General features: G+C 67.4%; 54 protein-coding genes and 1 tRNA gene (1 of these 55 running past the window's edge). 39 read left to right on the forward strand and 16 right to left on the reverse strand.

The genetic code is table 11. The features are described 5' to 3' along the window. Both NJ1_RS25390 and NJ1_RS25395 read right to left on the reverse strand, forming a co-directional pair. A protein-coding gene (locus NJ1_RS25390; RefSeq protein WP_067698704.1) for a CoA transferase subunit A crosses the window boundary here: on the reverse strand, positions 1 to 534 show its 5' portion. It extends 345 nt beyond the left edge of the window; 534 of the gene's 879 nt are visible here — the first part of the coding sequence; it begins with the start codon at positions 532 to 534; its stop codon lies beyond the left edge, outside the window. 6 nt (positions 535 to 540) lie between these two features. Continuing rightward, positions 541 to 1,320, reverse strand: a complete 780-nt coding sequence (locus NJ1_RS25395) for an enoyl-CoA hydratase family protein (RefSeq protein ID WP_067698706.1) — start codon at positions 1,318 to 1,320, stop codon at positions 541 to 543. Between the two features lie 75 nt (positions 1,321 to 1,395). On the opposite strand from NJ1_RS25395, the gene NJ1_RS25400 reads away from it, so the two are divergent. From NJ1_RS25400 to NJ1_RS25420, 5 genes are all read left to right on the forward strand, one after another. After that, on the forward strand, positions 1,396 to 2,187 hold the full coding sequence (locus NJ1_RS25400) for an SDR family oxidoreductase (RefSeq protein ID WP_067698838.1): 792 nt from the start codon (positions 1,396 to 1,398) through the stop codon (positions 2,185 to 2,187). A 72-nt stretch (positions 2,188 to 2,259) separates the two neighbouring features. After that, complete coding sequence (locus tag NJ1_RS25405; RefSeq protein WP_067698708.1) at positions 2,260 to 3,171, forward strand: SDR family oxidoreductase; 912 nt, start codon at positions 2,260 to 2,262, stop codon at positions 3,169 to 3,171. A gap of 619 nt (positions 3,172 to 3,790) precedes the next feature. Further along, positions 3,791 to 5,107, forward strand: coding sequence for a TrbL/VirB6 family protein (locus NJ1_RS25410; protein WP_067698710.1), 1,317 nt, complete (start codon positions 3,791 to 3,793; stop codon positions 5,105 to 5,107). 10 nt (positions 5,108 to 5,117) lie between these two features. Continuing rightward, positions 5,118 to 5,630 carry an ImmA/IrrE family metallo-endopeptidase gene (locus NJ1_RS25415; RefSeq protein WP_245717578.1) on the forward strand — a complete coding sequence of 171 codons (513 nt, stop codon included), beginning with the start codon at positions 5,118 to 5,120 and terminating at the stop codon, positions 5,628 to 5,630. Between the two features lie 91 nt (positions 5,631 to 5,721). Beyond that, complete coding sequence (locus NJ1_RS25420; RefSeq protein ID WP_067698712.1) at positions 5,722 to 6,777, forward strand: hypothetical protein; 1,056 nt, start codon at positions 5,722 to 5,724, stop codon at positions 6,775 to 6,777. Between the two features lie 606 nt (positions 6,778 to 7,383). On the opposite strand, the gene NJ1_RS25425 is transcribed toward NJ1_RS25420, so the two are convergent. Together NJ1_RS25425 and NJ1_RS25430 are read right to left on the reverse strand one after the other, a co-directional pair. Next, positions 7,384 to 7,800, reverse strand: coding sequence for a helix-turn-helix domain-containing protein (locus NJ1_RS25425; RefSeq protein WP_011207048.1), 417 nt, complete (start codon positions 7,798 to 7,800; stop codon positions 7,384 to 7,386). Between the two features lie 360 nt (positions 7,801 to 8,160). Then, positions 8,161 to 9,327: a steroid 3-ketoacyl-CoA thiolase gene (locus NJ1_RS25430; protein ID WP_067698714.1), complete on the reverse strand. Its 1,167-nt coding sequence runs from the start codon at positions 9,325 to 9,327 to the stop codon at positions 8,161 to 8,163. A 195-nt stretch (positions 9,328 to 9,522) separates the two neighbouring features. Here NJ1_RS25430 and NJ1_RS25435 point away from each other — a divergent pair, with 195 nt between their 5' ends. Continuing rightward, on the forward strand, positions 9,523 to 10,719 hold the full coding sequence (locus NJ1_RS25435; RefSeq protein ID WP_067698716.1) for a cytochrome P450: 1,197 nt from the start codon (positions 9,523 to 9,525) through the stop codon (positions 10,717 to 10,719). 238 nt (positions 10,720 to 10,957) lie between these two features. Here NJ1_RS25435 and NJ1_RS25440 read toward each other — a convergent pair whose 3' ends face one another. From NJ1_RS25440 to NJ1_RS25455, 4 genes are read right to left on the reverse strand one after another with little or no spacing between them, the layout of a single operon-like run. Next, positions 10,958 to 11,374, reverse strand: coding sequence for a nuclear transport factor 2 family protein (locus tag NJ1_RS25440; RefSeq protein ID WP_067698718.1), 417 nt, complete (start codon positions 11,372 to 11,374; stop codon positions 10,958 to 10,960). Beyond that, positions 11,371 to 12,537, reverse strand: coding sequence for a thiolase family protein (locus NJ1_RS25445; RefSeq protein WP_067698720.1), 1,167 nt, complete (start codon positions 12,535 to 12,537; stop codon positions 11,371 to 11,373). Before NJ1_RS25445 ends, NJ1_RS25440 begins: the two co-directional genes overlap by 4 nt. Next, positions 12,534 to 13,613, reverse strand: coding sequence for a thiolase family protein (locus tag NJ1_RS25450; RefSeq protein WP_169813202.1), 1,080 nt, complete (start codon positions 13,611 to 13,613; stop codon positions 12,534 to 12,536). The genes NJ1_RS25445 and NJ1_RS25450 overlap by 4 nt, the downstream gene beginning before the upstream one ends. A gap of 12 nt (positions 13,614 to 13,625) precedes the next feature. Beyond that, positions 13,626 to 14,549 (reverse strand): Zn-ribbon domain-containing OB-fold protein, encoded by a 924-nt coding sequence (locus NJ1_RS25455; protein WP_174557117.1) that lies wholly within the window; start codon positions 14,547 to 14,549, stop codon positions 13,626 to 13,628. A gap of 104 nt (positions 14,550 to 14,653) precedes the next feature. Here NJ1_RS25455 and NJ1_RS25460 point away from each other — a divergent pair, with 104 nt between their 5' ends. The 3 genes from NJ1_RS25460 (at position 14,654) to NJ1_RS25470 (ending at position 18,623) form a co-directional block, all read left to right on the forward strand. Next, entirely contained in the window at positions 14,654 to 15,691 is a 1,038-nt protein-coding gene (locus NJ1_RS25460) for an LLM class F420-dependent oxidoreductase (RefSeq protein WP_067698727.1), read from the forward strand. A gap of 174 nt (positions 15,692 to 15,865) precedes the next feature. Next, positions 15,866 to 17,512: an acyl-CoA synthetase gene (locus NJ1_RS25465; protein ID WP_067698729.1), complete on the forward strand. Its 1,647-nt coding sequence runs from the start codon at positions 15,866 to 15,868 to the stop codon at positions 17,510 to 17,512. 106 nt (positions 17,513 to 17,618) lie between these two features. Continuing rightward, entirely contained in the window at positions 17,619 to 18,623 is a 1,005-nt protein-coding gene (locus NJ1_RS25470) for a sigma-70 family RNA polymerase sigma factor (RefSeq protein WP_067698842.1), read from the forward strand. Positions 18,624 to 18,938: 315 nt separating this feature from the next. On the opposite strand, the gene NJ1_RS25475 is transcribed toward NJ1_RS25470, so the two are convergent. Further along, positions 18,939 to 19,358: a VOC family protein gene (locus tag NJ1_RS25475; RefSeq protein ID WP_067698731.1), complete on the reverse strand. Its 420-nt coding sequence runs from the start codon at positions 19,356 to 19,358 to the stop codon at positions 18,939 to 18,941. Positions 19,359 to 19,533: 175 nt separating this feature from the next. On the opposite strand from NJ1_RS25475, the gene NJ1_RS25480 reads away from it, so the two are divergent. Both NJ1_RS25480 and NJ1_RS25485 read left to right on the forward strand, forming a co-directional pair. Next, positions 19,534 to 20,730: a glycosyltransferase gene (locus NJ1_RS25480; protein ID WP_067698733.1), complete on the forward strand. Its 1,197-nt coding sequence runs from the start codon at positions 19,534 to 19,536 to the stop codon at positions 20,728 to 20,730. A gap of 238 nt (positions 20,731 to 20,968) precedes the next feature. Beyond that, positions 20,969 to 21,664: a maleylpyruvate isomerase family mycothiol-dependent enzyme gene (locus NJ1_RS25485; protein WP_067698735.1), complete on the forward strand. Its 696-nt coding sequence runs from the start codon at positions 20,969 to 20,971 to the stop codon at positions 21,662 to 21,664. Positions 21,665 to 21,878: 214 nt separating this feature from the next. Here the strand turns inward: NJ1_RS25485 and NJ1_RS25490 are convergent, their stop codons facing one another. Both NJ1_RS25490 and NJ1_RS25495 read right to left on the reverse strand, forming a co-directional pair. Further along, complete coding sequence (locus NJ1_RS25490; protein ID WP_067698737.1) at positions 21,879 to 23,006, reverse strand: acyl-CoA dehydrogenase family protein; 1,128 nt, start codon at positions 23,004 to 23,006, stop codon at positions 21,879 to 21,881. A gap of 21 nt (positions 23,007 to 23,027) precedes the next feature. Further along, positions 23,028 to 24,242: an acyl-CoA dehydrogenase family protein gene (locus tag NJ1_RS25495; protein ID WP_067698739.1), complete on the reverse strand. Its 1,215-nt coding sequence runs from the start codon at positions 24,240 to 24,242 to the stop codon at positions 23,028 to 23,030. A 154-nt stretch (positions 24,243 to 24,396) separates the two neighbouring features. Between NJ1_RS25495 and NJ1_RS25500 the strand changes: the two genes are divergently transcribed. From NJ1_RS25500 to NJ1_RS25570, 15 genes are all read left to right on the forward strand, one after another. Further along, entirely contained in the window at positions 24,397 to 24,585 is a 189-nt protein-coding gene (locus tag NJ1_RS25500; RefSeq protein WP_067698741.1) for a ferredoxin, read from the forward strand. Positions 24,586 to 24,630: 45 nt separating this feature from the next. Beyond that, entirely contained in the window at positions 24,631 to 25,533 is a 903-nt protein-coding gene (locus tag NJ1_RS25505) for a 3-oxoacyl-ACP reductase (RefSeq protein WP_067698743.1), read from the forward strand. Positions 25,534 to 25,833: 300 nt separating this feature from the next. After that, a complete protein-coding gene (locus NJ1_RS25510) occupies positions 25,834 to 26,598 on the forward strand; it encodes an MlaE family ABC transporter permease (protein WP_067698745.1) in 765 nt (254 codons plus the stop codon). Between the two features lie 4 nt (positions 26,599 to 26,602). Further along, entirely contained in the window at positions 26,603 to 27,454 is an 852-nt protein-coding gene (locus NJ1_RS25515; protein ID WP_067698747.1) for an MlaE family ABC transporter permease, read from the forward strand. A gap of 32 nt (positions 27,455 to 27,486) precedes the next feature. After that, a complete protein-coding gene (locus NJ1_RS25520; RefSeq protein ID WP_157574194.1) occupies positions 27,487 to 28,713 on the forward strand; it encodes an MCE family protein in 1,227 nt (408 codons plus the stop codon). Then, positions 28,710 to 29,741, forward strand: coding sequence for an MCE family protein (locus NJ1_RS25525; RefSeq protein ID WP_067698749.1), 1,032 nt, complete (start codon positions 28,710 to 28,712; stop codon positions 29,739 to 29,741). Before NJ1_RS25520 ends, NJ1_RS25525 begins: the two co-directional genes overlap by 4 nt. After that, complete coding sequence (locus tag NJ1_RS25530; protein ID WP_067698751.1) at positions 29,738 to 30,802, forward strand: MCE family protein; 1,065 nt, start codon at positions 29,738 to 29,740, stop codon at positions 30,800 to 30,802. Before NJ1_RS25525 ends, NJ1_RS25530 begins: the two co-directional genes overlap by 4 nt. Beyond that, the gene (locus NJ1_RS25535) at positions 30,799 to 32,064 is read left to right on the forward strand and encodes an MCE family protein (RefSeq protein WP_067698753.1); all 1,266 of its coding nucleotides are present in this window, start codon (positions 30,799 to 30,801) and stop codon (positions 32,062 to 32,064) included. Before NJ1_RS25530 ends, NJ1_RS25535 begins: the two co-directional genes overlap by 4 nt. After that, entirely contained in the window at positions 32,061 to 33,299 is a 1,239-nt protein-coding gene (locus NJ1_RS25540) for an MCE family protein (RefSeq protein ID WP_067698755.1), read from the forward strand. The genes NJ1_RS25535 and NJ1_RS25540 overlap by 4 nt, the downstream gene beginning before the upstream one ends. Further along, positions 33,296 to 34,708, forward strand: coding sequence for an MCE family protein (locus NJ1_RS25545; RefSeq protein WP_067698757.1), 1,413 nt, complete (start codon positions 33,296 to 33,298; stop codon positions 34,706 to 34,708). The genes NJ1_RS25540 and NJ1_RS25545 overlap by 4 nt, the downstream gene beginning before the upstream one ends. Beyond that, positions 34,705 to 35,655, forward strand: coding sequence for an Rv1363c family protein (locus NJ1_RS25550; protein ID WP_067698759.1), 951 nt, complete (start codon positions 34,705 to 34,707; stop codon positions 35,653 to 35,655). Before NJ1_RS25545 ends, NJ1_RS25550 begins: the two co-directional genes overlap by 4 nt. Then, positions 35,652 to 36,143 carry an Rv1363c family protein gene (locus NJ1_RS25555; protein WP_067698761.1) on the forward strand — a complete coding sequence of 164 codons (492 nt, stop codon included), beginning with the start codon at positions 35,652 to 35,654 and terminating at the stop codon, positions 36,141 to 36,143. Before NJ1_RS25550 ends, NJ1_RS25555 begins: the two co-directional genes overlap by 4 nt. A gap of 136 nt (positions 36,144 to 36,279) precedes the next feature. Beyond that, complete coding sequence (locus tag NJ1_RS25560) at positions 36,280 to 36,855, forward strand: Rv1363c family protein (protein ID WP_157574195.1); 576 nt, start codon at positions 36,280 to 36,282, stop codon at positions 36,853 to 36,855. Next, the gene (locus tag NJ1_RS25565; RefSeq protein WP_157574196.1) at positions 36,852 to 37,343 is read left to right on the forward strand and encodes a hypothetical protein; all 492 of its coding nucleotides are present in this window, start codon (positions 36,852 to 36,854) and stop codon (positions 37,341 to 37,343) included. The genes NJ1_RS25560 and NJ1_RS25565 overlap by 4 nt, the downstream gene beginning before the upstream one ends. Before the next feature lie 95 nt (positions 37,344 to 37,438). Further along, the gene (locus NJ1_RS25570) at positions 37,439 to 38,389 is read left to right on the forward strand and encodes an oxidoreductase (protein WP_067698767.1); all 951 of its coding nucleotides are present in this window, start codon (positions 37,439 to 37,441) and stop codon (positions 38,387 to 38,389) included. A 139-nt stretch (positions 38,390 to 38,528) separates the two neighbouring features. On the opposite strand, the gene NJ1_RS25575 is transcribed toward NJ1_RS25570, so the two are convergent. Together NJ1_RS25575 and NJ1_RS39795 are read right to left on the reverse strand one after the other, a co-directional pair. Beyond that, positions 38,529 to 40,013, reverse strand: coding sequence for an alpha,alpha-trehalose-phosphate synthase (UDP-forming) (locus NJ1_RS25575; RefSeq protein WP_067698769.1), 1,485 nt, complete (start codon positions 40,011 to 40,013; stop codon positions 38,529 to 38,531). Positions 40,014 to 40,016: 3 nt separating this feature from the next. Continuing rightward, the gene (locus NJ1_RS39795) at positions 40,017 to 40,187 is read right to left on the reverse strand and encodes a hypothetical protein (RefSeq protein ID WP_169813203.1); all 171 of its coding nucleotides are present in this window, start codon (positions 40,185 to 40,187) and stop codon (positions 40,017 to 40,019) included. Positions 40,188 to 40,354: 167 nt separating this feature from the next. Here NJ1_RS39795 and NJ1_RS25580 point away from each other — a divergent pair, with 167 nt between their 5' ends. The 9 genes from NJ1_RS25580 (at position 40,355) to NJ1_RS25620 (ending at position 47,749) form a co-directional block, all read left to right on the forward strand. Beyond that, positions 40,355 to 41,188, forward strand: a complete 834-nt coding sequence (locus NJ1_RS25580; RefSeq protein ID WP_067698771.1) for an alpha/beta fold hydrolase — start codon at positions 40,355 to 40,357, stop codon at positions 41,186 to 41,188. Between the two features lie 135 nt (positions 41,189 to 41,323). Continuing rightward, positions 41,324 to 41,566, forward strand: coding sequence for an MbtH family protein (locus NJ1_RS25585; protein WP_019931522.1), 243 nt, complete (start codon positions 41,324 to 41,326; stop codon positions 41,564 to 41,566). Between the two features lie 167 nt (positions 41,567 to 41,733). Continuing rightward, a tRNA-Thr gene (locus tag NJ1_RS25590) sits at positions 41,734 to 41,805 on the forward strand. 118 nt (positions 41,806 to 41,923) lie between these two features. Next, positions 41,924 to 42,496, forward strand: coding sequence for a TetR/AcrR family transcriptional regulator (locus tag NJ1_RS40260; protein WP_067698773.1), 573 nt, complete (start codon positions 41,924 to 41,926; stop codon positions 42,494 to 42,496). Next, on the forward strand, positions 42,493 to 43,668 hold the full coding sequence (locus tag NJ1_RS25600; protein ID WP_067698774.1) for an NADH:flavin oxidoreductase: 1,176 nt from the start codon (positions 42,493 to 42,495) through the stop codon (positions 43,666 to 43,668). The genes NJ1_RS40260 and NJ1_RS25600 overlap by 4 nt, the downstream gene beginning before the upstream one ends. Before the next feature lie 104 nt (positions 43,669 to 43,772). Further along, positions 43,773 to 44,405 (forward strand): TetR/AcrR family transcriptional regulator, encoded by a 633-nt coding sequence (locus tag NJ1_RS25605; protein ID WP_067698775.1) that lies wholly within the window; start codon positions 43,773 to 43,775, stop codon positions 44,403 to 44,405. Between the two features lie 191 nt (positions 44,406 to 44,596). Further along, entirely contained in the window at positions 44,597 to 45,382 is a 786-nt protein-coding gene (locus NJ1_RS25610; protein WP_084478799.1) for an IclR family transcriptional regulator, read from the forward strand. 109 nt (positions 45,383 to 45,491) lie between these two features. After that, positions 45,492 to 46,229, forward strand: a complete 738-nt coding sequence (locus NJ1_RS25615; RefSeq protein ID WP_067698780.1) for a response regulator transcription factor — start codon at positions 45,492 to 45,494, stop codon at positions 46,227 to 46,229. After that, positions 46,226 to 47,749, forward strand: coding sequence for a sensor histidine kinase (locus NJ1_RS25620; RefSeq protein WP_067698782.1), 1,524 nt, complete (start codon positions 46,226 to 46,228; stop codon positions 47,747 to 47,749). The genes NJ1_RS25615 and NJ1_RS25620 overlap by 4 nt, the downstream gene beginning before the upstream one ends. Positions 47,750 to 47,778: 29 nt before the next feature. On the opposite strand, the gene NJ1_RS25625 is transcribed toward NJ1_RS25620, so the two are convergent. Next, positions 47,779 to 48,204 (reverse strand): HIT family protein, encoded by a 426-nt coding sequence (locus NJ1_RS25625; RefSeq protein ID WP_067698784.1) that lies wholly within the window; start codon positions 48,202 to 48,204, stop codon positions 47,779 to 47,781. A gap of 88 nt (positions 48,205 to 48,292) precedes the next feature. Continuing rightward, complete coding sequence (locus NJ1_RS25630; protein ID WP_067698786.1) at positions 48,293 to 48,670, reverse strand: PH domain-containing protein; 378 nt, start codon at positions 48,668 to 48,670, stop codon at positions 48,293 to 48,295. Between the two features lie 96 nt (positions 48,671 to 48,766). Between NJ1_RS25630 and purD the strand changes: the two genes are divergently transcribed. Next, on the forward strand, positions 48,767 to 50,050 hold the full coding sequence (gene purD, locus NJ1_RS25635; RefSeq protein WP_067698788.1) for a phosphoribosylamine--glycine ligase: 1,284 nt from the start codon (positions 48,767 to 48,769) through the stop codon (positions 50,048 to 50,050). 390 nt (positions 50,051 to 50,440) lie between these two features. On the opposite strand, the gene NJ1_RS38375 is transcribed toward purD, so the two are convergent. After that, positions 50,441 to 51,337 (reverse strand): M23 family metallopeptidase, encoded by an 897-nt coding sequence (locus NJ1_RS38375; protein WP_084478813.1) that lies wholly within the window; start codon positions 51,335 to 51,337, stop codon positions 50,441 to 50,443. A 328-nt stretch (positions 51,338 to 51,665) separates the two neighbouring features. On the opposite strand from NJ1_RS38375, the gene NJ1_RS39370 reads away from it, so the two are divergent. The 3 genes from NJ1_RS39370 to NJ1_RS25650 all read left to right on the forward strand — a co-directional run bounded on the left by NJ1_RS39370 (position 51,666) and on the right by NJ1_RS25650 (position 53,964). After that, entirely contained in the window at positions 51,666 to 52,172 is a 507-nt protein-coding gene (locus tag NJ1_RS39370) for a hypothetical protein (RefSeq protein WP_157574197.1), read from the forward strand. Further along, positions 52,102 to 53,274, forward strand: a complete 1,173-nt coding sequence (locus NJ1_RS25645; protein WP_218025260.1) for a pyridoxal phosphate-dependent aminotransferase — start codon at positions 52,102 to 52,104, stop codon at positions 53,272 to 53,274. Before NJ1_RS39370 ends, NJ1_RS25645 begins: the two co-directional genes overlap by 71 nt. 75 nt (positions 53,275 to 53,349) lie before the next feature. Then, complete coding sequence (locus NJ1_RS25650; RefSeq protein WP_067698792.1) at positions 53,350 to 53,964, forward strand: TetR/AcrR family transcriptional regulator; 615 nt, start codon at positions 53,350 to 53,352, stop codon at positions 53,962 to 53,964. The last annotated feature ends 126 nt before the right edge of the window (positions 53,965 to 54,090 follow it).

The raw sequence follows: 54,090 nt of genomic DNA on the forward strand, positions 1-54,090 counted from the left end.
GGCATTGCCGTGCTTGTCGCCCAGATCCAGGTGCACGAAGGAGGCGTCCAGGTTCAGCGCGGGCATGGCGATCAGGGTTTCGGTGCGACCATCGGCGTCCGGGTACGGGGACGGCACGGTCTTCAGCTCGCCCTCCCAGAAATCGACCACGGCCGAACCCAATCCGGCCCGGATCGGCAGGAACGGCAGGCGGGCGGCGGCGGCCTGCAGGCCGCACTTCACCATGCCCTCGTCCATCTCGCGCACGGTGATCTCACCGTTGGTGCGGGCCTTGGAGAACCACGGGTCGTAGAACGGCGCGGAATCCAGGGATACGAAGCCGTAGTACGCCTTTCGCACCTTGCCGGCCGAGCAGAGCAGCCCGAGGTCCGGTCCGCCGTAGGAGACGACCGTCAGATCCTCGAGGTCGGAACGGAGAATGGCGCGCACGAAGGCGAGCGGCTTGCGCCGCGAACCCCAGCCGCCGATGCCGATGGTCATACCGCTGCGGAGCTCACCGACGACCTCGTCGAGGCTCATTCGCTTGTCGCGCATGAGTTCTTACGCCCCCTTCTGCTGTGCTGATTTTTTCTGCGCGGCCAGGTCGTCATCGAACCGGGCGCGAATCTCGTCGGCCACACCGGCGAGGTTGAGCTCCATGGTGAAGCCCTGCTCGAACCGGTAGGACTTGTGCACGTCCTGCACGTCGATGCCGTTGAGCGCCTTCTTGGCGGCGCGGATGACGCGGCCGTCCTTGTTGGCGATGTTCTTGGCGACTTCCATTGCGGCGGCGTCGAGTTCGGCCCGCGGCACCACCTTGAACACCGACCCGTAGTGGTGCAGCTGCTGCGCGGTGAGCGTGCCCGCGGTGTAGAACATGGTCCGCATCAGGTGCTGGGGGACCAGGCGTGAGAGATGGGTGGCCGCACCGAGCGCGCCGCGGTCGACCTCGGGGAGGCCGAAGGTCGCGTCGTCGGAGGCGATGATGACGTCGGAATTGCCGACCAGGCCGATGCCGCCGCCGAGGCAGAAGCCGTTCACGGCGGTCACCACGGGGACCTCGCAGTCGTAGACCGCGGCGAACGCGGCGAAGCAGCCGTGGTTCGCGCGGATCAGCGCCGTGTGCCCGACGTCCGCGTTCATCTCCTTGATGTCCACGCCCGCGTTGAAGCCGCGGCCCTCCGCGCGCAGCACGACCACGCGGGTGCCGGGATCGCGACCGGCTTCGCGTACCGCGTCGGCGAGGGCGAACCAGCCGTCGGACGGCAGCGCGTTGACCGGTGGGTAGTCGACAGTGACGACTTCGACGCCGTCGGTTTCGGTGTGACGGATGATCCCCATCGCGCCTCCTTCGAGTGGTAGAGCTGCCCATCGTTGGCAAAACAAGCAAGTGCTTGGTAGGTTAGCACGGTGTCAATCGAAGTGAACCTCGCCGGCTCGGTCGTCTTGGTCACCGGCGGCGTACGCGGAGTCGGAGCCGGCATCAGCCGTGTCTTCCTCGACGCCGGCGCGACCGTCGTGGCCTGTGCCCGCCGTCCCGCGGATGTGCCCGTCCAGAGCGGTGGACGCGGCATCGACTTCCTGCCGTGCGACGTGCGCGACCCGGATTCGGTGCGTGAGCTCGTCGAGGGGATCGTGGCCCGGTACGGGCGGCTCGACACCGTGGTCAACAATGCGGGCGGTGCGCCGTTCGCCCTGGCCGCGGACGCCAGCCCGAACTTCCACTCGAAGATCATCCAGCTGAATCTGCTTGCTCCGCTGCTTGTCTCACAGGTCGCCAACGACGTCATGCAGAAGCAGGACGGCGGCGGCTCCATCGTGATGATCTCCAGCGTGAGCGGGCACCGCCCCTCGCCCGGCACCGCCGCCTACGGCGCCGCGAAAGCCGGTGTGGACAGTCTGGTGTCATCGCTCGCGGTCGAGTGGGCGCCCAAGGTCCGGATGAACTCGGTCATCTGCGGCCTGGTCAATACCGAGTCCTCGCACCTGCACTACGGCGACGAGGACGGCATCGCCGCGGTGAGCGGCACGGTCCCTATGCAGCGCATGGCAAGTCCGGAGGACATCGGCCGCACCGCCGCCTTCCTGGCGTCCCCGCTGGCCGAATACATCACCGGCAGCGCCCTGCTCGTGCACGGCGGCGGCGAGAAGCCCGCCTTCCTGACCGCCTCCACGGCCGATGTCCCCGCGGTCTCCGGTCACCAGTAATCGCTCCCTTCTCACTCCTGTTCCTTTCGTTCTCCCTTCATCAGCGCTCCCTTCATCAGCGAGGTATCCGATATGACCGAGAAAATCTGCGACGGCCGCGTCGTCATCGTCACCGGTGCGGGCCAGGGCATCGGCCGTGCGCACGCGCTGGCGTTCGCCGCCGCCGGGGCGAAGGTCGTGGTGAACGACCTGGGCGCCGAGCTCGACGGGACCCCCAAGCCCGATTCCGGCGCCGCGAAGGTGGTCGAGGAGATCCGCGCCGCGGGCGGTGAGGCCGTGGTGAACGGCGACGACGTCTCCGATTGGGAGGGCGCCGGCCGCCTGGTCGCCACCGCCATCGAGACCTTCGGCGGTCTCGACGTGCTGGTCAACAATGCCGGTATCGTGCGCGACCGGATGCTGGTCAACCTCGGCGAGGACGAGTGGGACGCGGTGATCAAGGTCCACCTCAAGGGCCACTTCGCCCCGATGCGCCATGCCGCGCAGTACTGGCGCAACGAGTCCAAGGCGGGGCGTCGGCCCGACGCCCGCGTCATCAACACCAGCTCCGGCGCGGGCCTGCTCGGCAGCGTCGGCCAGGGCAACTATGCCGCGGCCAAGGCGGGCATCGCGGGTCTGACCATCACGGCCGCAGCCGAATTCGCGCGCTACGGCATCACCGTGAACGCGATCGCCCCGGCGGCGCGCACTCGGATGACCGAGACTGTCTTCGCCGAGACCATGGCCGCGCCGGAGGACGGCGGGTTCGATGCGATGGCCCCGGAGAACGTCTCTCCGCTGGTGGTCTGGCTCGGCAGCGCCGAATCCGCCGCGGTCACCGGCCGCATGTTCGAGGTCGAGGCGGGCAAGGTGACCATCGTGGACGGCCATCGCCACGGCGTCTCGGTCGATCGCGGCGCCCGCTGGAACCCTGCAGAGCTCGGCCCGGCCGTGCGCGATCTGCTGTCGAAGGCCACCGCCCCGGAGCCCGTCTACGGAGCCTGAGGCCCCGGGAGCATCCCGGCGTCACGAAAACGCCTGTCGCGTAGCCGCATACCGGACTCGGTATGCGGCTTTCGTCGTCTCGGGGCGAATTGTGCTGGTGCACAACGATCGAGCGGCGATGCCGTTCATATGCATGAGCGGGCAGGTTGCGGGAGGGAATAGAAAACTGGTCGGTCGTGTGAGGTATCCCACTCGGCCGGATTTCGAGTGCCTCGACGGCGATGGCCTGGGATGTTGCTGCCTGGTTGGTGCGGAATGCCGTTTTCGTCGGTGAACACTGGGATGCGACGGGGTTACGGATCAGGTCGGCGCGGGTGCGCGCGATGTGTGAGGCAGGTCAATTGCGCTGGGCCGCTGCCTGATTTCGGGTGCGAGGGGGATGGTGCAGGCGTACGGTTTGCGGATGCCCCCAGGGGGATCCGGAGTTGCGCGGGTGGACGTGGTGACCGGTACGATGACCGCGTTCCGCAACGGCTCGGCAATCGGGGTTGCCCGAGTCGCTTGATACCGCTCCCGCCTGACCGGCGTGCGCGGGGTCCCGCACACAGGGGTGCGGGAAGGAAGCCGAACGGCGCGGTACTGATGAGGGGATGGCTGTCGCATGATCTTCGGTCGTGCAATGCGCTTGGTGGCAGTGATCGCCGCTGTCACCGGGTCGGCGCTGCTCGGGCCCGTTCCGGCCGGAGCGCAGCCGGGCATCGACCTCGATCCGGTCCCTTCGGGCCAGGATCCGGTCCCGCCCGCGACGCCACACGCGGTTACCGCGCCCGTGAATCCGGTCGCCGGTCCGGCCGGTCTGCTCGCCGCCATCCTCGGCGTCGGAACCGGCTCCGCCGCAGTGGGTTCGGCGGGAGTGGGCTCCGCGGGAGTGGGTTCGGCAGGCGTGGGTTCGGCAGGGGTCGGCTCGGCGGGACTCGGCACGATCCTGGGCGGCACCGGTTCCACCGCACTGGGTGTGGGCTCCGCCGCGACCGGATCCGCCGGCGCGGGCGTCGGCTCGGCTGCCGTGGGTACCGGCTCGGCCGGTGCGGCGGCGCTCGGAACGGGCTCTGCGGCAGTGGGTTCCGCCGCCCTGGGGACGGGCTCCGCGCTCGGCCTCGGCTCGGCGGCCGTCGGCTCCGCGGGAATCGGCACCGGCGCGACGCTGCTCGGCATCATTCTCGGCACCGGCTCGGCGGGAATCGGCTCGGCCGCGGTGGGTTCGGCGGCGCTCGGCTCCGCCGGACTCGGCGCGCTGTGCACAGGTTCGGCGGCCGTGGGTTCGGCCGGAATCGGTTCCGCCGCATTGGGTTCCGGGGTGGGCGGCTCGGCCGGAGTGGGTTCCGCCGCTTCGGGTTCGGGCGTCGGTTCGGCGGGTACCGGGTCGGGAGTCGGCTCCGCCGCCACCGGATCCGGCGTCGGTTCGGCCGGAGTCGGTTCCGCGGGCGTGGGTTCCGCGGCGGCGGGTTCGGCCGGAGTGGGTTCCGCCGCAGCCGGTTCCGCGGCCGCCGGTTCGGCCGCGGTGGGTTCGGCGGGTGTCGGCTCCGCGGCGATCTGCGCCTCACCACTACTGCTGCTGCTCATTCCGCCGCCGGTGCCGGAGGCGCCCGCTACACCGCTGGAAATCCCGCAGTCCCCGGCGATTCCGCCGATCCCCGCGGTGATCGCCCCGGTCGTTGTGCCCGCACCGCCCGCGCCGGAACCTGAGCCCGCCGACGCACCGCCGCCGCCGCCCGCTCCGGCTCCGGCTCCGGTTCTCGCGCAACCGGATCCGGATGTCAGGCCGACCTCGAACAACACCCCGCTCCCGCCGGTACAGCTGCTGTCGGTGATCGGCGGCCTGATCGCGCTCACGCTGGCGGGCGCGGGCTCGGGCGCGGTGAGCATGCAGAGCGCGTCGGCGGCACAGGCGCGGGTCGATGCCGCGCGGGCGGCGTTCTTCGGACCGAGGGTGTGAGGGGACCACTGTGACCGAGAGCAAGGCTCATAGCATCGGGTCCTACCGCCGCGTGGCCGCGGCCGTGGACGCGGTCTGCGCGGTGGCCGCCGATTTCGATGCCACCACCCTGGACGAGGTGGTGCTGGCGATTTCGGCCGAGCGGCGCAGGCCGATCGAGATCGCGGCCGCGAGACTGGGGCCGGGCGTCTGCGGCCAGCGTCGCAGTTATCCGGACAAGGACGTGATCGTGCTCGCCGAGGCGCTACCCAGCCGCGAGCACACGCTCGCACACGAGTTGGGGCACATCGTGTTCGATCATCCGGGGGAGGCGGCGGCCGAGGTCGTGCTGGAGGCCAGCGACGATCTCATCGCCTACATGCTGAGCCAGCGCGCGCACCAGAATATCGTCGATCTGGGCGAGGACGAGCAGGCCGAGTGGGAGGCGGAGACCTTCGCCAGCATGCTCATGACCCGACTGCGCGTGTTCAACAGCCGGGGCGCAGGCGTCTCGGTCCTGCGATTCGATGAGGCACTCGGATGAGCGGCTTGCGTCACCACGGAGGGTTCCCCGGTCATCCGCCGACGGGTGCGGCAGCCGGGACAGGGTTCGGGCATTCGCGAGAGGACACCGCATGACCTTCTGGTTGACGGCCATGCTGGTCTGGATGGCGGCGGGCGCCCGAGTGGGCCGGGTGCTGGTGAAACCGGCGACCACCGCGCGCGTGGCGATCGTGGTCGCGGTCGCGGCGGTGGCGCTGTCCGCGACCGTCGCGATTCCGGAAGTCGGTGTGGCAGTGGATCATCTGCTGCCCAACGGGGTGCGCGGCTTCTGGCTCTCGGACCGCCTGACCACCGCCTCCTGGATTCTCTTCGCGACGGCCACCTCGGTGGTGGCGGCCGCCGCGTGGCCGGTGGTCTCGCGCCGGAACCTGCGCCAGATCGCCTGGATGATCTACGCGGGCGGCGCGGTCGCCATGCTGCTGACCCTGCTCTGGTCGCTCACCTTCGGCTGGACGATCGTGCTGCTGGAGTGCCTGTTCGTCGCGATCACCGGTCTGCGCACCCTGGACTGGACCACGCTGGGGCGCGGCATCACCCTGTACACCTCGGGCACGCTGATCGTCGGAGTGCTTGCCGCGCTGGCGGTCCGGCGCGAGGTGACCCACGTCCCGATGGCCGCGCCGGATGCGGGGGACTGGTTCTGGCCGGTCTGGCAGGTGGCGAGTCTGCTCATCGCGATCGGCGCGATCTGGATCGTCATCGAGCTGTGGGGACGGGCGCGCCTGCTGCTCAAGCAGATTCGCCCGCTGCACCGGGTGCTGATCGGACGTTTCCCCGAGGTGGTGGCGAAGGAGCAGACCGGTTCCGGCACTCAGCTCAAGGCGTCGGACCAGGTCGCGCAGATCATGGACGCGCTGTACCTGCAGTCGGGTGGCGGTGCGGACCTGTCCGCCTTCGGCATCGAGCTGACCGATGCCACCAAGCCGCCGGATTCGGTGGGCGAGCGGGCCGGGCGGGTGGCCGAGTGGGCTCGAAACCCCTTCGGAGACGTGGTGATCGACCCGCGCTGGATCGCTCCGCCGCCCAACGTCGGCCCACGACGCTGGGTGCAGGCGATCGCTCGCGCCTACGATGCGAGCGCCACGGCGGGCACGCCGGCCACGGTCCCGGGCTCGGCATCGCGCTAGTCCCGGGCTCGGCGGCGCAGCGGGCGGCTCGTTCCCCGGATCGGTCGGCGAGTTACCGGTAAGCACCGACCGGTCCGTACCAATCGATCGCTCACGATTCGCAGATCACGGTTCGGCCCAACTTCGTAGCCCGCGGCCGAAGTCAGTCGGTGCCCTCGATGCCCGCTCGAGTGGCGCCGGAATGCTCTTGTTCGACCGCCCTTATCGAAATTGATCTTCAATTGGCGCATTTGTGATCTTGTCGCAAATGCGCAAAGTCCCGTGCTTACACAGCACGGGACTTTGATCGTCGCACCTAGTGCATTGGGGGCGAAACACTCACAGCGCACAAAACGACATAGTGCACAAAACAGTCGATTCCACGGCCCGGGCAGACCCGGACAGTGTTATGCCAGCATTGTGCATAACGCACCAGCGCAGGGATCTACGCCACATGACCCCAGTGCCCTGAGGTCGGTGCAACACTCTTCACTCGAGCAGCATGGTCGCCGGCGGCCTGCAACCGCCGTCGACCGCTGCCCCTGTTCAGGCCTGGATCGGTCCCTGTCGCAAACCAACACCGTGCCGCCTCCGAGACAGCCGCACCGTGTTGCTCTGTGGCAGGAGCTATTCCGTGCCGTCCGGAGGAATTTCGGGCAGCCCTTCGCTGGCCCGCAACTTCTCCGCCATGGACGTGAGGAGGTTCTGTGATTCTTCGGAGAGGTCGAATGCCCTACTCGACAAGCGACGGAGTCCATAGCCCTGCAGCTGGGACAACAGCTCGAGATCATGATCGATCTTCGCTGCGTAGATGTCGTTGAAGAAGTAGTCCGGTTTGACCTTGAAGAACTTCGCCAGTGCGGCCACCGTCTCGTCGGACGGGTTGGTGCGCTGTCCCGACCGCAACTGCGAGAGATACGGTTTCGAGATCGGATGTCCGGATGCCGTCAAGGCAGCCGCCACCTCTGCATTCGTGTGCGGCTTACGCCCCGGGGGATGCACGGTTTCGAACAGCTTGTTCAGCCGCGCCGCGAAATCAGCCATTGTGAGCCGCCCAATTCCCTTCGCTGTACTAACAGTCGTTATCTCGGATACGTATCATTGATATTAGCGGCTCAGTAACTGAAAACCTACGCCTGATTCGTGATTTCCTTGAAGCTTCTAGGCGGGCATCCGAGGAACCGTCCGTGGCTTGGGCGTTTGCGGGCTCACCCCACCGTTCTTGCGGAGGCCTTAAGAGCACCGGTTCTGGCCCGTCGCAAGGGTCTTCGTGGACGAGCCCCCAGTTGCCCTAAGATAGCTGACGTCTCATCTTCTTGTCTGTACCGCAGATTGTGTGGCGTACGCCACGTTTCGTGACAAGTCGGATGAACGTTCAACCTTGGCCGAAATTGATTGGTACGACTAGATCCTCTCGATGATGGTGCCCGTCGCGAGCGCTCCACCGCAGCACATGAGGATCATCGCGGTGCTCTTGCCGGAGCGCTCCAGCTCGTGCAAAGCCGTTGTGATGAGCCGAGATCCGGTGCTGCCGACCGGATGGCCGAGCGCGATCGCACCGCCGTTCACGTTCACGCGATCGAAGTCCGGCTTGTGGACCGAGGCCCACGAGAGCACGACCGACGCGAAGGCCTCGTTGATTTCGAACAGGTCGATATCGCCGATGCTCATGCCGGTGCGCTCGAGCAGTCGTTCGCACGCCTGCACCGGTCCGTCGAGATGGAATTCCGGCTCGCTGCCGACCAGGCACTGCGCGATGATGCGGGCGCGCGGACGCAAACCCTCACGCTGCGCGGCCTTTTCGTCCATGAGCAGCACCGCGGCCGCGCCGTCGGAGATCTGCGAGGAGGTGCCCGCGGTGTGAATTCCGCCCTCCAGCACCGGCTTCAGCTTCGCGAGGCCCTCGCGGGTGGTCGCGCGCAGACCCTGATCGCGGCTCACGTCCAGGAACTCTCCGGTGAGGTTGCCCTCCTTGTCGACCTGCGGCGCGTTCGCGATGGTCAGGACCTCGCGGTCGAAGCGGCCCTCGGACCACGCCTGTGCGGCCAGTCGCTGCGAGCGCTCGCCGAGTTCCTCCACGTCGTCGCGAGTGATGCCGCGCCGCTTGGCAATTCGCTCGGCGGCCTCGAACTGGTTCGGCATATCGATGTTCCACGACGCGGGGCGACGCGGGCCGGCGTGCGTTCCGACGTTGGCGCCCAACGGAACATGGCTCATCGACTCGATGCCGCACGCCAGGCCGACCTCGATCGCGCCGGTGGAGATCAGGCCCGCGACCAGGCCCGCGGCCTGCTGCGCGGAACCGCACTGGTTGTCGATGGTGACCGCGCCGGTCTGCCACGGAAGTCCGGCGTGCAGCCAGGCGGTGCGCGTGACATTGTTGCTCTGTTCGCCGACCTGCATCACACAGCCGCCGACGACCTGCTCGACCAGAGCCGGGTCCAGGTTCGCCCGATCGAGAATGCCCTTCTGTGCCGCGCCGAGGATCTCGGCCGCATGCAGGCCGCCGAGCCAACCATTGCGCTTGCCGTTGGGCGTGCGTGCGGCCTCGACGATGACGGGTGTACCCATGGTGGTCCTTTCATGATCAGAACTGCAACAAGTTCTCTACTAGCAAGTTAAGCCAAAATCGGTTCCTTCCCTAGTCTTACCCCCTGTGATTGAATACATCTAGAACGTGTTTCAGTTGGTCAAAGGAGACTGCTGGTGGTTGACCCCCAAGCCCGGCCCGATGTATCCGACGGATTCGATGTCACCGACCCCGACATGTGGGCGCACCGGGTGCCGGTCGAAGAGCTCGCAGAGCTGCGTCGTACGGCGCCGATCTGGTGGAATCCGAAATCTCCCGAGGTCGGCGGATTCGCGGACGACGGATTCTGGGTTCTGAGCAAGCATGCCGACGTCAAGACCGTGTCCCGGCGTGACGACGTGTTCTCGACCTTCGAGAACACGGCGATCCCGCGCTTCCAGGACAGCATCACGCGCGAGCAGATCGAACTGCAGCGTTTCGTCCTGCTGAACAAGGACGCCCCCGAGCACACCAAGCTCCGCAAGATCATCGCCAAGGGCTTCACCCCGCGCGTGATCAACGGCCTGCGTGCCGAGCTGACCGCCCGCGCCGAGTCCATCGTGCAGGCCGCCGCGGCGACCGGCACCGGCGATTTCGTCGAGCAGGTCGCGTCCGAACTGCCGCTGCAGGCCATCGCCGAACTGATCGGCGTGCCGCAGGAAGACCGCATGAAGCTCTTCAAGTGGTCCAACGAGATGACCAGCTACGACGATCCGGACAGCGATGCCGATCCGGTGGTGGCCTCCACCGAGATCCTCGGGTACGCGTACCAGATGGCCGAGGCCCGGCGGGCCTGCCCGGCCGACGACATCGTCACCGAGCTCATCAATGCCGATGTGGACGGCGAGGGCCTGCTGCCCGAGGAGTTCGGCTTCTTCGTCATGGTGCTGGCTGTCGCGGGTAACGAGACCACTCGCAATGCCACCACGCACGGCATGATCGCGTTCCTCGAGAACCCGGACCAGTGGGAGCTGTACAAGGCGCAGCGGCCCAAGACCGCCGCGGACGAGATCATCCGCTGGGCCACCCCGGTCAGCAGCTTCCAGCGCACCGCGCTCGAGGATGTCGAGGTCAACGGCGTGCAGATCAAGAAGGGACAGCGAGTGCTGCTGTCCTACCGCTCGGCCAACTTCGACGAGGAGGTGTTCGAGGATCCGTACACCTTCGACATCCTTCGCGATCCGAACCCGCACCTGTCCTTCGGCGGCACCGGCGCGCACTACTGCATCGGCGCGAACCTGGCCCGGCTCGAGATCGACATCATCTTCAACGCGATCGCCGACTACATGCCCGACATCACCAAGCTCGGCGATCCCAAGCGCCTGCGCTCGGGATGGCTCAACGGCGTCAAGGAGTTCCAGGTCGACTACAAGACCTGCCCGGTCAAGCACTGAGCCGAATTCCGCCGCGCGACAGGTGAATCGCGCGGCACCCCGACTGCCCTGTCTCTCACACTGCCGGGGCATGAAAGCGGGCGACCGGATCTCCGGTCGCCCGCTTTGCTCTGTGCCACGGTTTGCTCTGTGCCACGGCACAGTAGCCCGGCATTTCACAGCTCGGCATTTCACAGCCCGCCATGTCACGTGGAAGTGCCCCGCCTGCGTCGGCAGGCGGGGCACTTCCACGTTTTCGCTACTGTGGCTTGATCGTCGCCATCGCGCGTTCCTGTTCCCAGAAAGCGCGCAGGGCGAGGATTTTGCCGTCATCGTCGACCTTGTAGGTGAACACACCCTCGGCGTCGATGATCTGACCGCCCATGCGGGTGCGGATACGACCGGTGTACGCCACCTCGTGTCCGCAGGCGAACGAGTCGTCGAAGAGGAACTCGATGGACTCCGTCGGCGCGATCGCCTTGTCCCAGAAGGCCGCAATGGCTTCCGCGCCGCGATGACCCTTGCCCTCGGGATCGAAGAACGACGGGCCGATCGGGTCCTCGACGATGCCGTCGGCCGCGAACAACGCGATCCAGGCATCCTTGTCGCGGGCGCGCACCGCACCTTGGGATGCCGTGCCCGCGACGCGGGCAGGATGCTCGGTGGTCGTCGTCACGGCTTCTCGCTCCCCACAACCCACATCGAAAAGTACTGCGAGCCACCACCATACGCATGACCGAACGCTTTGCGTGCGTTTTCGACCTGGTAGTCCCCGGCGCGGCCCATGACCTGCTTGGCGGCTTCGGCGAAACGGATCATGCCCGAGGCGCCGATCGGGTTGGAGGACAGCACGCCACCCGAGGGATTCACCGGAAGCTTTCCGCCGATGGCGGTTTCGCCCGCGTCGGTGAGTTTCCAGCCCTCGCCCTCGGGCACGAAGCCCAGGTTCTCCAGCCACATGGGCTCGAACCAGGAGAAGGGGACGTAGATCTCGGCCGCGTCGATCTCCTCGAGCGGATTGGTGATCCCGGCCTGCTTCCACAGCGCGGCGGCCGCGGCCTGCCCGGCCTTGGGGTTCACCTGATCGCGGCCGGTGTAGGCGAGCGGTTCGGTGCGCATGGCGGTGCCGTGGATCCACGCCACCTTCTTGCCGGTGGCCTCCACGGCCCTGGCCGAGGCCTCGTCGCCGATGACGATGGCGCACGCGCCGTCCGAGGACGGGCAGGTCTCGTCGAAACGGATGGGGTCCCAGAGCATTTGGGACGCCGTCACCGATTCCATGGTGATGTCGGGCTGCTGCAGATGCGCGAGCGGGTTGCGCGCGCCGTTGCGGCGATCCTTGACCGCCACCATGGCGCCGACGTGCAGCGGGGCGCCGGAGCGGTGAATGTAGGCGCGCACGTGCGGCGCGAAGTAGCCGCCCGCGCCCGCGCCGACCGGCTTGGTGAAGGGCACCGGATTCGACAGCGCCCACATGGCATTGGACTCGGACTGTTTCTCCCAGCAGATGGCCAGCACCTTGCCGTAGACGCCCGCCTGCACATGGCTGGCGGCCACCACGCCGGTGGAGCCGCCGACCGAACCGGCGGTGTGCACGCGCAGCAGCGGCTTGCCGGTCGCGCCGAGGGCGTCGGCCATGAAGAGCTCCGGCATCATCGAGCCCTCGAAGAAGTCGGGGGCCTTGCCGATGACAACGGCGTCGATATCGGCCATGGTCAGGCCGGAGTCCTCGAGTGCGCGGTCGATGGCCTCACGGCACATGCCGGTGATGGACACATCAGTGCGCTTGGCGACGTGATGGGTCTGGCCGGTACCGAGTACGGCAGCGGGATTGCTCATGAGCGCGCCTCCAGGGTGGCAACCAGGTTCTGCTGCAGCGCGGGACCGCTACTGGCATGGGCCAGTGCGCGATTCGCGGTGCCGTTGAAAATCTCGGTGGCGGCGAAGCCGATGCGCTCCAGGCCGGCCGAGAACATGGGGTTGCCGGACAGCGGGCCGCCCGACACGTTGATCTTGGTCGAACCGTTCAGGCCCAGTGCCCGGGCGAGGATCAGTTCCTCGTGGCTGTACTGGGTGTGCAGCTCGGCGATATCGAAATCGGTTGCGCCGGAGCCGATCGCGGCCTTGGCCGCGCGCGATGCGGACTGCGAGACGGTCAGGTCGCGCGCACCCAGGATCGGGGTGTCGATGTAGTGCGCGATGCCGGAGATCCAGGCCGGACGCTCGGTGAGCTCGCGGGCCTTGTCTCCCACGGCCAGCACGATGGCGGCCGCGCCGTCGGTGATGGGCGCGATGTCATGGGCGCGGAAGGGATTCGCCACGTAGTCCGCGGCCAGCAGCTTCTCGACGTCGGACTCGGTGCGCGCGGTCGCGCTGCCACCCTTGGCGGCGGCATGCGCGGCGGCGCGGGCGGCGACCTCGGCCATTTCGCGTTCGGTCCAGCTGCCGGCGTCGATACCGGCGCGGGCCTGCAGACCCGCCATGGACACCGCGTCCGGGCCAAGCGGCGCGACCAGGTACGGGTCGGTCTGCAGGGTCAGGATCTGGCGCAGGGTGCCGGCGGAGGCCTTGCCGAAGCCGTAGACCAGCGCCGTCTCGGCCTGTCCGGTGCGCAGCTTGACCCACGCCTCGTACAGCGCCCAGGCCGCGTCCATCTCCACGTGCGACTCGTTGATCGGGGGAACCGCGCCGATGGCGTCGATCGCCGAGATGAACGAGAAGGCGCGCCCGGCAAGGTAATCCGAGGAACCCGAGCACCAGAAGTCGATATCGGTCTGCTTGATGCCGAGCTTGTCGTACAGCTCGTGGAAGCAGGGCGCGAGCATCTCGACGCCATTGGTGGTGCCGAAGGTCTCCGGCACGTGCGGTGCGTGGGCGAACCCGACCACCGCGATGTCAGTTGCGTTGTTACTCAACGTATTCAACCTTTACAGGTGGTGCGAGAAGGAGTCGTACTCGGCATCGGGCTCGCCGGTCGGCTCGAAGTGGTCGACATTGCCCAGGCTCAGCCCCCACTCCTCGCGCGGCTTCCACACGGCCTTGACCCGCATGCCCATGCGGACCTCGCTGGCCTCGCAGCCCAGCACCAGGTGCAGGAACGGGATATCGGTGCCGTCCAGCAGGATGTAGGCCGCCACGTACGGCGGCTTGATGCTCTGCCCCATGAACGGCACGTTCACGATGCAGAAGGTGGTGACGATGCCGGTGTCGGCGACCTCGACGTAATCCTCGGTGGGGGAGCCGTCGCGCGGGTCGGCGCCGCGCGGCGGGAAGTACACCTTGCCGTCGCTCTGGGCCTTGGCGCCAAGCAGCCTGCCCTCCAGGATCGCCTTGAGGAACTCGGTCTCCTGCGGCGAGGCGGTGTGCTTGAAGGACAGGTCGATCGGGGTGATGATGCCGGTCACCGGCTCGGCGTCATCGGTGGAATCGGCTGGTGCGTCGGATGTTTCGCCCGGCTCGAACCAGGCCAGGTCGTGGATGTCGCCGCGGCGCTCGTCGGCCCAGCGCGCCCGCACCCGCAGGCCGGTGGCGATGTCGGCCGGCGAGGCCACATCCACCGCGTGCAGGAGCGCGGTGTCCGCGCCGTCCAGCTTGATGAGCGCGTAGGCGAAGGGCCGGTCGAAGGGCTGCCCGGGCAGCGGTTCGGCCACCCAGCTCCACGACTGGACGGTGCCCACATCGGCTACGTCGACGAATTCGGTCAGCGGTTCCGCGGTGATCGGATCGAATTCCGCGGGCGGCACGATGACGCGCCCATCGGAACCACGCACTCCGATGACCCGGCCCGAACGCAATCCGGTGAGGAAGCGTCCGATGGTCGGTCCGGTGGAGCGGGTGTAATCGAACTGCATCCGCAGCGGCGCGGCGAGTACTTCGGTGTTCCCCAGAGTCACGGAATCGAGTAGAACAGGTTCTAATGCTGGTGACAAGAGCCCACTTCGGAAGGGAGTCGAACATGCGCTTTGGGTTGCAACTCGGATATTGGGGGCAACAGCCGCCCGCCCAGGCTCAGGAATTGGTGATCGCCGCCGAGGCGGCCGGATTCGAGGCGGTGTTCACCGCCGAATCCTGGGGATCGGACGCCTTCACGCCGCTGGCGTGGTGGGGTTCGAGCACGAGCCGGGTGCAGCTGGGCACGTCCGTGGTGCAGCTGTCCGCGCGCACGCCCACCGCGACCGCGATGGCCGCGCTGTCCCTGGACCACCTCAGTGGCGGACGGGCCATTCTCGGCCTCGGCGTCTCCGGGCCGCAGGTGGTCGAGGGCTGGTACGGGCAGCCGTTCGCCAAGCCGTTGCAGCGCACCCGGGAGTACGTGTCGATCATCCGGCAGGTGCTCGAGCGCGAGGGCAAGGTGACCAATGACGGGCCGCACTACCCGCTGCCCTACAACCGGGCCGACGCGAGCGGGCTCGGTAAGCCGCTCAAGTCGATCACCCATCCGCTGCGTGCGGATCTGCCGATCTGGCTGGGCGCGGAAGGTCCGAAGAACGTCGCGCTGACGGCCGAGATCGCCGACGGCTGGCTGGCGATCTACTACACCCCGCGCCTGGCGGACATGTACAACGCCTGGCTCGACGAGGGCTTCGCCCGCGCGGGTGCCCGGCGTTCGCGGGAGACCTTCGACATCGCGGCCACCGCGCAGGTGATCATCACCGACGATCCGAAGGCGGAGCTGGATCGGTTGCGGCCGTTCATGGCGCTGTACATCGGCGGCATGGGTGCGGAGGAGTTGAATTTCCACGCTCAGGTGTACCGGCGGATGGGGTACGGCGACGCGGTGGACGAGATCACCCAGCTGTTCCGCACCGGGCGCAAGGACGAAGCCGCGGCGGCGGTGCCGGACGAGCTGATCCTGGACACCACGATCATCGGCGACGAGGCGCATGTGCGCGAGCAGCTGCTGGTGTGGGAGAAGGCCGGGGTCACCATGATGCTGGTCGGCATTCGCGACGCCGAGCAGTTCGAGCGGCTCAAGCCCATTCTGGCGTCGTAGAACGCGTTCCAGTCCGGCCCCGGGAAAGCTCGGGGTCGGACCGGGTTGGCTTACACGGCGGGTATTTCTTTTGGGCATTTCGGACCGTAAAGTGTGTCAGGGGCCACATCGATTCGGCCCACTGAGCGGAAATCGTGGCTTGCCCCACACGAGAACACGTTCTATTTTGATCCTGTGAGCTACAACATAGCGGACCTCGTCGAACACTCCATCGACCTCATGCCGGAACGTGTCGCGCTGGCCGATGACACCCGTTCGGTGACCTACGCCCAGTTGGAGGACCGAGCCAACCGGCTCGCCCATCACCTGCAGGAACAGGGCGTGAAACCGGGCGACAAGGTCGGTGTGTACTCGCGCAACACCATCGAGGCCGTCGAGGCGCTGGTGGCGATCTTCAAGGCGCGCGCCGTGATGATCAACGTGAACTACCGATACGTCGAGAACGAGTTGCAATACATCTTCGACAACTCGGACATGGTGGCGCTGATCCACGAGCGTCGCTACAGCGACAAGGTGGCCAATGTGCTGCCGAACGTCCCGAAGATCAAGTCGGTCATCACCGTCGAGGACGGCACCGATCTGCCGCTGCCCCCCGCCGCGGTCGAATACGAAGCGGCACTGGCCGGTTCGCACGGTGAGCGGGACTTCGAGGCGCGCTCCTCCGACGACATCATGATGATCTACACCGGCGGCACCACCGGTCTGCCCAAGGGCGTCATGTGGCGGCAGGAGGACTGGTGGCGAGTCCTCGGCGGCGGCATCAACTTCTACACCGGTGAGTTCATCCAGGACGAGTGGGAGCAGTCCAAGGGCGGCGCGAGCGGCAACTCGCAGATGGTGCGCTACCCGATCCCGCCGCTGATCCACGGCGGCTCGTTCACCGCGACCCTGCACAGCCTGTTCGACGGCGGCAAGGCGATCATGCTGCCGGAGTTCAGCGGGCACGGCGTGTGGCAGGCCATCGAGCGGCACGGCATCAACATGATCTTCATTACCGGCGACGCCATGGCGCAGCCGATGCTCGGCGCACTGCGCGAGGGCAACCCGGAAACCAATGCGCCGTACCAGCATTCGAGCATGTGGGTACTGGCCAGCAGCGCGGCTCTGTTCTCGCCGACGCTGAAGGACGAGTTCATCGACCGCTTCCCCAACGCGCTCATCACCGACTCCATCGGCTCCTCGGAGACCGGTTTCGGTGGTCTCGCGGTGGCGACCAAGGGCGCGACCCACACCGGTGGCCCGCGGGTGAAGATCGACCTGTCCACCGAGGTGCTGGACGAAGAGGGCAACCCGGTCGTCCCCGGCTCCGGTCAGGTCGGCGTGCTGGCGCGCAAGGGCAACATCCCAGTCGGTTACTACAACGACCCGGTGAAGACCGCCGCGACGTTCAAGGAGTTCAACGGAATTCGCTACTCCATCCCGGGCGACTTCGCCCGCGTGGAGGAGGACGGCACCGTGACCATGCTGGGTCGCGGCTCGGTCAGCATCAACTCCGGCGGCGAGAAGATCTACCCCGAAGAGGTCGAGGGCGCGCTCAAGGCGCACCCCGAGGTCTTCGACGCCCTCGTGGTCGGCGTGCCCGACGAGCGCTGGGGTCAGCGCGTGGTGGCCGTGGTGCAGTGCCGCGGCGAATCCCGCCCGACCCTGGAGGACCTGCGGCCGACCCTGGTCCAGGAGATCTCCTCGTACAAGCTGCCCCGCAGCCTCTGGTACGTGGACGAGATCAAGCGCTCGCCCGCGGGCAAGCCCGACTACAAGTGGGCGGTTGCCCAGACGCAGGAGCGCGAGGCCGACAACCACGTCCAGTCGACCGCCAAGTAGACGCACGGGGCTCGTGTGAAAGTTGTGCCCGCCTGTTTCAAAACAGGCGGGCACAGCCTTTTCGGTGGCCTGATTCTTGTCGGTGCATTGTGCGAGAGTGTTCCTCATGAGCGAGAAGGCCGCCGGATCCGCGACGATCACGGACGAGGTTTTGCAGTCCTTCGAAGGACATCGGCGCGAACTGTGCGCGTACGCGTATCGCATGCTCGGTTCCTCGTTCGAGGCCGAGGACGCGGTGCAGGAGACCTTCACCCGCGCGTGGAAGTCCTACGACTCCTTCGAGGGGCGCTCGAGCGTCCGCTCGTGGCTGTACAAGATCACCACCAATGTCTGCCTGGACATGCTCGACGGGCCGCAGCGCCGGGCCCGGCCGATGGACCTCAACGGACCCTCCACGCCCGACTCCACGCTGCCGCCCCCGGAGCCGGATTACGTCTGGGTGGAACCGATTCCGAACGCGCTGGCCTTCGGCGCGGACCCGGCCGAGGCCGCCAGCACCAAGGACACGCTGCGCCTGGCGTTCGTCGCGGCCGTGCAGCATCTGCCCGCCAGCCAGCGCGCCATTCTGATCATGCGGGAGGTGTTGCGCTTCTCGGCCAGTGAGACCGCGGACATGCTCAATGTCTCCCCGGCCTCGGTGAACAGCGCGCTGCAGCGGGCCCGCGCCACCATGTCGAAGGTGCAGGAGGCCGCCACCGTCTCGGACCTGTTCGACGAGGCCGACGAGAAGCAGCGCAAACTCGTCGACGACTTCGTGACGGCCTTCGAGTCCTACGACATGGGCGCGCTCACCGAGCTGCTCAAAGCCGATGTGGCGCTGTCCATGCCGCCCTTCTCGCTGTGGATCTCCGGTCCCGAGAACGTGGCCGCCTTCATGCTCGGCACCGGCTCGGCCTGCTTCAACTCGCGGCTGGTGCGGCTCGAGGGCGCGAACGGCATGCCCGCCTTCGGCCACTACAAGCCGAGTGCGGATCAGCCGGGCGTCTGGGTGCCGTGGTCGATCACCACCCTGGAGTTGAACGGCGACCGGATCTCCGGGCTCACCTTCTTCCTCGACACCGACAAGCTGTTCCCGCTCTTCGGCCTGGCGCCGGAGTACCGCGAGAACTGAGTCCACGTCGCCGCGCACGCGGTGCGCCGGGGTGGTCCGGCACAGTGTGGCGACATGCGTGACGGCCCGCCGGGAGAGATCCCGGCGGGCCGTTCGCATGTCCGGGGTCCGCTCGCCCGGATCGAAGTGGGGTTCTCGAACGCCGCGGAAGTCGCCGTCGTGGTGTGAGAGCCGTGGCATGAGAGTCGAGGTGTGAGAGCCGTGGTGTGAGAGTCGAACGCGCTGTCGTGCAGCGAGTTACGAGGTGTGCCGGAAAAGCAGCGCGGCCCGCCGTCTGGATCGGCGGGCCGCGCAGTGCGGTGTCGTTCGCGAATGTCAGTTCGCGCCGGGGTAGTTCATGTAGAACGGCTCCCACTGGTGGCCGTCGGGGTCGATGAAGGTGCGGCCGTGCATACCGACCTCGGCCTCCTGGGCGCGCTTGTCGGCATTGACCTCTTCGGTGCCGCCGGCCGCGATGGCGGCGTCGGTGAGGGCGTCGACCTCCTGGGCGCTGCCCAGGGACAGGGCGTAGAGGCCGTTGACGGTGCCGACGCTGTCACCGATCGGGCGGGTGGTGAAGGTGGTGAAGAAATCCTTGGTCAGGAGCATCAGGCAGATGTTGTCGTCGACCACGATGCAGGCGGCATTGCCGTCGGTGAAGTCCTGATTGACCTTCCAGCCCAGCGTCTCGTAGAAGGTCTTCGAGCGTTCCAGGTCCGCGACGGGGAGATTGATGAAGATCATCTTGCTGGCCATGGTGGTCCGTCCTTTCGTCCGCAATCCCTATTGCGTGTCATCGCTGTCAGAGATAGGGACGTAGTGGGCGAGAAAAACTCATCGCTCCCGCGCGGTGTGGTCTGTGGCACATCATTTGGTCATCGCGTCGTCGCCGGTCCATCCGCCGTGCAAGAGTGGCCAGGGGAGGTTCCTGATGAAGTACAGCTACCTGGTAGCCGTCACAGGGAGTGGCGGAACGGTGCCGCCGGAACTCGGAGTGGTCCGCCGCCTGGTGCGGCGCGGTCACCGCGTCACCGTGCTCGCCGAGGAATCGATGGCGGCGCAGGTCACCGCCGCTGGAGCCCGGCTGCGTTCGCGCGCGGGCCACGGATTCGCCCGCGACACCGCCGCCGAAATCGATTCGGAACGACCGGATCTGGTGCTGGCCTCGTATTTCGCCTTCGGCGCGATGGTCGCGGCGCAGGCGCGCGAGGTGCCGTTCTCGGTGCTGATTCCCGGTATCTATCCACTACCGGTGGACGGCGGGCCGCCGCCGGGCACGGGTTTCGCCCGCGCCGCCGGTCCGATCGGGCGTCTGCGCGACCGGGCGGTGGGCTCCATGGTGCAGCGACGCTGGGACGCGGAGCTGTTGCCGCAGCTCAATGCGCTGCGCGCGGATTTCGATCTGGAGCGGCTCGCGCACTATCAGGATCAGGTGCAGCTGGCGCATCGACGGCTCGTATTGTCCAGCGAGAGTTTCGAATTCGCGGGGCCGCGCCCGGACGGGGTGCGCTGGGTGGGGCCGATCCTGGACGATCCGGACTGGGCCGTCGACTCCGACTGGACCATTCCCGACGGCGGTGACCCGCTGGTGCTGGTCGCCATGTCCACGACTTTTCAACGGCAAACCGACTGTCTGCAGCGCATCGCGGACGCCCTCGGCCCGCTGCCGGTGCGCGGTCTGATCACCACCGGCCCGGCCGTGGATCCCGCCGAGATCACCGCACCGCCCAATGTCACGGTGCTGCGCGCGGCTCCGCATCGGCAGGTCGCCCGGCACGCCAGCCTGGTCATCACCCACGGCGGCCACGGCACCCTGATGAAATCCCTGGCCGCGGACCTACCCGCGCTGATCCTCCCGCACGGCCGCGACCATGCCGACAACGCCGCCCGCCTGCGCGCGCACGGCGCCGGAATCACCCTGCCCCGCACCGCGTCTGCGCAGCGCATCACCCGCGCCGTCCGCCGCGTGCTGAACTCTCCCGCCTCCTACCGCGCCGCCGCCGTCCTGGGCCGCGTCGTCCGCAAGGACGCGCTCGGCGACCAACTCCTGCGCGAACTGGAACCCACCGCCGACGCCTCCGGCCTGGTCTCCGACCGCGAACTCTCGCTACGCGAACTCGACTCCTGAACCGGGGGTGCGCACGGTGACCGCGCGAACCGCCTGCGGGGTGGGTCGCCGCCGCACGAACGGGGGCTGCTGTCCAGCCGCCCACGAGGTACGACGTCCAGCTTGATCAGACCCGCGAGCGTCGCGGGCAGCACACCCGCAGCCGGGGGTGAGCGGGTCGCAGCACGCGTCAGCCGGAAGGCACGAGTCCGCCTTTTCCTCCACGACGTCGCGCCACGGCCCGGGTTACGTTGTGCGTATGGATTTTCTGGCCGTTCTCCGCGAGAAGCTGACCGCCTTCGGCGCCTTGATCGAACCGGAAGTGGATCTCGCCGCACCGGTGCCGTCCTGCGGCGACTGGACCTTTCACGATCTGGTCGAGCATGTCGGGCAGGGCAATATGTGGGTGGTGACGGCGGTCGCGGAGCTGCGGGGCGACAATGCGGGGGAGCCCGCGCCGCGCGATGCGGTCGAACTGCGGGCCTGGTACGACGCGACCGCGGCGGCGATCGCCGAATCCCTTGCGGCCGATCCGGAGACCGAGGCGTGGACCTTCACCCGGTCCCAGCCCCGGACCGTCGGATTCTGGCGGCGGCGCCGCGCGCACGAGACCCTGATGCACCTGTGGGACGGCCGGAACGCGCTGGGCAAGGCCGATCCCTTCGACCCCGAGCTGGCGGACGACGGCATCGCCGAGGTGTTCGAGCTTTTCGCGCCGCGCATGATCGACCGCGGCCTGGCCACCGCGCCGGAGGTCGCGCTGCGCGTGCGGGCCACCGATACCGGCCGGGACCGGATCTACGGCCCGGGTGCACCGGTCGCCGAAATCTCCGGTACCGCATCGGATCTGCTGCTCACCCTGTGGCAGCGCGTGCCCGCCTCGGATCCGGTGTTGACCTGGAGCGGAGATCGGGCGGCCGGTGAACGCGTGCTGGCGGGTCCGCTCGTGCCCTAGCCTCGTCCGGCACGCGGATACCTGTTCGCCGCACCGCCGGGCGGGGTGCCGGAACCGATGGGGGAGTGGTCTTTCCGGGATCGGCGATGCCGTTCGCCGGTGAACGCATTGGGAGATGCCACAGTGCGCGGTGCATAGGGGCAGGTCAGAGAAATATCGAGGCGGTAGCGCGGGATCGCGCTACCGCCTCGACGGTGTTCGGTTGTGCCGGAACCTAGTTGGCGGGTTCCGCCAGCAGCGCGCCGAGGGCGCGCAGGTGATCGGTCGCCCCGCCGAGCGCGAATTCGTTGTGCTTGGCGGCGGTGAAGTACTGGTTGACGATGTGGTCGCGGTCGATGCCGACACCGCCGTGCACGTGCACGACCGTGTGGGCGACGCGGTGACCGGCCTCGGCGGCCCAGAACTTGGCGGTGTGGACCTCGGCGGTGGCCGGCTGGTCCTCGGCCAGCAGCCAGGCGGCCTGCTGTACGGCCAGGCGCACGCCCTGCACGTCGATGTAGGCGTCGGCCAGGCGCTGGGCCACGGCCTGGAAGCTGCCGATCTTGCGGTTGAACTGCTCGCGCTCGCGGGCGTAGTCGGAGACGAGCTCGAGGCCCTTCTCGACGATGCCGAGCTGGGTGGCGGCCAGGCCCAGCCAGGCCCGCTCCAGCAGCCAGTTCAGGATGTTCGCGCCCTGCTCCAGGGTGCCCACCAATTCGGCCGGGGTACCGGCGAATTCGACCTCGGCCTCGGGGGAGCGGTCGGTGACGATCTGGTCCTCGATCCGCACCGAGGCGTGCGCGGGATCGACCAGGAAGACCGCGGGTGCGCCGTCTACGCTGGCGGACACCAGGATTCGCGCGGCCTGACGGGCGAACGGCACGGTGGTCTTGAGGCCGGTCAGCTGCCAGCCGCCGTTGTCCGCCGCGGAGGTGACGGGCGTGGCGAGCTCCCAGTTGCGCTCCTCGCTCAGCGCCGCGGTGAGCACGATCTCGCCCGTCGCGGCCCGCGTGGCCAGGGCCCGCTGGGCCTCGGAGCCGAACGCCGCCAGTGCGCCCGCGCCCAGCACGATCGACCACAGGTACGGCACGGGCGCGACGGACTTGCCGATCTCGCGCAGAATCGCCGTCTGCTCGAGCACGCCGAGATCGCTGCCGCCCACCGCTTCCGGCAGGGCCGCAGCCAGCACGCCGGTCTCGGCGAGAGAGGCCCACAGCGTGTCGTCGAAGCGCACGGTGGCATTGCCTGCCGCGTCGGTGTTCTTGTCGAGCTCACGCAGCCGGTCGGCGGTGACGAGCTTGCCGGTGACCTCGGCGGTGAGGCGGGCCAGATCCTGCTGCGCCTCGGTGAGAGTGAAATCCATGATGGTTACCTAGGTTTCGGGTTAGCGCGTCGCGGCGGGCTGCTTGAGGGCGGTCATGGCGATGATGTCGCGCTGCACCTCGTTGGTGCCGCCGCCGAAGGTCAGGATCAGGCAGGCGCGGTGCATGCGCTCGAGCCGCCCGCGCAGCTGCGCACCGGCCGAGTCCTGGCGAAGGTAGGCCTGCGGTCCGAGCACCTCCATGAGGGCGCGGTAGGACTCGGTCGCCAGTTCGGTGCCGTAGACCTTGGTTGCCGAGGCGTCCCACGGCCGCGGAGCGGCCTCACCGGCACCGGTCGCGGGATCCTTCTTCGCGTCGGCGCGCGAGGCGATCTCCCAGTTGGTGAGCTTGAGGTACTCGACCTTGGCGTGGATCCGGGCCAGGATGATCTGCACCCATTCCTGGTCGATCACGCGGGAACCGTTGGCGGTCTTGGTGTTCTGCGCCCACTCGGTGACCTGTCGAACGGCCAGTGCCAGCGGCGCGGCGGAGGTCAGCGCGACCCGCTCGTGATTGAGCTGGTTGGTCACCAGCGACCAGCCGCCGTTCTCCGGGCCGACCATGTCCGAGTGCTTGACCCGCACGTCCTGGTAGTAGGTGGCGCTGGTGTCCGGGCCCGCCATGGTGTGCACCGGCGTCGTGGAGAAGCCTTCCGCCGAGGTCGGCAGGATGAACATCGAGATGCCCTTGTGCTTCTTGGCGGCCGGATCGGTGCGCGCGGCCAGCCACACGTAATCGGCGTACGCGATGAGGGAGGTCCACATCTTCTGCCCGTTGATGATCCAGTCGTCGCCGTCGCGCACTGCCGAGGTGCGCAGCGAGGCCAGGTCGGTGCCCGCGCCCGGCTCGGAGTAGCCGATCGCGAAGTGCAGCTCACCCGCGGCGATCTTGGGCAGGAAGAACTTCTTCTGCTCCTCGGTGCCGTAGTGCATGATCGTCGGCGCGACCGAATTGATGGTCAGGAACGGCACCGGGGCGCCGGCGATGGCGGCCTCGTCGGTGAAGATCAGCTGATCCATGGTCGAACGATCCTGGCCGCCATACTGTTTCGGCCAGCCCAGGGCGAGCCAGCCATCGCGGCCCATTTCCGCGACAACGTCGCGGTAGACGGTCCCCTCGCCGTATTCTCCGGTTTGGGCAGAGAGCGCCTGACGGCGCTCCGGAGTGATCAGTCGGGAGAAATAGTCACGCAGCTCAGCACGTAGCTGTTCCTGTTGCGGCGTGTATGCGATCCGCATGGCGATACCTCTAGCCTTCGTCTCAGGGTTCAGCCGATCATTGCACAGCAGGTGAAACATGTTCCAGTATTGCAGCCCGATACTGGTCTCGCGGCTATCCCATCCCGGGTCTGCTTGTTAGGCTCGACCGGTACTTGTGGCAAAGGAGTCAGCTATGAAGGTCACTGTTGATCTCGACCAGTGCGAGGCGAACGGAATCTGCGTCGGAATCGCCCCCGAAGTGTTCGAACTCGACGATGACGACGTTCTGCACATTGTCGGCGCGGAGGTACCCGCCGGTAGCGAACACGATGTGAAGACCGCGGTGGCCCAGTGCCCGAAGGCGGCGCTGAAGCTGGTCTGAATCCAGCCTTGCTCGCCGAGTGGAACACGTTCTAGAGTCGGCCCGGTGAGCGATTCTGATGTAAGTCTTTCCGGCCGGGTTGCCGTAGTCACCGGCGCCGGCGCGGGGCTGGGGCGGGCCGAGGCCCTCGAGCTGGCCCGTGCCGGCGCTTCGGTCATAGTCAACGACCTTGCCGAGAACGACGCGGTGAGCGCAACCCTCGCCGACATCCGCGCGCTCGGCGCCAAGGCCGAGTTCGTGGCGGGCAGCATCGCCGAGCGGTCCACCGCCGACGCGCTGATCGCCACCGCCGAGAGCACCTTCGGCGGGTTGGACATCGTGGTCAACAATGCCGGTATCACCCGGGACCGCATGCTGTTCAACATGTCCGACGAGGAATTCGACGCGGTCGTCGCCGTGCATCTGCGCGGCCATTTCCTGCTGACCCGCAATGCGGGCGCGTATTGGCGGGCCAAGTCCAAGGAGGCGGGCGCGCCGGTCTACGGCCGGATCGTCAACACCTCGTCCGAGGCGGGCCTGCTGGGTCCGGCCGGACAGGCCAATTACGGCGCCGCCAAGGCGGGCATCACCGCCCTGACCCTGTCGGCCTCCCGCGCGCTCGCGGCATTCGGCGTGACCGCCAATGCCATCGCACCGCGCGCGCGGACCTCCATGACCGAGAAGGTCTTCGACGCGGCCCCCGAAGAGGGTCCCGACCCGCTGTCTCCCGATCATGTCGCCCGCCTGGTGGCTTTCCTGGCCTCGCCGGCGGCGGCCGAGGTCAACGGGCAACTATTTGTCGTCTACGGCCCGATGGTGGCCCTGATGGCCGCTCCGGTCGTCGAGCAGCGTTTCGACGCCGACGGTGAATGGTCTCGGGAAGGTCTCGCCGCCACGCTCGGCGGTTATTTCGCCGAACGTTCTTCCGGAGCAACCTTTTCCGCCTCGGCCCTCATGGATCTGGGTTAGTCGACCCTCATATGCGGCGCGAGGGTTTCGACCCTCGCCCCGTAGTTGATCGTGAGGTCGAACATTGGTAGGAATGGGACACAACTGTGTGTGGCGCCTCACAACGGCACCACACTTGTGACGGTTATCATCGCGAGAACCTGTTCTCGAAACTGGACGTCGGTTCAGAAAGAGGGCCTGTTCAAAACCGTCGAACCCTTCCCGAGAGACCCTAGAACGTGTTCTAATCTTCGGGCGGGACCGAGATCACATTCTGATCTCGTGTGCTATAGCTAGGCAGGGGCAGGAGGAATAGCAGGAATGAATGAGGTCCTTGCCGTACCGTTACGGGCGGTCGGGGGGTTCTTCGAACTTGCCGGCGCTGTCGCTCGTGCTTTGGTACGGCCTCCGTTCCAGCGGCGAGAATTCATCGATCAGGCCTGGTTCGTCGCCAGGGTTTCCATTGTTCCGACGCTTCTGGTGGCCATTCCGTTCACCGTGCTGGTGAGCTTCACTCTCAATATTCTGTTGCGCGAGATCGGCGCCGCCGACCTCTCCGGGGCGGGCGCGGCCTTCGGCACGATCACGCAGGTCGGCCCCATGGTCACCGTGCTCATCGTGGCCGGCGCCGGCGCGACCGCCATCTGCGCGGATCTGGGCGCACGCACCATTCGCGAAGAGATCGACGCGATGAAGGTGCTCGGCATCGATCCGATCCACCGCCTCGTCGTTCCGCGCGTGCTCGCCTCGATGTTCGTAGCGCTGCTGCTCAACGGACTGGTCTCCACCATCGGCATTCTCGGTGGCTTCCTGTTCTCGGTGTTCCTGCAGGGCGTCAACCCGGGCGCTTTCGTGAACGGCCTCACGCTGCTCACCCATCTTCCGGAGCTCGTCATCTCCGAGGTCAAGGCCACGCTGTTCGGTCTGGTGGCCGGGCTCGTCGCCTGCTACCTGGGACTCAATGTCAAGGGCGGACCCAAGAGCGTCGGGGACGCGGTCAACCAGACGGTCGTGTTCGCCTTCATGGCGCTGTTCGTGATCAACGTGGTGGTAACCGCCGTTGGCATCAAGTTCACGGCGCGGTGATCCAATGGCATTCGTGATCCAGTCGCGTTTTCCCAAGGTGACCAAGCGTTTTCAGCGCTTCACCGCGAGCCTCGACTCGGTCGGCAAGCATGCGGTGTTCTACGCGCAGTCGATCGCTTCGGTTCCCAAGGCTCTGCTGCACTACCGCACCGAGACCATCCGGCTGATCGCCGAGATCTCCATGGGCACAGGCGCACTGGCCGTCATCGGCGGCACCGTCGTGATCGTCGGGTTCCTGACCCTGGCGGCCGGTGGCACCATCGCCGTGCAGGGCTACAGCTCGCTCGGCAATATCGGCGTCGAGGCGCTGACGGGCTTCTTCTCCGCCTTCATCAACGTTCGCATTGCGGCGCCGGTGATCTCGGGTATCGGCCTGGCTGCCACGCTCGGAGCCGGAACCACGGCACAATTGGGTGCCATGCGTGTCTCGGAGGAGATCGACGCCCTGGAGGTCATGGCCATCCGGCCCGTGCCCTTCCTGATCGGCACCCGAATCCTGGCGGGCATCATCGCCATCATTCCGCTGTACTCGCTGGCGATCATCGCCTCGTTCATCGCCAGTCGCTTCGCGACCGTGGTGATCTACGGGCAGTCGGCCGGTGTGTACGACCACTACTTCGATACCTTCCTGATCCCCAGCGACATCCTCTGGTCCTTCGCGCAGGCGATCTTCATGGCCATGGCGGTCATGCTGATCCACACCTACTACGGCTATCACGCCGCGGGCGGGCCGGTCGGAGTGGGCGTGGCGGTAGGCAATGCGGTGCGGGCCTCGCTGATCGCGGTCGTCATGGTGACGCTCCTGATCTCCCTGGCCATCTACGGCACCTCCGGCAATTTCCACCTCTCCGGGTAGGGCGGGACATGGTCCAAGAACAAGGCGGCGGAATGGCGAGCCCGATCGGCGCGCCGTTCGTCGAGAAACCGAGGCCGAAGCGGCCCCTCGAACAGGGATGGGTCATCCGGCTGGCCGGCGCGGGTCTCGTGCTGAGCATCGTCGCGGTCGTCGTCATCTGCCTGGTGAGTTTCGCCGGCGGATTCCAGGACACCGTGAAGGTGATCGTCGCGTCCCCGCGCGCGGGCCTGGTCATGGACAAGGACGCCAAGGTCAAGATTCGCGGTGTCGAGATCGGCCATGTCGCGGCCATCACCGACACCACCGACGGCGCTCGTATCGAATTGGCCATCGATCCGGACAAATTGAAGATGGTTCCGGCCAATGCGGGGGTGGACATCAACTCCACCACCGTGTTCGGCGCGAAGTACATCAACTTCACCGAGCCGCAGTCCCCGTCCTCCGATTCGCTGAAGGCGGGTTCGGTCGTGCAGGCGGGCGCGGTGACGGTCGAATTCAACACGCTCTTCCAGCATCTCAACGATGTGTTGGCCAAGGTCGAGCCGGAGAAGCTGAACGCGACGCTGACCGCGCTCGGGCAGGCGCTCGAGGGCCGCGGCGACAAGATCGGCCAGCTGCTGGTCGACAGCGATCAGTTCCTGAAGGACATCAATCCCAGCCTGCCCGATCTGCAGCGCGATCTGCAGACCTCGGTCGGGGTGACGAACCTGTACGCGGACGTCATGCCGGATCTGCTGCGCACCACCGGGAACATGACGGTGACCGGCGGCACGCTGGTCGATCAGCAGGCCAATCTCGATCGGGTGCTGCTGAATCTCGTCGGACTGGCGAACGACACCGGCGGTGTGCTGAAGGACAACGCGCAGCCCCTGGTGACGGCGCTGGATCTGTTGCGCCCCACGGCCGAACTGCTCAACGAGTACAACCCGACGCTGTACTGCCTCGTCGTCGGCGCCGCCGACGCGTTGCCGGTCGGCAATCGGATCTTCGGCGGTGACAATCCGTGGGTCGCGCTGAACGCCGGATTCATGCCCGGCGGCACGCCGTACTCATACCCGAAGGATCTGCCGAAGGTGAACGCCACCGGTGGCTCGCACTGCGAGGGCGTGCTCGATCGCGTCCCGGGCAGCCATGCCAACTACCTCGTCACCGACACCACCGAGGGTGAGGTCTGGGTGCCCCCGATGTCGACCACGCTCAACGGCCCGCGGGTGTTCCAGATGCTGTTCGCCGGACTGCCGGGGGTGCCGAACCCATGAGTTTCAAACCGCACGCGACGACGGTCAAACTGTCGATCTTCGCGCTGGTCATGGTGGTGGTACTGGCCGGACTCGGCGTCATCTTCAGCCAGATGCGCTTCTCCCGCTCGACCGGCTTCCACGCGGTCTTCACCAGCTCCTCCGGCATGCTGCCGGGGTCGAAGGTGCGCATCGCGGGTGTGCCGGTGGGTTCGGTCTCGCGGGTGACCGTGGGCAAGGACCACCTCGCGCACGTCGACTTCGACATCGACCGCGAATACCGGGTGTACTCCAGCACCCAGGCCGCGATCCGCTACGAGAACCTCGTCGGCGACCGCTATCTGGAACTGCTGGACGGCCCGGGCACGGCGATGCCGCTGAGCAAGGGCGCGACCATCCGGGTCGAGCAGACCAAGCCCGCCCTCGATCTGGACCTGCTGCTGGGCGGGTTCAAGCCGCTGCTGCGCGGCCTGAACCCGGATCAGGTGAACTCGCTGACCGGCGCGCTGCTGGAGGTGTTCCAGGGCCAGGGCGGCACGCTGGTCTCGCTGCTCAACAGCGGCGGTTCCTTCAGCAAGACCCTCGCCGATCGAGATGCCTTGATCGGCAGCGTGATCGAGAACCTGAACACGGTGCTGGGCACGATCGACCAGCACGACAAGGACTTCGCGACCACGCTCAACGAATTGCAGCGCCTGATCAGCGGTCTGGCCGCGGACAAGGATCCGATCGGCGACGCGCTGCCTCGATTGGCCGGGGCCACAGGCGATCTCACGACTCTGCTGCAGCAGGTGCGTCCGGACCTGAAGGCGGACATCACCCAGCTCGGTGTGCTGTCGGCCAATGTGGACGACAAGAAGGACGATGTGCAAGCGGTGCTGGACCTGTTGCCCGAGACCTACAAGAAGCTGATCCGGATCGGTTCCTACGGCTCGTTCATGAACATGTTCGTCTGTGGCGCGAACTTCCTGATCGACGGACCGGACGGTAAGACGCAGCAGCTCAACTTCGTCGGCGGACAGCACACGGGGCGGTGTGCGAAGAAATGAACAACGAACAGCGCTCCCCACTGATCAATGTCGGCATCATCGGCATCGTGCTCGCGGTGACCATCTGCCTGTGCGCGCTCCAGTTCGACCGGCTGCCGTTCGTGAAGTCCGGCGTCGAGTTCAACGCCCTGTTCGCCGACGCGGGCGGGCTGCTGCCCGGTGATCCCGTGCAGGTGGCCGGCGTGCGCTCCGGCCGGGTCGAGGACGTGAAGCTGGACGGCGCCAAGGTGAAGATCCGGTTCACGCTCGACGAGACGATCGTGCTGGGCGGCAAGACGTCCGCGGCCATCAAGACCAACACCATGCTGGGGCGCAAGTCCCTCGAGGTGACCCCGGCCGGGGACGGCGCCATCCGCCCGAGCGACACGATTCCGCTCGAGCGCACCGCCTCGCCCTACTCGCTCAACGACGCGCTCGGCGATCTGGCCACCACGGTCAAGGACCTTGACACCGACCAGGTCAACCAGACCCTGGACACGCTGTCGGAGGCGTTCGCCGATACACCCGGACCGCTGCGGTCCGCGCTGGACGGCATCACCGGCCTCTCGCGCAGCCTGAACACCCGTGACAAGGCGCTCACCGAACTGCTCTCGCATGCTCAGGGCGTCACCAAGGTGCTGGGTGATCGTGCGACACAGATCAATTCGCTGCTCCTGGACGGCAACAGCCTGCTCGCCGAGCTCGATGCCCGCCGCACCGCGCTGAGCCAGCTGATCGTGTACGTGAACGGTCTGGCCCAGCAGCTCTCCGGGTTCGTCAACGACAACGAGGAGCAGCTGAAGCCCACGCTGGACCGGTTGAACTCGGTGCTGAAGCTGTTGCAGGACAACCAGGCCAACCTGGCCAAGTCGATCGACGAACTCGGTCCGTTCGAGGCCGCGCTCGGCGAGCAGGTCGGCAGCGGCCCGTACTTCCAGGCCTACCTGTCCAACGTCAACTCCCCGATGCTGCAGGTGCTGACCGACGCGATGGTCTGGCCGCAGCATCTGCCCGACGCGCTGCGCGCCTACCTCGACCCGCTGCCGTCGATCCAGCCCGCCACCCAGGAGCCGCCGCGATGAACGCACTACGCAGGGTGCCGCGCGCCGCGCGCCTGGCCGCCGCCGCACTGGTGGTCGTGGTCGCCGGCTGGCTGGTCTTCGGATTGGTCACCGATGTCGGCAAGAAGCACATCACCGCCTACTTCCCGTCCACGACCGGCCTGTACAAGGGCGACGAGGTGCGGGTGCTCGGAGTGAAGGTCGGCACGATCGATTCGATCGAGCCCGGCAAGGACCGGGTGACGGTGAAGCTCACTGTGGACCGCGGCATCGACCTGCCGGCCGACGCCAAGGCCGTGGTCATCTCGCCGTCGCTGGTCTCGGCGCGCTTCGTGCAGCTCGCACCCGCCTATGTGAGCGGGCCGAAGATGGGCGACGACGCCTCGATCCCGGTGGAGCACACCGCGGTTCCGGTGGAGTGGGACGACATCAAGGCCGAGTTGACCAAGCTGTCCAAGGCCCTGGGCCCGATCGGCGAGGACAAGCAGGGCTCGTTCGGCCGCGTCATCGACACCGCCGCGGCCAACCTCGGCAACGGCAACGCGCAGGCCTTCCGGGACACCCTCAAGGAGCTCTCCAGCACGCTGAACACGTTGTCGGACGGGCGGACCGATCTGTTCGGCACCATTCGCAACCTGCAGCAGTTCGTCGACGTGCTGTCCAAGTCGAACGATCAGATCGTGCAGTTCGGCGGTCGGCTCGCGTCGGTGTCCTCGGTGCTGGCCAATGTGTCCACCGACCTCGGCGCCGGTCTCGACAATCTCGATATCGCGGTCGCGGACGTGAAGCGCTTCCTGGATTCGCGCGGCGACGCTCTCACCGAGGGCGTACAGCGGCTGGGCGAGGCCACCCAGGTCCTGGCCGACAAGAAGCCCGAGCTGGAGAAGATCATGCACTCCGGCCCGACCGCGCTGGCCAACTTCTATCAGCTCTACAAGCCCGCCCAGGGCACGCTCACCGGTGCGCTGGCCGCCCCGAACTTCGCCAATCCGATCGCCTTCCTGTGCGGTGCGGTCGAAGCCGTCGGCGCCAATCAGTCCGATCAGAGCGCCGCTCTGTGCAAGCAGTACCTGGGGCCGGTCCTGAACTCCCTGGCTGTGAATTACCCCGCGCTGCTGGTGAATCCGGCGACGCAGCAGAACGCATTCCCGCAGCAGCTCACCTACAGCACGCCCGATCTGGCCGCCCAGGTTCAGGGCCAGCAGGCACAGGGCGAGCCGCTGTCCGCGCCGTCGCCCAAGAGCCTGGCCGACCTTTTCACCCCCGGAGGTGGTGGACGATGATGGGCCGGAAGCGAATTCGCGTCGCGAGCGCGGCGATCGGCCTGATCGCGGTGCTCGGCGTGAGCGGTTGCCAATGGGACGGGCTCAACTCGGTCTCGATGCCCGGAGCCATCGGCACCGGGGACGGATCCTGGCAGGTCCGCATCGAGATGCCGAACGTGACCATGCTGACCCGTAATTCGCCGGTCAAGGTGAACGACGTGACGGTCGGAACGGTCACCGGCATCGAGGTGCAGGGCTGGCACGCGCTGGTCACCGTCGGCCTCGACCGGGACGTGAAGCTGCCCGCCAACGCCACCGCCAAGATCGGGCAGACCAGCCTGCTGGGCAGCAACCATCTCGAGCTGGCTCCGCCGAAAGAAGAAGCGGCGCAGGGCACGCTGAAGGACGGTGACCTGATTCCGCTGGATCGGGCCGGGGCCTTCCCGACCACCGAGCAGACGCTGTCCTCGCTGTCCGTGGTGCTCAACGGCGGTGGTATCTCCCAGCTGGAGACCATCACCCGCGAACTGAACGCCACCTTCAAGGGGCGCACCGATTCCATCCGGGATCTGTTGCCGCAGTTGAACACTCTGACCACGACGCTCGATCAGCAGACCGGTGACATCATCGCGGCCATGAACGGCCTGGATCGGGTCGGCGGGGTGCTCGCGCGGCAGAAGGACGATCTGTCCGCCGCCGTCACGACCATTCATCCGGCTCTGACCGTGCTCGCCGATCGCCGCGAGAACATCACCAAAGCCATTACCTCCCTTGGTGATCTGAGCAATACGGTGCAGCAGATCCTCGATCAGGGCGGCGAGAACCTCAAGGCCGACCTCGCCAATCTCGAACCGGCGCTGCGGTCGCTGGCCGCCACCGGCGGGAAGCTCGCCGACTCGCTGCAGTGGCTGCTGACCTTCCCGTTCCCGATCAAGAACATCGACAAGGTCATCATGGGCGACTACATGAACCTGTGGATGACCGTGGATCTCACCGGGGCACGGCTGGATTCGAACTTCCTGACCGGTACACCGCTGGGCGGAAGCCTGGGCGGCGCGCAGGCCACTCTCGGCTACGGAATTCCGCAGTCGGCCGTCGGCAAGGGTGATCCGCTGTCCGATCCGCTGAATCCGGCGCCGCCCGCCACCACGCAGCCGGCTCCGAGCATTCCGGGGCTGCCGCCGATTCCAGGCTTACCAGCTATTCCGGGACTCACCGTGCCCAATGCGCAGCAGGGGGACTCCGGCCGATGAAGCTCACGAAGTTCGTCAAGGTTCAGCTCTCGATCTTCCTGGTGCTGACCGTGATCGGCCTGATCGTCATGGGTGGCCAGTACGTGCGGCTGCCCGCGATGTTCGGCATCGGCCGCTATGGCGTGACAGTCCAGTTGCAGGCGACCGGTGGTCTCTACGAGTTCGCGAACGTCGCGTACCGGGGCACCAACGTCGGCAAGGTGGAGTCGGTGAAACTGACTCCCGCCGGTGTCGACGCCAAGCTGTCCATCGACAGCGACTTCAAGATTCCCAGCGATGTCCAGGCGTACGTGAAGAGCGTCTCGGCGATCGGTGAGCAGTACGTCGATCTGATTCCGGCAGAGTCGCCGAAAGGCGGGAATCTGCAGGATGGTTCGGTGATTCCGGTGGAGCGCACCAAGTTGCCGCAGGACGTCGGCGACATGCTCGATCAGGCCGACCGGCTGCTGTCCACCGTCGCGGACACCAAGCTCGCCGAGGTCATCAACTCCGCGTTCGTCGCGTTCGACGGCGCCGGACCGGACCTGCAGCGGATGCTCGACTCCGCCTCGCTGCTGGTGCAGGAGGCCAAGAACACCACCGAGCCGACCAAGGATCTGCTGGAGAAGCTCGGCCCGCTGCTCGACACCCAGAACCAGTCCGCGGGCGACGTGCGCAGCTGGACCCAGGACCTGGCCACGGTCACCGACCAACTGCGCCAGCACGATCCGGCGCTGCGCTCGCTGCTGGGTCAGGCCCCGGACGCGATCCAGCGGGTGAACCAGACCTTCCAGGATCTGAAGCCGACCCTGCCGATCATGCTCGCCAACATGATCAGCGTCGGACAGGTCGGGGTCACGTATCACGCCGGGCTCGAACAGATTCTGGTCATCTACCCGCCACTGCTCGCGGCGCTGCTGACCTCGATCCGCGGTCCCGTCGAGTACGGCGCGATGGTGGACTTCATGCTCGGGCTCAACGATCCGCCGGGATGCACCACGGGCTTCCTGCCCGCGGCGGATCGGCGCTCGCCGGCCGATCTCTCGCCGATCGACACCCCCGACAACCTGTACTGCAAGGTGGCGCAGAACGCGAAGGAAGCCGTCCGCGGCATCCGCAACACCCCGTGTGCCGAGGTGCCCGGCAAGCGCGCCCCGACGCCGGAACTGTGCCGCTCCAACGAGGAGTACTTCCCCGAGGGCGACAACCCGCCGGTCGGTCCGCCGAACCCGGTGGACAACAACGGTCAGCCGATCGCCGATAAGCTGCTCGGTAACCAGCAGGCGCCATTCATCGCCCATCAGGACCCCAGTAGCCACACCTTCGTCGGGCCCGATGGGCGCGTGTACCGTCAGGGAGACGTCAACGCAGATGGGTCCAGCAGGGTGCCGTCGAGTTGGCAGGACTTGCTTCAGGAGCCACCGCGATGAGCGAAACATCAGCAAATCGAAGCCGCGCTCGGCGGCGTGTCATCCGTCAGGCGGGACCACCCGTCGAGGGCGCGGACACGGGCGTCGAGGTACAGCACCCGAGCGCCGAGGGCGCGCGTCCGGAACCGGCGGCGGCCGCGGCCGCCGCGCCCGCTCCGGTCGTCGATGCCGAGCCGGTCGCGGCCGAGACTGCTGATGTCACTCCGGCCGACGGCGCTGCCGCCGAGCCGGAACCCACCGAGAAGCCCGCGGCGGCCGACCAGGCTCCCGCGAATCTCGACAAGGCTCCCGCGGTCGCCGCGGTGGCCCTGGTGAAGGATTCGGACGGCGCGGATTCGAAGGACGCGGCCGCGGTCGCCGAGCCCGAATCCGATTCCGCCGATTCCGACTCGACCGAATCCGACTCCGAATCCGCCGGCAAGGACGAGTCGCCGTCGAAGTTCCGGGCGCTGTTCGCCTCGCTCGGGCGGACGGGCACGGTCGCCGCGGCGGTCGCGCTGGTGTCGGCCCTGGTTCTGATCGGCTCGACCGGCCTGTTCTTCTATCACGATCACCGCGCCGATCAGCTCAGCGAGCGGCGGGCGGAGTACATCCAGGTCGCCAAGCAGGCGTATCTCAATATGTCCACCGTCAAGGACTCGACCGCAGATCAGGACATCGATCGCCTGCTCTCGGTCGCCGGCGGCGGTCTCAAGGACGAATACGCGCAGAATCGCGATGCCTACAAGAAGGTCTTCGAGCAGCTGAAGGTGGAATCCTCCGGGAACATCGTCTCGGCCGCGATCGAGAGCGACGACAAGGATTCGGCCAGCGTGCTGCTGCTGGCGCAGCAGACCGTGTCCAATGTGGCCACCAACGGCCCGATGCAGCGGGACTATCGCATCCGCGTGCACCTGACCCGCACCGGCGATACCGTGACCGCCTCATCCGTGGAGTTCGTGCCGTGAAACAACTCGACAAGCGTTCCCTCCTGCTGGCCGGCGCGGTCGCGCTGTTCGTGGCGGCCTCGGTCGTCGCCTCCCTGACCGGTTATCGATTCTGGTCGGATCGGCAGGCGGAGCAGAACCGCAGTTCGTCGGTCGTCGTCGCCAGCGACACCGTCGAGGCGCTGTTCTCCTACGACTTCAACACCGCCGAGAAGGATCTGCCCAAGGCCGCGGAGAAGCTGACCAGCGACTACCGCGATTCCTACATGAAGGTGATCCAGGACCAGGCCATTCCCACGGCCAAGGAGAAGAAGCTCTCGGTCCAGACCACCGTGCAGGCGACCGGCGTCATCGCCACCACTCGCGATCACGCGACCGTGCTCGTCATCGCCAATCAGCGCTTCTCCAGCACGGATTCGCCGCAGGACACCCTGATGAGCGACCGTCTGCACGTGGAGCTGACCAAGAAGGACGGGCAGTGGCTCGTCTCGGACATCAAGCCGGTCTGACCTTCCGCTCGTAGTACTCGGCGCCTCGGTAATTTCCGTACCGCACCCGTCTCGCTCCGAATCTGTTGGGGTGATGGATGATTGGCTGGTTTCGGGGAGAGCCGACGAACTTGATGGCAATGGCGCGGGAGTTCAGATGAGTGACTACACGGGTGGGCTGATGCCCGGAAATGCCGAGCCCGCGAACACCGAGCCGGGGAACATCGATCCCGGGAGCCGGGCGAGCCGCTGGCCGCTGTTCGTGGCAGCCGGTGCGGTGCCGCTGACCGTGCTCGGGGTGCTGGGATCCGCGTTCGTGGTGGATCAGCGTGACGCGCTCGCGGACCGGGATCACCTTCGGGCGGAGTACGTTCGGGCCGCCGAGCTGGCGATCACGAACATCACCAACATCAACGCCGATACCGCGCGGGCGGACATCCAGCGGGTGCTCGAGGTGACCTCGGGGGATCTGCAGCGGGAATACTCCGACCGGATGGACGACTACACCAGCACCGTGCAGAAGGCTCAGGTGCGCACCACGGGCACCGTGGTCGCGACCGCGCCGCAGAGTTCGGACGAGCACTCGGCGGTGGTCCTGGTGGTCGTCGAGCAGACGCTGTCCTATTCGGGTGTGGAAGGGCCGCAGCATCGACAGCTGCGTTTCAAGGTGTCTCTCGATCGCGACGACGACACCGGCGGCATCACGGCGACGGGGATGGAGACGGTGGTTTGAGGGCGAGACCGCGTGATCTGGTGGTCATGGGCTGCGCGCTGGTCCTTGCGGCCGTGAGTCTTTCGACGGGCGGCTGGCTGAGTTTCCAGTGGCGGCAGGATCATCTGGCCGATGCGGCGCGCAGCGAGTCGGCGGTGGTCGCCGGGCGGGCCGTGAAAGGCATGTACGGCTACGACTTCCGGACCATCGACACGCAGATGGCGCAGACCGCGGAGGATATGACGCCCTCGTTCCGGGACAACTGGTTGAAGGTGACGGCCACCGTTCTCGCACCGGGCGCCAAGGAGCAGGAACTCGTCGTCGAGGCCACCGTGCTCGAGACCGGCATCATCAGCGCGGAGGCCGATCGCACCGAGGTCATGGTCTTCATGAATCAGATGAGCTCCGGCAAGAATCCGGCCGCCGGCTCCTTCGACACCGGCCTGCTGCGGGTCAGCATGGAACGGGACGACGGACGCTGGCTGGTGGCTGCCGTGGACCCCGTCTAGCGCGTTTTCCGTCCGTTCATCGGCGTACGGCTCGTCGGCGGGCCGGTAGCGGCATATGGTCTTTCAGGGGGAGAGTCTGAAAGGTCGGGATTTTCGTGAGCGACAAGACGACGCCGTGGACCGCGGCTGACATACCGAATCTGAAGGGGCGCACCGCTGTTGTCACCGGCGCGAGCGCCGGACTGGGGTTGGTGACGGCGCGATTACTCGCCGAAGCGGGCGCCAGAGTGGTGCTGGCCTGCCGAGATATCGAGAAGGCGGCGGGAGTGGTGCGGCTCGTTCGCGAGAAGGTGCCCGAGGCCGAATTGTCGATCGTGCAACTGGATCTCGCGTCGCAGGAGTCGGTGCGAGAGGCAGCGCTGAAGGTCCGGGCCGAATGCGAGCGCATCGATCTGCTGATCAACAACGCGGGCACGATGAGCCCGCAGCGGATCATCACCGCCGACGGCTTCGAAGCCACCCTGGCCACCAACTATCTCGGGCACTTCGCCTTCACCGGGCTGCTGCTGGACCTGTTGCTCGCCGCGCCCTCGGGTCGAGTCATCTCGCTCTCCAGCGGATTCGCGGGCAAGAAGAGTGCGGCGCTGGATCTGGACGATCTGTTCTACGCCAAGCGCAAGTACAAGCTGCTGGCCGCGTACGGGCAGTCCAAGCGGGCGAATCTGCTGTTCAGCTTCGAACTTCAGCGTCGGCTCAACGGCACCGAGACCGCACTGGTGTCGGTCGCCGCGCATCCGGGCGCCGCGTTCACCGAGTTCAACCGGAACGTCAGCCCGATCATCAAACCGCTGACGAACCCCCGATTCGACTGGCTCTTCCGGGGTTTCATGCAATCGGCCGAGATGGGCGCACTGCCGACCCTGCGCGCGGCGACCGACCCGCAGGTGCGCGGCGGCGAATTCTTCGGACCCGAGAACAACACGAAGGGCTATCCGATCCGGATCGAGGCCGATGCCTCGGCGCACGATCCGGACACGGCCGGGCGGCTCTGGGCCGAGGCGCAGCGACTGACCGGGGTCGAGTACGACTTCGGAACCGCGGCCTGACGCGGCTGCGCGGCAACGGGTTTTCGGCAGCAACGGGTTTTCGGCAGCACAGGTTCCCGGCGGCAACGAGTTCTCGCACCGGAACAGGTTCAGCGACGCCGCGGACGGCGTCGCTGAACCTGGTATCGAATCCGGACGACTAGCGGCGCAGTTCGCCCGGGTCGACGTCGTCGTCGGACAGCAGTGCGCTGCCGGCGACCCGGTCGGTGGCCAATGCGTCCAGGAAGGCTCGCGCCCACCGGTCCACATCGTGGGTGAGGACCTGCCGGCGCATGGAGCGCATCCGGCGGCGACGGGTGTCGCGATCGTCCTCGATTGCGGCGATCAACGCGTCCTTGACGCTGTCCAGGTCGTGCGGGTTGCACAGGTAGGACTGGCGCAATTCCGCTGCCGCACCGGTGAATTCGCTCAGCACCAGGGCGCCGTTCAGGCCGCCCTGACACGCCACGTACTCCTTGGCGACCAGATTCATGCCGTCGCGCAGCGGGGTCACGAGCATGACGTCCGCGGCCACGAAGAACGAGATGAGTTCCTCGCGGGGGATGGGACGATGCAGGTAGTGCACCACCGGATAGCCGACCCGGGCGAACTCGCCGTTGATCCGGCCCACCTGGCGTTCGATGTCACCGCGCATCTGGATGTAGGACTCCACCCGTTCGCGACTCGGCGTGGCCAGCTGCACCATCACCGTCTCGGACGGGTCGATCCTGCCCTCGTGCAGCAGTTCCTCGAGCGCGGCCAACCGGACGTCGATGCCCTTGGTGTAGTCCAAGCGATCCACGCCGAGCAGGATGGTCTTCGGATTACCCAGTTCCGCACGGATTTTCGCGGCCCGCTCGCGCACCTGCCTGCCGCGCGACAACTCGTCCATCTCGGTGGAGGAGATGGAGATCGGGAACGCGCCCACTCGCACGGTGCGGAAACCCACCTGCACCACACCGAGTTTCGAGCGCACGCCCACATTGCCGCGTGAAGTCGGTTGCCCGGCAAGCCTTCTGGCCAGATAGAGGAAGTTCTGCGCACCGCCGGGCAGATGGAAGCCGATCAGATCCGCGCCGAGCAGACCCTCGACGATCTCGGTGCGCCAGGGCATCTGCATGAACAGTTCCACCGGCGGGAACGGGATGTGCAGGAAGAAGCCGATGGTCAGATCGGGGCGCAGCATGCGCAGCATCTTGGGCACCAGCTGCAGCTGGTAGTCCTGCACCCAGACGGTCGCGCCCTCGGCGGCCACCTTGGCGGTGTGCTCGGCGAAGCGGCGGTTCACCGTCACGTACGCCTGCCACCATTTGCGGTCGTAGACCGGGCGGACGATCACGTCGTGATAGAGCGGCCACAGTGTGCCGTTGGAGAAGCCTTCGTAGTAGTCGGAGACCTCGTCGGCCGACAGCGGTACCGGATGGAGTTCCAGACCGTCCTCGGTGATCGGATCGACGTCCACATCGGGAACGCCGGCCCAGCCGACCCATGCGCCTTTGTTGTTACGCAGAACGGGTTCCAGGGCGGTCACCAGACCACCGGGACTGCGCTTCCAACGGGTAGTGCCATCGGGTAGTCGTTCCAGATCGACCGGGAGTCGATTGGCGACTACGACGAATCCGGAACCAGAGCTGTCCGGGTTCACGAGTCATTCGCCTCGCGTAAGCGGAGCGACACCCAGCATCGACAAGAGCATGCGGCACTCGTCCGCATCGGTCGCGTAGGCGGCCACGACGCGCTGGGCCTGGCGAGCGGTTTCGTCGGCGAGCGGTTCCAGTTCGTCGTCCGCGATGTCCTTGGCGCTGCTGTTCGCGGCCATCATCATGTCCTCTCGGGGAAGTCTGCAGGTCGTGAGAGGTCCATGGTATCTGTCGCACCCATCGGGCCCGCGCACTCGGTGCAAAGGAGCCCGAAACGCAATGGCGTCGATTGCAGATACGGTGGTCGCAAGCACGAGTCGTTGGAACGGATGAAGGGGTCGCACGTATGCCGTTGGCGACGGTGAACGGAATCTCGCTCAACTACCAGGTCAAGGGTGACCGGGCCAAGGGCACCGACGTCAAGGGGTCGGCGCCGCTGGTGGTCATGATCATGGGCACCGGCAGCCCGGGCCGGGTGTGGGAACTGCATCAGGTTCCCGCGCTGGTGGCCGCCGGGTACCGGGTGTGCACCTTCGACAATCGCGGCATCGCGCCGTCCTTCGAATCCCCGCAGGGCATTCACATCGACGATCTGGTGCGCGATACCGCCGCGCTCATCGAATTCCTGGACGAGGGACCGGTCCTGGTGGTCGGGCAGTCCATGGGGTCGCGTGTCGCGCAGGAACTCGCGCTGGCGCGCCCGGATCTGGTCCGCAAGGCCGCCTTCCTGGCCGGGCACGCGCGCCTGGACCAGTTCCAGAAGACGCTGTCGGTGGGCGAGCACGAATTCGACGAGACCGGCGTGCGGCTGCCCGCGAAGTACGACGCCGCCCTGACCGCCCTGATGAACCTGTCGCCCGCGACCATGGCCGACAGCAACGCCGCACGTGACTGGCTGGATCTGTTCGAGTTCACCGGCGGTCCCGCCTCGCCCGGCGTGCGCGCTCAGCGGCGCATGGACCACGACTTCGACCGCACGGCCGCCTACCGCGCGATCACCGTGCCGTGCCTTTCGGTAGGCTTCGCGGACGATCGAATGATCCCGCCGTACCTCTCGCGGGAGGTCGCCGATACTATTCCCGGTGCTCGCTACCAGGAAGTTCCCGATGCCGGGCACTTCGGCTACCTGGAACGACCCGAGGCGGTCAACAAGATCCTGCTGGAATTCTTCGGAGGGTGAAGGTAACCGCCCAGGCGTAACGCCTGCCTTGCTAGGGTCGAACCAACGTCGGGGGCTTGTTCCACTACTGCGGTGCGCAGCATGGAATGATCCGTCAACGTTCCCGTACACAGCGCCAGTATCCAGTGAGGTGAAATGAGCACCAATCCCTTCGATGACGAAGACGGCCGGTTCTTCGTCCTTGTCAACGACGAGGAACAGCATTCGCTGTGGCCCGCCTTCGCCGAGGTTCCGGCCGGGTGGCGAGTCGTTTTCGGCGAGGACTCGCGCGCCGCGTGCGTCGAGTACGTCGAGAAGAACTGGACGGATATGCGTCCCAAGAGCTTGCGAGATGCCATGGCGGCGGACGATGCCGCCCGTCAGGCGGCTCAGTCCTGACGCGAGGCGGTCTTACGGATACTGCGCAGGAACGGTTTCCGGCTGCGGTCGCACGGCGCCACGCGCGTTGAACGATCGCACCGGAGTCCAGTCCTGACTGTCTCCTCGACCGGGGACGTCGGCTTTTCCGCACAGCCGACTCACCCGGTTATGATTGCTCCGCTTCCGCCTCCTTAGCTCAGTGGTAGAGCACCGCTCTTGTAAAGCGAAGGTCGTCAGTTCAATCCTGACAGGGGGCTCGGGGACAACGGTCCCTGATCCGGTCACAGACCGGGTCAGGGACCGTTTTTCATGTCCGGGGCAGCCCGTTTCAATCAATGATTGAAATACTGATTGATATTTGGTTCACTACTCGGCATGGTCGAAAAGATCGCCGCGGGAACCCGTGAGCGCTTGCTGGTCGCCGCCGAACGATTGCTGCTGGTCGAGCCGTACGACGAGGTCTCGGTACGCGGCATCTGCACCGCGGCCGGAGCCAACCCCGCCGCCGTGCACTATCACTTCGGTTCCAAGGAGGCGCTCGTCGGCGCACTCCTGGAGGACCGTCTCGGTCCGGTGTGGTTCGACCAGCTCACCGAGCTCACCGCCGCGCCCGCGCCGGTGGCCGACCTGGTGGACGCGGTCCTCACGCCGTTCACGGAACTGGCCGCCGATCCCGTCGGGCGATTGCATCTGCGGCTGCTCGCGCGGTTCGTCATGCGTCGCGAGGCCGCGGTATGGCAGCAGCACTGGTTCCGGATGGACTCCTGGGCGGGGCTGCTGCCCGGCGTCGGCGAGTCCGAGGCCGGCCGCCGGTGGATGCTCGCGTTCGAGCTGATCATCACGCAATTCGGCAGCACCCGGGACCGGGAGCCGTCCGTGCGCGCGGTGGCGACCCTGCGCGATTTCGTGGTCGCCGGACTCACCGCCCCGACAGGAGAATCGCAGTGACCGACATCTTCGCTCCCGCGACACTCGGGCCGATCACCTTGCGCAACAGGGTGATCAAGGCCGCGACCTTCGAGGGCCGCACGCCCGAGGCGCTGGTCACCGACGAACTCGTCGAATTCCATCGGGAGGTGGCGGCGGGCGGCGTCGGCATGACCACCGTCGCCTACTGCGCGGTGGCCCCGGGTGGGCGCACCGATCGGCATCAGATCTGGATGCGGCCCGAAGCCGTTGCGGGACTTCGGAAATTGACCGACGCGGTGCACGCCGAGGGCGCCGCGGTGAGCGCGCAGATCGGCCATGCCGGACCGGTCGCCAATGCCGCGTCCAATCGGGCGCCCGCGTTCGCGCCCAGCCGGATGTTCAATCCGCTGGGCATGCGCTTCACCAAGGTGCCCGATCGGGCCGATATCCGCGAGCTCGTCGCCGCGCACGCCGAGGCCGCCCGGCTGGCCGAACGGTCCGGCTTCGACGCCGTGGAGATCCACCTCGGCCACAACTATCTGGCCAGTGCGTTCATGAGCCCGATGCTCAACCGGCGCAAGGACGACTACGGCGGCTCCACCCTCAATCGCGCCCGCTTCGCCCGCGAGATCGTCCGTGCGGTCAAGGACGCGGTGGGGGACCGGATCGCCGTCACCGCGAAACTCGGTATGGAGGACGGCAGTTCGGGCGGGCTCAGGATGCGGGACTCGCTGCAGATCGCGGCCTGGCTGCAGGAGGACGGCGCACTCGACGCCCTCGAGCTGACCGCGGGCAGTTCACTGCTCAACCCGATGCTGCTCTTTCACGGCACCGCGCCTCGGCGCTCGTTCGCGAAAGCCCTTCCGCTCCCGGCTCGTCTGGGTTTTCGGTTGATCGGCGGCTCGTTCCTCAAGGAGTACCCGTACCGGGAGGCCTACCTGCTGGAACGGGCCCGTGAGTTCCGCCGGGAACTGTCCATGCCGCTGATCCTGCTGGGCGGCATCACCAATCACGACACGATGCGCCTGGCCATGGACGAGGGGTTCGAGTTCGTCGCGATGGGCCGCGCGCTGCTGCGCGAACCCGATCTCCTGCAGCGCATTCGAGCCGATCTCACCACCCGATCCGCGTGCATACACTGCAACGAGTGCATGCCGACCATCTACACCGGCACCCGTTGCGAGCTCCGCCCCGAACAGCCTGTTCGCTGAACCGGCCGAGGCGCCGGTCTCACTCAACGGCAGGAGTTCATCGATCATGGTGGGAGTCTGACAAAGTCGAGCTCCGCCACAGAGGTGACCGAGGGAGGGAAGCGATGCCGAGAATCGCCGAAGTGCGCGATGCCGCGGAACCGAGTTCGAGCGAGCAGCGCGCTCGATTCGGCCGGATCATCGAGGCCGCCGCGACCCTGGCCGCCGAGAACGATCTCGAACGCGTCCAGATGAACGAGGTGGCCAAGCTCGCGGGCGTCGCGGTCGCGACGCTGTATCGCTACTTTCCCTCCAAGACACACCTTTTCGTCGCGGTCATGCTCGATCAGATCGACCAGATGCTCGAGCGGTTCGCGCGCCGGCCGCGGGTGGAATCCAGTGCCACGGACGCGGTGTACGAGACGCTGGTGCGGGTGGTCCGGGTGATGATGCGCCGTCCGCTGCTGGCCTCGGCGATGATCCAGTCCAACAGCACCGCCAAGGCCGCCGTGGTCCCCGACACCGCGCGGGTCGAACGCCATTTCCGGCAACTGCTCTACCAGGCCGCCGGGATCGAGCAGGTCACCGAACGCGACGCGATGCTGGTGCGGGTGCTCATCCACGCGTCCTTCGGCATCATCCAGTCCTGCCTGAACGGGCGCATCACCCTTCCCGACGCGGAACAGGATCTGCGAGTGGCGTGCGACCTGCTGCTCGCGGAATGGCCGGAGCGCTTCCCGGCGCCGATCGCCGAGTGATCTCCAGCGCACCGTGTGTCCGGTGGCCTTGCGCGCCAACGCATCCGAGGTCGGCCGCCGACGGGCCGGGGCCTCGGAGAGGTCGTCCGCGAACTCGCGCGACCACCTCGGTGCGCGTGTTACTGTCGGACAAGAATGAATTTCAGTTCTCGACTGGAACCAGTCGGTGAACAGCGTATTTGGAGCGGTCGATGACTATCATTGATTCGGGAAAAGCGGTCGGTGAGCGCCCGCTGCCACCTTCGATGGTCGAGCGGATGACCCTGATCCTCGACACCTTCGACGGTCGGACGTCGCAGCTCTCGCTCGACGAGATCGTGGGCCGGACCCGATTGCCGCGCTCCACCGTCTACCGCATTCTCGGGCAGATGCTGCAGTTGCACTGGATCGAGCACGCCGCGCGCGGGTATCGGCTGGGACGGCGCGCGCTGGGCATCGGCGGCGACGACGGGCGCGGCGAGATCCGCAAGGCGGCGGCCCCCGTGCTGCACACGCTGCACCTGCGCACGGGCCTGGTGGCGCACCTGAACGTGCTCGTGGACGGTGAGAGCGAGTATCTCGACAAGGTCGGCGGCCGGCACGCCACCCGGGTGCCGACCCGGGTCGGCGGGCGCGCGGGCGCGCACACCACCGCCGGCGGGCGATCGATGCTCGCCTGGCTGACCCCGGAGGTGGTCGACGATCTCTACGCGCGCACCTCGCGCGACTACTCGACCGAGGAATTGTCCTGTCTGCATTACGAACTCGACCGGATCCGCAGGCGCGGCGGGCTGGCGTTCGACCGGGACGACGCACCGAACGGGTTCGCCTGGGTCGGCGCGGCGGTGCGCGACGAGGACGGACCGGCCGCCGCCATCTCGCTGTGCGGCGACGCCCGGACCGCGCAGCCCGAGCGGGTCGCGCCGCTGGTGCTCGCCGCCGCCCGCGCGGTGTCGCGCGTGTTGTATCCGGCGGACTCGGCCGCTCGGGTCGGCTGACGCTCGCGTGCGCGCCTGCCGGTGAACGCCGAGCCCTCCCGGCGGCGTTCCCAGGAAACTCCCAGCCGAGGTTCAGAGAACTCGCGAGCAGTGGCAGCAGTATGGGGTCATGACAGGTGTGCCCGGGCAGGATGTCGAACCGGAGGCGAAGGTCCTCGTCGTCGACGATGAGCCGATGATCGTGGAGTTGCTCTCGGTCAGTCTTCGGTATCAGGGATTCGAGGTGGCGAGTGCGGCCAGCGGGACCGAGGGGCTGGATCGGGCCCGCACGTTCCGGCCGGACGCGCTGATCGTGGACGTGATGATGCCGGGGATGGACGGGTTCGGACTGCTGCGGCGGCTGCGCGCGGACGGAATCGACGCGCCCGTGCTGTTCCTGACCGCTCGGGACGAGGTCAGCGACAAGGTCACCGGGCTCACGCTCGGGGCGGACGACTACGTCACCAAGCCGTTCAGCCTGGAAGAGGTGGTGGCCCGGCTGCGGGTGGTGCTGCGCCGGGCGGGGCGCGCGGTGGTGGAGACCAAATCCTCGCGGCTGCGATTCGCCGATATCGAGCTGGACGACGACACCCACGAGGTGTGGAAGGCCGGGGAGCCGGTGCCGCTCTCGCCGACCGAGTTCACGCTGCTGCGGTACTTCCTGGTCAACGCGGGCACGGTGCTGAGCAAGCCGCGGATTCTGGATCACGTGTGGCGGTACGACTTCGGCGGCGAGGTCGGGGTGGTCGAGACGTACGTGTCGTACCTGCGCAAGAAGGTCGACACCGGTCCGGACCGGTTGATCCACACCCTGCGCGGGGTCGGTTATGTGATGCGCGAACCCAATCGGAAATCGATCGCGAAGTGAACACGGCGGAGGTCGCCCGGACGCTGCGCGGCCGCGTCTCGAATCGGCTTGCGGCGGTACCGCTTCGGACCACGCTGACGGTCGCGCTGGTGGCGCTGGTGGCGTTCGCGCTGCTGCTGTCCGGGATCGTGGTGACCTCGCTGATGAACAACGTGCTGACCCAGCGCCTCGATCAGCAGCTCTTCGAGGCCTCGCACAGCTGGGCGGCCCCGGGGCGATCCCGGCCCAAGCTGACCAATCCGGGCAAGGAGGGTCCGCCGGCGCGTTTCTATGTGCGCGTACAGGATTCGAGTGGGCGGGTGGTGCAGGAACTCGATCCCGGCTCGACCCTGCCGGACGTGCCGGAGGACCTCGGCAAGCATCCGATCACCGTCGGCTCGGCCGACGACTCGGGCAAGCAGTGGCGGATCGTGCGCGAGGTCAACCCGGACGGCACCAGCACGGTGGCGATTCCGATGGACGAGACCCAGTCCTACCTCGACCGTCTCATCCTGCTGCAGACCGTTTTCGGACTGCTCATCCTCGGAACCCTGGCTGTGGGAGCGCGTTTCGTGATCCGGCGCAGTCTGCGCCCGCTGGAGGGGGTGGAGCGCACCGCCGCCGCCATCGCGGGCGGTGACCTGCATCAGCGAGTTCCGGTGCGCGGCAGCGATACCGAGGTGGATCGGCTCTCGCAGTCGCTCAACATCATGCTCACCCAGATCCAGCAGGCCTTCGCCGCGACCGAGGGTTCGGAGGAGGCCGCGCGGCGCTCGGAAGCCAAGATGCGGCGGTTCGTCGCGGACGCGAGCCATGAGCTGCGCACGCCGCTGACCACCATCAAGGGCTTCTCGGAGCTCTATCGCCAGGGCGCCATCACCGATCCGGAGATCCTGATGGATCGGATCGAGCGCGAATCCAAGCGGATGGGACTGCTGGTCGAGGACCTGCTCATGCTGGCCCGGATGGACGAGCAGCGGCCCTTCGAACGACGGTCGGTGGATCTGCTCATGCTGGCCAGCGATGCCGTGCACAGTGCGCGCGCGCTCGCCGCGGTGCAGCATCCCGAGGCGCCGACGCGGCAGATCGACCTGGAGATCTGTGCCGGGACGGGCACCCTGGAGGTGCCGGGGGACCAGGCCAGGCTGCGGCAGGTGCTGGCCAATCTGATCAACAACGCACTGGTGCACACACCGCCCGAAGCGGCGGTCACGGTGCGACTCACACCCGCCTCCGACGCGGTGCTGCTCGAGGTGCAGGACACCGGGCCGGGGCTGGAACCGGAGCAGGCCGAGCGGGTCTTCGAACGGTTCTATCGCACCGACGCCTCACGCAGCCGGGGGAGCGGCGGTACGGGACTGGGACTTTCGATCGTCCAGGCGCTGGTCGCCGCACACGACGGTGTGGTGTCGGTGACCAGCGAGCCCGGAGCGGGAACCACCTTCGCCGTGCGGCTGCCGCGCGGCGGGGAGCAGTCGGAGGACGAGCGGGACGAGGCGGATCGGGTCGAGCTCGATCAGCCCGACACCGACCTGTCCTGAGTCGATCGAATCTGAGGCCGGTCGGGAAATCAGTCGGGGACGTTCGCCCCGTAACCCAGATCGCGCAACGCCTGCTTGATCTTGGCCTGGGCCTCGTCCAGCGACTCCTTGCTGGGCTCCGGGTCCGCGCCGGTGATGTCGAAGTCACCGAGCTCGAACGCCGGGAAGACGTGGATGTGCAGATGCGGCACCTCCAGGCCCGCGATGAGCAGGCCCGCGCGCGGAGCCTCCCACGCGGCCCGCAGCGCCCGGCCGATCTTCTGCGACAGGGCGGTCATCCGGGCGAAGGTCTCCGGATCCAGGTCCTGCCACTGATCGATCTCCTTGCGCGGCACCACCAGCGTGTGCCCCTGCGTCACCGGGGAAATGGTCAGGAAGGCGACGAACTCGTCGTCCTCCCAGACGAACCGGCCAGGCAGCTGGCCGTTGATGATTGCGGAGAAAACGGAAGCCATGCCCCGGAGATTACGCGTGGTGGATCGGTGTTGCGGCGGCACCGCGACGAAGTGCGAAACGCAGGCACCGCGACGAAGTGCTGCCGGGTCATACTGCGACGAAGTGCGACAGGATGCCCTGCACCTCGTAGATGTCGACCTGGCGGTTGAAGCGCTTGGAGATCGGATCGTGCGAACCCGAGACCCAGATCATGAGTTCGGCGTCCAGATCGAAGGTGCCGGCGGTCTCCACCGAGAAGTGCGTGATCGCCCGGTAGGGGATGCTGTGATAGCTCACCTTGCGGCCCGTGATGCCCTGTTTGTCGACCAGGATCAGCCGCCTGTCGGTGAACAGCAGAGCATCGCGAACCAGCAGGTACGCGGCGTGGACCTGCTCACCCTGGCCTAGTAGTCTGCCGTATTCCTGTTGTGCGGCGGCGGGATCGATGCGTCCCGCATTGCCCATGATTCCGTCGATCAAGCCCATCGCAGATATGTCCTCGTGGTCGATTCGGGGTGAGCGCCCTCATCGACCATCATCCCCCTGCTGTTCAGCGGCGCGGTCGGTTCTAAGCTGTCTGCCGTGCGCGTACTCGTCATCGGTTCCGGAGCCCGTGAACATGCCCTCGCCCTTGCCCTGCGCAAGGACCCGGCAGTGACCGAGGTGACCGTCGCGCCCGGCAACGCCGGCATCGCCCAGCATGTGGACGTGCGGGCGGTGAACGCGTCCTCCGGTGAGGAGGTGGTCGCCCTGGCGCAGGAGCTGGCAGCCGACCTCGTGGTGATCGGGCCCGAGGTGCCGCTGGTGCTCGGCGTCGCCGACGCGGTGCGCGCGGCGGGCATCCCGGCATTCGGGCCCTCGGCCTCGGCCGCGCGGATCGAGGGGTCCAAGGCGTTCGCCAAGGACGTCATGAAGGTCGCGGGCGTGCGCACCGCGCACAGCGAGATCGTCGATCATCCGGGTGAGTTGGACGCCGCGCTGGACCGGTTCGGGCCCACCTGGGTCGTGAAGGACGACGGGCTGGCCGCCGGCAAGGGCGTGGTGGTGAGCCCCGATCGCTCGGTGGCGCGTGAACATGCCGCCGAACTGCTCGAGAACGGGCATCCGGTGCTGCTCGAGTCCTTCCTGGACGGGCCCGAGGTGTCGCTGTTCTGCCTCGTGGACGGTGAGAACGTGGTGGCGCTGCTGCCCGCCCAGGACCACAAGCGGGTCGGGGACGGGGACACCGGACCCAATACCGGCGGCATGGGCGCGTACACGCCGCTGCCGTGGCTGCCGGAGCAGACGCTCACCGCGATCGTCGAGGACGTGGTGAAACCCGTTGCGGCGGAGATGGTTGCCCGCGGCGTGCCGTTCAGCGGCCTGCTGTACGCGGGCCTGGCCATCGGTCAGGGCGGACCGGCCGTGGTCGAATTCAATTGCCGCTTCGGCGATCCCGAGACCCAGGCCGTGCTGGCCATGCTGGACAGCCCGCTCGCGGAACTGCTGTACGCCACGGCCACCGGCACCCTCGACCAGGTCGCCGCGCCCCGCTGGAAGGACGGCTCCGCCGTCACCGTGGTGCTGGCCGCCGAGAACTACCCGGGGCGTCCGCGCAGCGGGGACATCATCTCCGGGGCCGAATCCACCGGCACCGGAACCGAATCCGAGGTGCTGCACGCGGGAACGGCGCAGCGTGAGGACGGCGCGCTCGTCTCCGCCGGCGGCCGCGTGCTGTCGGTGGTCGGCCAGGGCGCGGATCTCGCCGAGGCGCGGGCCAACGCCTACGCCCGGCTCTCGGGCATCAAGCTCCCCGGCGGACACTTCCGCAGCGATATCGGCCTCGCCGCCGAAGAAGGCCGCATCACCATCCCCGCCGCAGTCTGACTCGAGAACACGCGAGAACGCCCGCCCCCGAGTCGAACTCGGGGGCGGGCGTTCTTCGCATCGACGGGTGGACCTGTGTGGTCGAGCGGGCGGCCGTACCGGATTATGTCCAGCCCGACGGCCCCGGACCCGACGGCCCGGACCGGGCGACCGGGACCCACGACCGGGACCCACGACCGGGGCTCGACGACTCCGACCGGACGACCGGGACTCAACGACCGGGACCGGACGACCCGAGCCCGACGACCCGGGACCCACGACCGGGGCTCAACGACTCCAACCGGACGACCGGGACTCAACGACCCGGACCCGACGGCCCCGGCCCGCCGAGACCGGATCCAACGAGCCGGTCCGGAGGGCAGTGGGGCGGGGCGGGTCCGGTTCGCTGGGTCAGGTCAGGCCGATGCCGCGCTGGGCCAGCCAGGCTTGCGGGTCCACGTGCTGGCCGTTGATGACGATCTCGAAATGCAGGTGCGGGCCGGTGGAGTCGCCGCGGTTGCCGATGCGGGCGATCTGCAGGCCGGCCGGGACGCGTTCGCCCACCGACACCGAGAAGTCGTACATGTGCCCGTAGACGGAGATGGTGCCGTCGTCGTGGCGGATGCGCACCCACAGGCCGAAACCCTGGGCCGGACCCGCGTCGATCACGGTGCCCGCCGCGACCGCGTAGATCGGTGAGCCGATCGGGGCCGCGATATCGATGCCCGCGTGGAAAGTGCCCCAGCGCGAGCCGAATCCGGAGGTGAACGCGCCCTTCGCGGGCAGCGCGAACCCGCCGACTCCCGGCAGCACGAATCCGGGTGGCAGGGTTCCCTCGGGTGCGGGGCTCACCATCCACGGCTGAGGCTCACCGGCGACCGCCGCCGCGGCCTCGGCCTTGGCGCGTTCGAGGGTCGCGCGCGCGGCGGCCGCCACCACGGCCGATTCGCGCAGCCGCTCACCGTTGCTGATGGCATCCAGATAGCGTTTGGCCGATTCGGCCGAAGTCTGCACCTGTAGCGGATAGGCCACCGGAACCCGTAGTGCCACACCGGGTTCCGCGGGAGCGTCGATCGGAACCAGCCCGATCGCGCTGTCCGCCCCCGCGAACGCCACCACGGCCACCATGCCGCCGATCAGCACCCGATGCTTGACGGTCCAGGCCCGCACCACCGGCGCCTGCCGCCGAACCTCCCCCTTGCCCTTCGCGACCAGCTCCTCGAACTCTCCCCGCGTCCGAGGCCGCCGCCCCCACAGCTCGATCCCGCGCTGCTTCGCCCCGGGAATCCGCTCCCGCACCGAGGCCATCCCGTCCCGCGCTCCCGTGAGGACGCGTCCGGCGCGCTCCCGCGCCCGATCCGGTTCACTCCCGGGTCCGCCTACCGTCCGCACCCCCGGCACGAACCGATCCCCGACCCGAAACCCCTGCTTTGTTCTCGAAGCGGTCGAGCCGGAGTCCGGAGCCTCCGCGAGGCCCGCGCCGGGCTCGCCGGCCGATTCGGCCGTGTCCGTGCTCCGCCCGCTGTCGGCCGAAACCGCTATCGGCACTTCGTGTTCGAGGTCCTCGGCCGAGTCGATCGCGGGAAGGGCCGCCGATTCGATATTCCGTTCGATATCAGCCGAGTCTGCTGTCGGCATGTCACGTTTGACGTTGTCCAGGTTGCCGACCGCGGGGCTGACCGCCGGATCGGTATCGCTCGCGGCCGCGGATTCGCCCGGCTCGGAATCGGCCGGGCGCTCCGGTTCCCGATGTTCGAGGCCGTCGGTTCTCGGGGCGGTTCCGGGTCTGGATTTCGTGGCCGAATGGGTATTTGCTTCGGGCGTGTCGGATCTGTCGTCCGGTCTGCTGCCGTTGCGGCCCGTTTCGCGGGTCGTGGGCGGGGCGGACGGCATTGTCGGCGGGGTGTGGCCGTTGGTGTCTGGCGTTGTCGTTTCGGCTCCCGGAGTGGATCGGTTCGGTGGCGCCGGCGTCGCGCCGGTTCTGGATTTTCCCCCTGGCACAGAGTCTCCCTCAGGCATTCCGGCGGCCATTACGGGACAGGCGGGGGAGTGGGTGCTCTACCGTCTGTCGGGTGCGTATCGAATCTCGCCGGTCGGCCATTCCACCTTTTTACGTGATGGATGTCTGGAAAGCAGCAGCTGAACGGGCGCGGACCCATGGGGATGTGCTGGTGCTGGCCGCGGGCCAGCCCTCCACTCCCGCGCCCCGGGCGGTGCTGCGGGCCACCAAAGCGGCCATGGACTCCGAATTGCTCGGGTACACCGAGACATTCGGGATTCTGGCGCTGCGGGAGGCGATCGCGGGTCATCACCGGGACACCTACGGGGTCGAGGTGGACGCGGAGGACGTGGTCGTGACCACCGGTTCCTCGGGTGCGTTCACGCTGTTGTTCCTGGCCGCGTTCGACGCCGGGGACACCGTGGTGGTGGCCCGGCCGGGCTACCCGGCGTACCGGAACACCCTCACGGCGCTGGGCTGCGACGTGGTGGAGCTGGACTGCGGCCCCGAGACCCGATTCCAGCCGACCGTGGCCATGCTCGAGGCGCTGCCGGAGCCGCCCGCCGGATTGATCGTGGCGAGCCCGGCCAATCCGACGGGGACCATGATCGCGCCCGAGGAGCTCGCGGCGCTGGCCCGCTGGTGCGACGCGCACGGCACGCTGCTCATCTCGGACGAGATCTATCACGGCATCGTCTACGACACCGGTCTGTCCGGGGACACCGAGCCGACCGCCTCGGCGTGGGAGACCTCCCGCGAGTCGGTGGTCATCGGATCGGTGTCGAAGTACTTCTCCATGACCGGCTGGCGGCTGGGCTGGATGCTGGTGCCGCGTTCGCTGCGCCCGGCCCTGCAGCGGCTCGCCTCGAACATGACGGTCTGCCCGCCGGCCATCTCGCAATTCGCGGCGGTGCACGCGTTCGGCGCGGAGGCCAAACAGGAACTCGACGCACATGTGCAGCGGTATGCGGCAAACCGTCAGCTGCTGCTGTCGGGCCTGCCCAAACTGGGTATCACCGACCTCGCTCCGGCGGACGGCGCGTTCTACGCATACGCGAATATCGCTCACCTGACCCAGGATTCGATGGGCTGGTGCACCGAGGTGCTGGACCGGACCGGAGTCGCGCTCGCGCCCGGCATCGACTTCGACACCCGCAACGGTTTACACATGGTGCGCTTCTCCTTCGCGGGCGCGAGTGCCGATATCGAAGAGGCACTGGACCGGTTGGAACGGTATATAGCGTGAACTGCCAAGACATTTCTCCGACTGGTTCTGTCGGACTCGCCCACGAGCCAGGCTGATGACTGGCACGATTGCACGGTGACCACTGCGACGACTCCGAAAGGCGAACGGCGTCGCCAGATGCTGGTTTCAGCCGCCGCCGAGCTGCTGCTCGAGGGCGGCTTCGAAGCGGTCCGGCACCGCTCGGTAGCGACCCGGGCCGATCTGCCCCTGGCATCGACCACCTACTACTTCGAATCGCTCGAGGATCTGATCGCGCGCGCGGTCGAGTTCTCCGGCAACGCCGAACTCGATGCCATGCGCCGCCGACTCGGCGAGGTGAACCACCGCCGCCGCGGCGCGGAGGCCACGGTCGATCTGGTGCTGGATCTCCTGGTCGGCCCCGAGACCCAGGACGAGGACGCCCGCGGCCAGCTCATCGCCCGATACGAGCGTTCGGTGGCCTCGGCCCGCCATCCCGAACTACGCGATGTGCAGCTACGACTACGCGCCCAGCTCGACGAACTGCTCGCCGACGTCCTGCGCCGCTCCGACCGAGTGGTCCGTGCCGAACAGCTCCGCCGAGTGGTCGCGGTCGTCGACGGCGCGGTGGTCACCGCCCTCGGTGAGTTCGACCCCCAACCCCGCCGCATGGCCCGCGGCGCCCTCCTCGAGGTCATCGACATAGTCGCCCCGCCAACGGTTTCCGTCTAGCCGCCCCCCGCCGCAAAGATCCGCCCAACACCGATCTGCCCCCGGTCGCGTCCTATCGAAACCGCGTCCCCGAAACCCCAATCGCCCACCTCTTTCAACGGTCCTCCCCGGTGTTCGTGGCCCGGC

This window comes from Nocardia jejuensis NBRC 103114, assembly GCF_001613145.1.
Classification (GTDB): Bacteria; Actinomycetota; Actinomycetes; order Mycobacteriales; family Mycobacteriaceae; genus Nocardia; species Nocardia jejuensis.

Bases quoted from the DNA above. Each gene is read 5' to 3' on its own strand.
- NJ1_RS25490 (WP_067698737.1), bottom strand. From the start codon at position 23,006: ATGGATTTCACTCTCACCGAGGCGCAGCAGGATCTGGCCCGCCTCACC.
- NJ1_RS25540 (WP_067698755.1), top strand. From the start codon at position 32,061: ATGATGGGCCGGAAGCGAATTCGCGTCGCGAGCGCGGCGATCGGCCTG.
- NJ1_RS25520 (WP_157574194.1), top strand. From the start codon at position 27,487: ATGGCGAGCCCGATCGGCGCGCCGTTCGTCGAGAAACCGAGGCCGAAG.
- NJ1_RS25515 (WP_067698747.1), top strand. From the start codon at position 26,603: ATGGCATTCGTGATCCAGTCGCGTTTTCCCAAGGTGACCAAGCGTTTT.
- NJ1_RS38375 (WP_084478813.1), bottom strand. From the start codon at position 51,337: ATGGCCTCGGTGCGGGAGCGGATTCCCGGGGCGAAGCAGCGCGGGATC.
- NJ1_RS25545 (WP_067698757.1), top strand. From the start codon at position 33,296: ATGAAGCTCACGAAGTTCGTCAAGGTTCAGCTCTCGATCTTCCTGGTG.
- NJ1_RS25460 (WP_067698727.1), top strand. From the start codon at position 14,654: ATGCGCTTTGGGTTGCAACTCGGATATTGGGGGCAACAGCCGCCCGCC.
- NJ1_RS25410 (WP_067698710.1), top strand. From the start codon at position 3,791: ATGCGCTTGGTGGCAGTGATCGCCGCTGTCACCGGGTCGGCGCTGCTC.
- NJ1_RS25525 (WP_067698749.1), top strand. From the start codon at position 28,710: ATGAGTTTCAAACCGCACGCGACGACGGTCAAACTGTCGATCTTCGCG.
- NJ1_RS25495 (WP_067698739.1), bottom strand. From the start codon at position 24,242: ATGCGGATCGCATACACGCCGCAACAGGAACAGCTACGTGCTGAGCTG.
- NJ1_RS25615 (WP_067698780.1), top strand. From the start codon at position 45,492: ATGACAGGTGTGCCCGGGCAGGATGTCGAACCGGAGGCGAAGGTCCTC.
- NJ1_RS25445 (WP_067698720.1), bottom strand. From the start codon at position 12,537: ATGAGCAATCCCGCTGCCGTACTCGGTACCGGCCAGACCCATCACGTC.
- NJ1_RS25510 (WP_067698745.1), top strand. From the start codon at position 25,834: ATGAATGAGGTCCTTGCCGTACCGTTACGGGCGGTCGGGGGGTTCTTC.
- NJ1_RS25395 (WP_067698706.1), bottom strand. From the start codon at position 1,320: ATGGGGATCATCCGTCACACCGAAACCGACGGCGTCGAAGTCGTCACT.
- NJ1_RS39370 (WP_157574197.1), top strand. From the start codon at position 51,666: ATGTCACGTTTGACGTTGTCCAGGTTGCCGACCGCGGGGCTGACCGCC.
- NJ1_RS25485 (WP_067698735.1), top strand. From the start codon at position 20,969: ATGGATTTTCTGGCCGTTCTCCGCGAGAAGCTGACCGCCTTCGGCGCC.
- NJ1_RS25470 (WP_067698842.1), top strand. From the start codon at position 17,619: ATGAGCGAGAAGGCCGCCGGATCCGCGACGATCACGGACGAGGTTTTG.
- NJ1_RS25475 (WP_067698731.1), bottom strand. From the start codon at position 19,358: ATGGCCAGCAAGATGATCTTCATCAATCTCCCCGTCGCGGACCTGGAA.
- NJ1_RS25610 (WP_084478799.1), top strand. From the start codon at position 44,597: ATGACTATCATTGATTCGGGAAAAGCGGTCGGTGAGCGCCCGCTGCCA.
- NJ1_RS25580 (WP_067698771.1), top strand. From the start codon at position 40,355: ATGCCGTTGGCGACGGTGAACGGAATCTCGCTCAACTACCAGGTCAAG.
- NJ1_RS25560 (WP_157574195.1), top strand. From the start codon at position 36,280: ATGAGTGACTACACGGGTGGGCTGATGCCCGGAAATGCCGAGCCCGCG.
- NJ1_RS25420 (WP_067698712.1), top strand. From the start codon at position 5,722: ATGACCTTCTGGTTGACGGCCATGCTGGTCTGGATGGCGGCGGGCGCC.
- NJ1_RS25480 (WP_067698733.1), top strand. From the start codon at position 19,534: ATGAAGTACAGCTACCTGGTAGCCGTCACAGGGAGTGGCGGAACGGTG.
- NJ1_RS25405 (WP_067698708.1), top strand. From the start codon at position 2,260: ATGACCGAGAAAATCTGCGACGGCCGCGTCGTCATCGTCACCGGTGCG.
- NJ1_RS25585 (WP_019931522.1), top strand. From the start codon at position 41,324: ATGAGCACCAATCCCTTCGATGACGAAGACGGCCGGTTCTTCGTCCTT.
- NJ1_RS25605 (WP_067698775.1), top strand. From the start codon at position 43,773: ATGCCGAGAATCGCCGAAGTGCGCGATGCCGCGGAACCGAGTTCGAGC.
- NJ1_RS25455 (WP_174557117.1), bottom strand. From the start codon at position 14,549: ATGCAGTTCGATTACACCCGCTCCACCGGACCGACCATCGGACGCTTC.
- NJ1_RS25625 (WP_067698784.1), bottom strand. From the start codon at position 48,204: ATGGCTTCCGTTTTCTCCGCAATCATCAACGGCCAGCTGCCTGGCCGG.
- NJ1_RS25425 (WP_011207048.1), bottom strand. From the start codon at position 7,800: ATGGCTGATTTCGCGGCGCGGCTGAACAAGCTGTTCGAAACCGTGCAT.
- NJ1_RS40260 (WP_067698773.1), top strand. From the start codon at position 41,924: ATGGTCGAAAAGATCGCCGCGGGAACCCGTGAGCGCTTGCTGGTCGCC.
- NJ1_RS25430 (WP_067698714.1), bottom strand. From the start codon at position 9,327: ATGGGTACACCCGTCATCGTCGAGGCCGCACGCACGCCCAACGGCAAG.
- NJ1_RS25630 (WP_067698786.1), bottom strand. From the start codon at position 48,670: ATGGGCTTGATCGACGGAATCATGGGCAATGCGGGACGCATCGATCCC.
- NJ1_RS25550 (WP_067698759.1), top strand. From the start codon at position 34,705: ATGAGCGAAACATCAGCAAATCGAAGCCGCGCTCGGCGGCGTGTCATC.
- NJ1_RS25535 (WP_067698753.1), top strand. From the start codon at position 30,799: ATGAACGCACTACGCAGGGTGCCGCGCGCCGCGCGCCTGGCCGCCGCC.
- NJ1_RS25530 (WP_067698751.1), top strand. From the start codon at position 29,738: ATGAACAACGAACAGCGCTCCCCACTGATCAATGTCGGCATCATCGGC.
- NJ1_RS25435 (WP_067698716.1), top strand. From the start codon at position 9,523: ATGTGGGCGCACCGGGTGCCGGTCGAAGAGCTCGCAGAGCTGCGTCGT.
- NJ1_RS39795 (WP_169813203.1), bottom strand. From the start codon at position 40,187: ATGGCCGCGAACAGCAGCGCCAAGGACATCGCGGACGACGAACTGGAA.
- NJ1_RS25500 (WP_067698741.1), top strand. From the start codon at position 24,397: ATGAAGGTCACTGTTGATCTCGACCAGTGCGAGGCGAACGGAATCTGC.